The organism is Streptomyces sp. NPDC001156 (genome assembly GCF_053598275.1).
On sequence record NZ_JBSFJX010000070.1, the window covers coordinates 1 to 43,290 of the forward strand.

Genomic DNA, 43,290 nt, shown 5'->3' on the forward strand with positions numbered 1-43,290 from the left:
ATGAGACCCGACCCGCGCGCGAGCGGCACAAGGCCCACGTCGGAACAGCCGCCCCAGTAGGGAACGCCCCACCCACAGGCGTGGCACTCCCGAACGGGAACTGGTCGGACGGCATCCCATCACGGGATGACTCTTAGGAGGAGTGCCGGGCGGCGTTCGCGAGAATCGCCTCCTTGAGGTGCTCGGCGAGCCCCGGACGCATGGATTCGTAGTACGCCTTGAAACGCTCGTCGGCCACGTACATCTCGGCGAGACCCCGGTGCATCTCGTACGGGCACTCATAGAACCACGTGCAGATGTGCTGCCGGTGCTCCTCGGCCAGGTCCATGGCCGCCTCCCCGGTCGGCGGTTCACCGGCGGCCATCAGGGCGCCGTAGCGCTCGCCCCAGGCGGTGACCTCGGCCTGCATGCGCTTCCAGTCGTCCTTGGTGTAGCGGGCGGCGCGACGCTGCGACTCGGCGTACGCCTCGGTGCCACCCCAGCGCTGCTCCGCCTCCTCGGCGTACTGCTCGGGGTCCTTGTCCCCGAACACCTCGAACCTCTCCTCGGGCGTGAGGTTGATGCCCATCTTTCGTGCCTCCATGGCGTGCTCCACGGCCGCCGCCATCTTCTGCAGCTTCTCGATCCGGGCGGTCAGCAGTTCGTGCTGGCGGCGCAGATGCGCACGCGGGTCCGCGTCCGGGTCGTCGAGCAGGGCGGCGACCTCGTCGAGCGGAAAGCCGAGTTCCCGGTAGAACAGGATCTGCTGCAGCCGGTCGAGGTCCGCGTCGCCGTAGCGCCGGTGACCGGCATGCGTGCGCTCACTGGGCACGAGCAGCCCGATCTCGTCGTAGTGGTGCAGCGTGCGCACGGTCACGCCGGCGAAACCGGCCACCTGGCCCACCGAGTAGCTCACTTCCGCTCCCTTCTGGGTACGCACCTCAGGCTGCGGCCTCACGTCGCGTGAGGTGCAAGCGGCATTCCTCCGCGGGCCGCGGCGTGCCTCCGGATGTCCGCCCGCCACGGGCGTTATGCCAGTTTTGCCCGCTTATGGTGAGCCCGTGGCCCAGCACACCGCGCAGCAGGAGGCCGGCACGCCGGCGACCCCCGCGCGGGGACTGCTTGCCGCTGGTCCTCCCCGCGCCGGCCGTCGGCATCGGCGCCAGTCTGCCGGTGTTCATCGGCGCCGCGCTCTGGCTGTGCGCGCACGCCCTCGTACCCGCCGTGCAGTCGGCGCTCGGAGTCGCCGCGGGGGTGCTGGGCGTCCAGCCCGTGGTCACCCGGCACGGCCGGCTGAGCCTGTTCACGGCCGCGATGCCGGCGCCCGACCGGTCGATCCTGGCCCTGCTGTGCATCGCGTCCCTCCCCGCCTGGCTCCTGGTGACGGGCCGCCCCCAGATGCGTCTGCGGGCGGACGGGGCCGCGATCCGGTGAACCGCCGAACCGGTCCGATCCGATGAACGGGCGAGGTGATCCATGAAGCGGCCCGGGCCGGGGAACCCATGGATCGGCAAACTTCGCCGTTCCGAGGAACCAGCAGCACCTCCACACCCGATGAACCAGTAGACGCGCGTCAACTTCGCGATGGGAGACGAGACACCATGCCGCTCCACACCGGCCCGGGGAAGCCCGACGAACGCCCTATGCCGTTGAACCCCTTCTTCGGGGAGGCGAACCCGGTCGTCGAGATGACCCAGGCACCGCCTCGGCACCGGCTGCCCGACGGGCCGCTGCCGCCCTCGGTCGCCTATCAACTGGTCCACGACGAACTGATGCTGGACGGCAACTCCCGGCTCAACCTCGCCACGTTCGTCACCACGTGGATGGAGGACCAGGCCGACCGGCTGATGGCGGAGTGCCGCGACAAGAACATGATCGACAAGGACGAGTACCCGCGCACCGCGGAGCTGGAGCGCCGCTGCGTGGCCATGCTCGCCCAGCTGTGGCACGCGCCGAACCCGGAGTCCGCTGTGGGCTGTTCGACGACCGGTTCGAGCGAGGCGTGCATGCTCGCCGGAATGGCCCTGAAGCGGCGCTGGGCCCAGCGCAACGCGGACCGCTACCCCTCCAGGGACGCGCGGCCGAACCTGGTCATGGGCGTGAACGTGCAGGTCTGCTGGGAGAAGTTCTGCAACTTCTGGGAGGTCGAGGCACGCCAGGTGCCCATGGAGGGCGACCGGTACCACCTGGACCCGCAGGCGGCCGCCGAACTGTGCGACGAGAACACGATCGGGGTCGTGGGCATCCTCGGGTCCACCTTCGACGGGTCCTACGAGCCGATCGCCGAGCTGTGCGCGGCTCTGGACGACCTTCAGGAGCGCACCGGACTGGACATCCCGGTGCACGTGGACGGCGCGTCCGGGGGGATGATCGCGCCCTTCCTCGACGAGGATCTGGTGTGGGATTTCCGGCTGCCGCGGGTGGCGTCGATCAACACCTCCGGGCACAAGTACGGGCTGGTCTACCCGGGCGTGGGCTGGGCGCTGTGGCGCGACTCGGACGCGCTCCCCGAGGAACTCGTCTTCCGGGTCAACTACCTGGGCGGCGACATGCCGACCTTCGCGCTCAACTTCTCCCGGCCCGGGGCCCAGGTCGTCGCCCAGTACTACACGTTCCTGCGGCTCGGCCAGGACGGATACCGAGCGGTCCAGCAGGCCACCCGGACCGTGGCGGAGGGACTTGCCGAGCGGGTGGAGGCGCTCGGCGACTTCCGCCTCCTCACCCGGGGAAACCAGTTGCCGGTCTTCGCCTTCACCACCGCGCCGGATGTGCAGGAGTACGACGTCTTCGACGTCTCCCGGCGCCTGCGCGAGTCCGGCTGGCTGGTGCCCGCGTACACCTTCCCCGCCAATCGCGAGGACCTCTCCGTCCTGCGGATCGTGTGCCGCAACGGCTTCTCGACGGACCTCGCCGATCTGTTCCTGGAGGACCTCAGCCGCCTGCTGCCCGGGCTACGGCGGCAACCGCACCCGTTGACCCGGGACAAGCAGAAGGCCACCAGCTTCCACCACTGACGTCCGGCACCGGCCGTCCCCGCGCGGGGCGAGGACGGCCGGTGGTGTCATGGGACGGGGACCCGGCGCACGGCGCTCGGGGTCAGCCCCAGGACGTGCCCCGTTCGACGGCCACCAGCTCGAAGGCCGTCTTGCCGTCCAGGGACTCCCGGATGATGTCGGCGTGGCCGGCGTGCCGGGCGGTCTCACGGATCAGGTGGAGCAGTACCCAGCGCGTCGAGACCCGCTCGTCCGGCGGGAACCACGGTTCGTTCGGCAGCGGGAACGTGTCGTCGAGGCTCGGCGCCGAACGGATGAACGCCTCGGTCTCGTCCGCGACCTTCTGCCAGTACGCGAGCTGCGACTCGACCGTCTCGTCACCGATGAGGCGGAAGCACTCGTGCCAGTTGGCCTCCGTCCGCTTGACCGCCGGCTGCTCGCCCTTGGCCCGCGCGATCCAGCTCTGCTCGACCTCGGCGACATGCTTGAGCAGGCCTGAGAGCGACAGCTCACTGGCGCTCGGCCGGCTCGCCGCCTGTTCCTCGGTCAGGCCGAGCAGGGCCCGGCGGATGCCGCCGCGCTGCTCCTCGAGGAAGGAGAGCAGCGCTCCGCGCTCGTCGCCCTGCGCCTCGGCGCGCACGTGAGTGACCATGACCGTCCGCCTTTCGTGGGTTCCGGCAGTTCGTCCCTGCCTGACACCCACGAAGCTACGGACCCTTGCGGTCAGTTTCTGTCCGCAAGGGCCGGGAGGAGCGGACGAAAATCAGAACGGGAAACCGCTGCGGCCGTGCTGGACCGAGATCCACTTCAGCGTGGTGAACGACTCCAGGGTCGTCTCGCCGTTCAGGCGGCCGACGCCCGAGTGCTTCTCGCCGCCGAACGGGACGAGCGGCTCGTCGTGGACGGTGCCGTCGTTCACATGGAACATGCCCGTGTCGATCTGCTTGGCGAAGTTGACGCCGCGCTCGATGTCGCCGGTGTGGACCGCGCCGCTGAGGCCGTACGGAGTGTCGTTGACCATGCGCACGGCCTCCTCCTCACCGTCGAACGGGATCAGGAAGGCGACCGGGCCGAAGATCTCCTGCTGGAGGAGGGCCGAGTCGGCGGGGACATCCGTCAGGACGGAGGGTTCGACGAGGTTGCCGGTGGTCGCGCCGTGCACCAGCGCGGTCGCGCCCTCGGCGATGGCCTGCTCGACCGCGCCCGAGAGGGCCTCCGCCTGGGAGGAGTTGATCACCGGGCCGATGACGGTCTGCGGGTCGCGCGGGTCGCCGACCTTGAGGGACTTCACCTTGGCGACGAACTTCTCGGTGAACTCCGCCTGCAGCGAGCGGTCCACCAGGACGCGGTTGGCGGCCATGCAGACCTGGCCCTGGTGCACGTACCGGCTGAAGACGGCCGCGTCGACGGCGTAGTCGACGTCCGCGTCGTCCAGGACCACGAGCGCGCTGTTGCCGCCGAGTTCGAGGACGGAGCGCTTGAACAGCGAGGCACAGACGGTCGCGACGTGCCGGCCCACCTTGTCGGAACCCGTGAAGGAGATGACCTTCGGGATCGGGTGCTCGATGAAGGCGTCGCCTATCTCCGCTATGTCCGTGATCACGACGTTCAGCAGACCACCCGGGAGGCCCGCCTCCTCGAAGATCTTCGCGACCAGGGAACCACCGACGATCGGTGTGTTCTGGTGCGGCTTGAGAACGACACCGTTGCCGAGCGCGAGCGCCGGGGCGACGGACTTGATCGACAGCAGGAACGGGAAGTTGAAGGGGCTGATCACACCGACGACGCCGACCGGCACGCGGTAGAGCCGGTTCTCCTTGCCGTCGATCGGCGACGGCAGGATCTTGCCCTCGGGACGCAGCGCCAGCTGGATCGACTCGCGCAGGAACTCCTTGGCGAGGTGCAGCTCGAAGGCGGCCTTCAGGCGCGTGCCGCCCAGCTCCGCGATGATCGCGTCGCTGATCTCGGTCTCGCGGTCCTCTATGAGCCTGAGCGCCTTCTCGAACACCGCGCGGCGGGCGTAGGGGTTGGTGGCGGCCCAGGCCCGCTGGGCTGCCGCGGCGGCCCGGTAGGCCTCGTCCACCTCGTCGACCGTGGCGATCGTGATCGACGCCAGCTTCTCGCCGTCGTACGGGTCGAAGTCGATGATGTCCCAGGAGCCCGTACCCGGACGCCACTCCCCGCCGATGTACTGCTGGGACAGATCGGTGAAGTAGGACGACATGTGACCCCTCAATCCCTTGCAGCCGAAGCAGACACCCGTTCGCACGTGCGATCACGTCGTTCTTTGATCACGCGTCATCGTACTTGTGTTTAAAGGGAGTTGGGGGAAGCCTCGGGATACTCCACGAGGACTCTCAGGAAAGCTGGAGCAGCCCCCGCAGCAGATCGCGGCTCTCGCCGGGTCCCGGGCTGTCCTGCTGCAACTGCTTCATCGCGCCCTCGTACTGGGCGACGTCCTCGCGTTTGTCCAGGTACAGGGCGCTGGTGAGTTGCTCCAGATACACGACGTCCGACAGGTCGGACTCGGGGAAGCTCAGGATGGTGAACGAACCGCTCTCGCCGGAGTGCCCGCCGAGGCTGAACGGCATGACCTGAAGCCGTACGTTGGGGCGCTCCGAGATCTCGATCAGATGCTGGAGCTGGTCGCGCATCACCTGCCGGTTCCCGTACGGGCGCCGCAGGGCCGCCTCGTCGAGCACGACATGGAACTCTGGGGCGTTCTCCGCCACGAGGTACTTCTGCCGCTCCAGGCGCAGCGCCACCCGGCGGTCGATGTCCGCGGCGCTCGCGCCCTTCATGCCCCGGGCGACGACCGCGTGCGCGTACGCCTCGGTCTGCAGCAGCCCGTGCACGAACTGGACCTCGTACGAGCGGATCAGGTGCGCCGCCCCCTCCAGCCCGACGTAGGTGGGGAACCAGCTGGGCAGGACGTCGGAGTAGCTGTGCCACCACCCGGCGACATTGGCCTCCTTCGCCAGGGAGAGCAGGGATGTGCGCTCGGCCTCGTCGGTGATCCCGTACAACGTCAGCAGATCCTCGACATCCCGTGTCTTGAAGCTCACCCGTCCCAACTCCATGCGGCTGATCTTCGACTCCGAGGCCCGGATCGAGTAGCCGGCTTGCTCCCTGGTGATGCCGCGCGCCTCCCGCAGGCGCCTGAGATGGGATCCCAGCAGAATGCGCCGCACCACCGACCCACTCGAGTCCCCAGCGCTCACGTTCGTCAGCCTCCCCAACCGTCCTTCCGACCGCGCAGTCTGCCACTAAAACACTTCGAGCAGTACTCGTACGGTTACAGAAATGGAAAGCAGTCAAAGCTGAGACACCGAGAGAGATCAGGAAGAGGCAAGCAAGCGGGAAGAAAGTGACAGAAGAAATAAACAGAAAGCGGTACGGGGACGTCCAATTCCGGCGCGTGCACGTGCATCTGCCCTTGCATCTGCCTGGCTCATCCGAAACCATGGTCCCGCGCCACCGCTGCATTGCCACGACCGCGAACACCCGGGAGTGCCTCGCATGGGGACGAATGGATCGACCATGCTCGAGCCCTTACGGCAGGGACTTCCGCCGCTCGACCCCGCGGCCGTGTCCAGTGCCGCCTCCTGCGCCCTGCCGGCCCGTCTCGAAGCGGTCCGTGAGGCACGGCAGTTCACCCGCAGAACTCTCGGCCAGTGGGATGTCGCCGAACACCTCGACGACGTCTGCCTGGTGGTCTCCGAGCTCGTGACCAACGCCCTGCGGCATGCGCTGCCCTCGCCCGCCTCGCGCACGTGCGACCAGGAAGCGGCCGTGCGGCTGCATCTGATGCGCTGGACCTCCCGCCTGGTCTGCGCCGTGCGCGACCCCAGCCACGACAGCCCGGTCGCGGGTGACTCCGAGGACTTCTCGGCGGAGTCGGGCCGCGGGCTGTTCCTGGTCGACTCGTTCGCCGACAGCTGGGGCTGGCACCCGCTGGCGGGCACGCTGAGCGGGAAGGTGGTCTGGGCGCTGTTCCGGCTGCCGTCCATGTCCGCGCGCGCGGAATGACGCCGTACGGCTTTTTTGGGCCACCGATCTACGCGTGTCGCAACCCGCGGTGCGTCAACGCGCCGCGGGGCGCGGATAGTCGATGGCCGGCGGAGCCCGACCAGGGCCCCGACCGCGTGGGTCAGGCGATCAGATGGTCGAACTCGCCGTCCTTGATGCCCAGGAGCATCGCCTCGATCTCCGCGCGGGTGTAGACCAGCGCGGGCCCGTCGGGGAAGCGGGAGTTGCGCACCGCCACTTCCCCGCCCGGAAGCCGGGCGAACTCCACGCATGACCCCTGCGAGTTGCTGTGCTGGCTCTTCTGCCAGGCCACATGATGCAGCTCGGTCGCAGCCATGCCGTTGTACACGTCGTCCACGTCGTACACGTCGTGGTCCACAGGTCGCTCCCCGGTCGTGCATTGGCTGGTGTGGCCATTGATGCAGCGGTCAACTGCTCCGGATCATAACTCCGTTCACATGCAGATGCTTGGGCAGATGCACGTGCACGCGGGGTGTTCCTGCGATTACAGCTTTTACAGTCCCTTGACTACAGCCTGGCCGCCGACTGACTACAGCCGGTCAAGCGTCTGCCCCAGAGCTCGCACAACATGCGACCTCCAGCCCCCGTCCATGATCGTCCGCGCCCTCATCTGTGCCGGGTCGTCCGGGTCGAACCCTTCATGCACTAGGAAGAGACGCGTACCGCGGCCTTCCTGTTCCAACGTCCATGTGATGGTCCAGTCCGCGGGATTGGCGGGATCGGCGTCGGCCCACCGGACGCGCAGCATCCGCTCGGGTTCGAACGCGAGAACCCGCACGTCGAGGGTGCCGGAGAAGTTGGTGTTCGGCCGGGGCACCGAGGTCATCGTGTAGCGGTGGCCGACCTCGAGCCGGAAGTTCTCGGAGCCGGGCATCTGCCACTGGGCGAGCAACTCGGGCTCGGTCAGGGCGCGCCAGACCTTGCCCGGCGGATGCGGCAGGAACTGGTCGACGCGGATCGTGGTGAGGTCGTCGTCGGGTGCAGTGCTCATGGCCGGTCATCGTCGGGCATGCGGTCGAGCAGCTCGCCGAGCCCGCGCAGTCGCTCCCGCCAGAACCGCTCGTACGGATGGAGCCAGTCCTGCACCTCGGCCAGCGGCGCCGCCTCGAGGCGGTAGATGCGCTGCCGGCCGGAACGCTGCTCGGAGACGAGTCCGGCCTCCCGGAGCACCCTGAGGTGCTCCGAGAGGCTCGGCCGGCGCATGTCGAAACGGTCGGCCAGGGCCTGGACCGGCTGCGGCCCGTCCTCACGCAGCAGGCGCAGCACCTCGCGGCGCGTGGCGTTGGCGAGGGCGGCGAAGACGCGGTCCTCGGCGGCGGTGTCCGCCCCGGCCCCGGTCGTGGTCATACCGGTTCTTCCTATCCGTGAGCCTCCGTCAGCAGCATCAGACCGTTGCCGTCGGGGTCCTGGAAGGACGCCATCCGGCCCCAGGGGAGGTCGTCCGGGCCCTGCACGGACACCCCCGCCTCGGCCAGCCGCGCGCAGTCGGCATCGACATCGGTCGTGACCAACATGATCCCCCGGGTCGAGCCGGGTTCGAAATCGCCCATCCCGGGGCCGGAGAGCGTGAAGACGGTCTGTGCGCCCTTGGGCGCGACCTGGAGCCACCGCCCCTGCGGCAGGTCCAGGTCGGCGGTGACCTCGAAGCCGAGGGCGTCCGTGTAGAAGCGCAGCGCACGGTCCTGGTCGGTGACGGGAAGGGTGACGAATGAGGCGTGTGTGACGGTCATGCCGCCAAGATAGGTAGGGGATTCCCTACTCGTCAAGCGTAGGGAATCTCCTACGTGTATTGCGGAGCGTGCGCGCCCGTGACGTGAAGACCCGAGGGGGGCGAGGGGTCGATTCGGCGAAGAAAGGCAGAGATCGCGAAGAACGAGAGGTACCGAGAGGGCATCACTCGGTGTCCCGAGCGGCGAACCGAACCGGAGAAGATCATCCGCCGCCCGACGGGAACTGCGCAGGCAGCCGCACGACCCGAGTGCCACCCGAGTCCGCGACGGGGACAGCGTGGGCTGCCCGGTGCACGGTCACTTCCGTACCTTCGGCCTCTTGCGCGCCGGTCCGCGTGAGCAAGCGCACGCCGCTCCCCTCCCGGGCCTTCACAAGACCTCCTGGTAGCTTGCTGCGGCCGTCTCCATGACGACCTCATCGGCAACCTTGGGAGACCTCAGTGACAGCGACCCATGTCACGCGTCCGCAGGCGCGCATCGCGGTGGCCGCCGCGGGTCTTGTGGCCGCGCTCGCACTGACGGGCTGCAGCGGCGACTCCGGGGGCAGCGATTCGGCGAACGGTGCGACCTCCACACCGAACGCGTCCGCGTCCCCGGCGGACACCGGCAACGCCGGTACGCCGGGCGCCAAGGCCGGCAAGCTGGAGGGCAGTTGGCTCGCCACGACCGGCGGCAAGGCGGTGGCACTGGTGATCACCGGCAAGCAGGCCGGGCTTTTCGCCACGGGCGGCACCGTGTGCAGCGGGACCGCGGGCGAGAAGGCGGGAACGCAGATGATCCACCTCACGTGCACGGACGGCAGCAAGAACCGCCGGACCGGGATGGTCGACTCCGTGAACTCCGCGAGTATGAAGGTGACCTGGGAGGGCGGCGTCGGGACGGAGACCTACGCCAAGGCCGAGGGCGGCAGCCTCCCGAGCGGACTGCCGACGGCGGGCCTGGGCTCCTGACCTCGCCCGGCAATCCCTGGGCCCCCTCGCGCGACGCACGCCCCGCCCCCGTGGTCCGTACGCCCCTCCGTTTCCTCTGAACGCCGCACGGTGTCCGCACCCTGATAGGCCTCCTGCGGCGCCGGCAGCCGGCACATCCCTCCTTCACACATGGGATAAAGCCGGATCATCGTGACATCCGCAGCCATGGCGCCCGGGGCATTACGGGGGCGCGCGACGCACCGCCGCGCACTTGCGTGATGATCCATGGACACCGTCACGAGCCAGAGGACCCTGATGCGCACGTTCCACGTCCCCCTCGCCCTCACCGCCCTCACCGCGGCCCTCGCCCTGACCGCCTGCGACAGCGCGAGCGGCGACGGCGGCAAGGACACCGCGGGCTGCCGGATCGCCGTCAAGGTCGGCCCCGGCAACGCGGCCACCAGCGCCGGCGACACCGGCAACGTCCCGGTCACCATCACCAACAACGACACGGAGAAGTGCACCTTCGAGGGCTTCCCCGGTATCGAGCTCAAGGACGGCAAGTCCGCCTGGGACGTCGCGGAGGAGCAGGGCGCCAAGCCGGCCAAGGTGACGCTGCAGAAGGGTGAGGCGGCGACCTTCACCATCACGTACGTCCGCGGCGACGGCGGCTCACTCAGCGCTCCGATGAGGACGGTGAAGATCACCGTGCCGGGCGCCGCCGATGCCGGGAGCTACCCGTGGTCGTACGGCGATGTGGCGCTCAAGAGCCCGAACACCCCGGACGCCTCCGTGAGCCCCGTCCAGGTCGCGGGGGACTGATCCCTTCGCTCAGGGGAGCCGGGGCCGCCCTGTGACCTGGGCCCGGTCGGCGGCCGCGGTCCCCTGCTCCCATCCGGCCACGTCGCCGGCCCCGCGCAGCCGGGTGGTGACCGTGGCGGGGAACATCTGCTCCATGCGGTCCGCGACGGCCACGTCCCGGGCCGCGAGCACCGGCAGCAGATCGCCCTCGCTCTGCGCGACCTGCCCCTCGGCCACGGTCCGCAGCCGGTCGCCGATGCGGTGCGCGTACGCGGCCAGGAACGACTGCCGGAACGTCTTCGTTCGCTTCCGCCCGCCCTTGCGCTGCGCCGCCTCGGCCTTCGTCATCGCCGTGGTGGCCTGCACCAGCAGCGAGGTGTAGAGGAGCTCGACCGCCCCGAGGTCGGGTTCGAAGCCGATGACCGTGGAGAAGCCCAGGGCCTCGTGCCACACCGCGCGGCAGCGGTTCGCGGTCGCCACCGCGTCCAGGAGGACCGCCTTGGCCGTCTCGTACGGCGCGTCGACGCCGATCCGGCAGGCGCCGGGCGCGTCCCTGGTGTGCGTACGGGCGGCGAGCAGCGCCTCGTCGATGCTGTACCGCGCCATCAGCTCCTGCGCCTTGGCACTGAGCGCCTCCGCCTCCTCGGGATAGCCGGTCGCCTCGGCCTTGGCGAGCAGGGCGCGGATCCGGGTGAGCATGCGGGACTCCGGCTGCTGCGGTCCGGCCGGCTGCCGCGGCAGGTCGAGCGATTCGAGGGCCGGCAGGCGCAGGAGCAGGCGGTAGAGCTCGAGGACGGCGGTGGCGTACGAGAAGCGGTCGGCGGCCCGTGGACGTTCCGGGTCGAGGTCCTGGAGCTGGGCGGCCCAGCGGGGACCGGGGGTCGGCCGTTCGCCCGCCTCCTCGACGATCAGCGCCGACACCAGGCGCACGTGAAGGTCGTCCAGTTCGCGGCGCACGATGCGTACGACGTCGGTGGGCTGCCAGCCGCGGCGCCAGGCCGCGGCGACGAACTGCTCGCCTCGCCGGGCGAGTTCGGCGTCGGCCGCGGGGTCGGCGGCGAGCAGCGAGGCGCCGGTGTCGAGCGCCGCGTCGGTGTCTTCGTAGAGGGCGGCCCGGAAGGCGCGGTCCACGGTGGTCGTCGTACTCACGCGTCCGATCGTGGCACGGACACGCGCGCCAGGTGTCAACTTCGAGTTGACAGTGGGTGGGTGTCAACTTACGGTTGACACATGACGGAGAAGCCGTACACAGCGAACCTGCGTCTCGACGACCTGATCGAAGCCATCAAGAAGGTCCACACCGACGCACTCGACCAGCTCCAGGACGCGGTGATCGCGGCGGAGCACCTCGGCGACGTGGCCGACCATCTGATCGGCCACTTCGTGGACCAGGCCCGGCGTTCGGGCGCGTCCTGGACCGACATCGGCAAGAGCATGGGCGTGACCCGGCAGGCGGCCCAGAAGCGCTTCGTACCCAAGGAGTCCGCGGACCTCGACCCCAGCCAGGGGTTCAGCCGCTACACCCCGCGCGCCCGCAACGTGGTGATGGCCGCGCACAACGCGGCGAAGGCCGCGGGCAACGCGGAAACCGTCCCCGACCACATCGTCCTCGGGCTGCTCACCGAGCCGGAGGCGCTCGCGGCCAAGGCGATCACCGCTCAGGGCGTCTCCCTGGATTCTGTGCGCGAGGCGGCGGCCGCGGCGCTCCCGCCCCGTAATGAGAACGCGCCGGAGCTCCTGCCCTACTCCCCCGCCGCGAAGAAGGCCCTCGAGCTCACCTTCCGCGAGGCGCTCCGCCTCGGCCACAACTACATCGGCACCGAGCACATCCTCCTCGCGCTCCTCGAGCAGGAGAACGGCGTGGGCCCGCTGAGCCGCCTCGGCGTCGGCAAGGCGGCGACCGAAGCGCATGTGGTGAAGGAGCTCGACAAGATCCGCAAGAAGCTCGAAGAGAACAGCTGAGCCGCTCGGACGGCTCGTCCCGGCCCGTTGTCAGACCCTCCTGCCAGACTCGCAGCATGACCGGGCGCTGGGCTCTCGCTCCGGCCGAGGACGGTGGCGTGGAGGTCGCCGCACTCGGCCCGGACGGGCTGCTCGCCGGGCCCGTGGTCAGGGAGGAGGATCTCGGGGAGGCCGTCCGGGCACGGCCCGAGGTCACCCGGTGGGTGTGGCGGTCCACCGCCGACGTCCAGCCGCGTCTGCTCGCCACGGGGGTGCGGGTCGACCGGTGTTACGACGTCGAGGCCGCCGAGACCCTCCTCCTGGGCCACGAGGGACGCTTCGGCGAGCCCCGGTCCACCGCCGCCGCGCTGGCCCGGCTGCGCGGCGGCCCCGTACCGCCCGATCCCCCGTCGCGCTCCGCCGAGCCCGGCTCGCAGTCCTCCCTGTTCGAGCCGAGACCCGTCCACGTTCCGCTCCGCGACCTCGTCGAGGTGTACGCGGATCAGCAGCGCCGGCACGGGGCCACCGCGCACCCGGACCGGATGCGCCTGCTCACCGCCGCCGAGTCGGCCGGAATGCTGGTGGCCTCCGAGATGAACCGGTCGGGGCTGCCGTGGAGCGCGGACGTCCACCGCGACCTACTGCACGAACTGCTCGGCGAGCGGTACGCGGGCGGCGGCGAGCCCCGGCGGCTGGCCGAGCTGGCCGACGAGGTGTCGGCCGCCTTCGGCCGCCGTGTCAGACCCGACCTGCCCGCCGACGTCGTCAAGGCGTTCGCGCAGGCCGGGATCAAGGTGCGCTCCACCCGCCGCTGGGAGATCGAGTCCGTCGACCACCCCGCCGTGAAGCCCCTGCTGGAGTACAAGAGGCTGTACCGCATCTGGGTCGCCCACGGCTGGTCCTGGCTGCAGGACTGGGTACGCGACGGCCGCTTCCGGCCCGAGTACCTGCCGGCCGGCACGGTCACCGGCCGCTGGGTCACCAACGGCGGCGGGGCCCTGCAGATCCCCAAGGTCATCCGGCGTGCCGTCGTCGCCGACCCCGGCTGGCGGCTGGTCGTCGCCGACGCCGCCCAGATGGAACCGCGCATCCTGGCCGCGATCTCGCGCGACCCGGCGTTCATGGAGGTCGCCGGTCGTGAGGCCGACCTCTACCAGTCGGTGTCGGACCGGGCCTTCTCCGGCGACCGGGGCCAGGCCAAGCTGGCCGTGCTCGGCGCGATCTACGGCCAGACGTCCGGCGACGGCCTGAAGAACCTGGCCGCGCTGCGCCGCCGCTTCCCCAGCGCCGTGGCGTACGTGGACGACGCGGCCCGTGCGGGCGAGGAGGGCCGGCTGGTGCGGACCTGGCTCGGCCGTACGTCCCCGCCCGCCGCCGGGACGTCGGAGGACGCGACGGAGGAGGCGGGCATTCCGCAGGAGGACGGCCCGGCGGAGGCGTCCGGGGAAGGACACCCGTGGATGCCCGGGTACGCCTCCACCAACTCCCGCGCCCGGGGCCGTTTCGCGCGCAACTTCGTCGTGCAGGGCAGTGCGGCCGACTGGGCCCTGCTGATGCTCGCCGCGCTGCGCCGCTCCTGTGCGGATCTCGCCGCCGAGCTGGTCTTCTTCCAGCACGACGAAGTGATCGTGCACTGTCCGGCACAGGAGGCGGACACGGTGGTAGCGGCGATCCAGGAGGCCTCGGACCTGGCGATGCGGCTGACGTTCGGCGAGACACCGGTGCGCATTCCGTTCACGACGGCCGTGGTCGAGTGCTACGCGGACGCCAAGTGACGGTGTGTACGCGGCCGACGGAGGGCACGAGACCCGCGCCGCACTTCTGACGCAGTCCCGGCTCACCCCCCGCGCCAGCAGGTCCCTCAGCTCACCGGCCACTGGGCTGTCCGTTCCCTTCATGGCCGAGAAGGCGGACTCCCACTGCCGGCGGGCCTCCTCGATGTCGCCGTCCGCCCGGTGGAACAGACCCCGCTGGTGACGGGCGAGACCCTCGGTATACCGGTCACCGCGACAAATGATGAGGCACCACAGCAGTTTCGCAATCCTGCGCGGCCAGGCCGGCGTCGCCCCGGTCCGGGCAGCGCCCACACCAGCCCGAGCCGCGACTGCGACTCGCCCTGCCAGTGGCCGTGCCCGCCGAGGATGCGCAGGCTCTCCTCGAAGTGCGGCAGGGCGGCTTCTGGTTCGCCCAGCGTGAGATGGGCGAAGCCGATGTTGCAGTGCGCGGAGTGGCGGACGATGACGTAACCGATCCGCTCACCGATCTCCAGGCTCCGGCGGTGGGTCCTCCGTCGTCCGACCGCGCCGCGGGCTAGATGACCGGCGGTCGGCCGAGCCTGGTGAGTCGCCACACCGTGTGCCACCGCATGGGCCGCCGCTCACCGGGCGAGGTCCGCAGCCCCTCGACGAACCCGCCGAACCAGGCCTTCAGCCCGCCGACCGATCGCGTCCGCAGGAGGGTGACGGCGATCCACACGCCCAGGTGGACGGGGATGAGCGGGAGGGGCAGCCTGCGTCGTACGAGCCACACGCGGTTGCGCGCCGTCACCCGGTAGTAGATGGCGTGCCGGGCAGGTGAGGTCCTCGGGTGCCGGAGCAGCAACTGCGGTGCGTAGAGCACGGTCCAGCCGGAGTCGAGGGCCCGCCACGCGAGATCCGTCTCCTCGTGGGCGAAGAAGAACTCCGCGGGCCAGTCGCCGGTCTCGGCGAGCATCGCCATGGACAGCGCGTGCGCGCCGCCGAGGAAGGCGGTCACCGGTCCACCACGCAAGGGGTCGGCGGCACCGACCCGCGGCACGTGGCGCTGCTGGGTCTCGCCGTGCTCGTCGGCGATACGGAATCCGACGATGCCGAGCGCCGGATCGGCGGCGTACAGATCCCTCACCCGCCGCAGCACGTCGGCGTCGATCAGCAGCCCGTCGTCGTCGAGCTCCACCACGACGTCGACGTCCCCGAACTCCCGCAGCCGGGCGAGGGCCACATTGCGGCCGCCCGGGCAGCCGAGGTTCTCCTCCTCCTCGACGCACGTCACCTCTCCCGGCAGTCCGAGACGCTCGGCGAACTCGGGCAGGGGGCAGCCGTTCCCGACGACGACGATGCGGGAGGGGGCCAGGTCCTGCTTGGCGACCGAGGTGAGGAGGGCGTCGATCTCGGCGGGCCGGTTCCCCATGGTCACGACGGCGACAGCGATACGGAGGCCGGGCTCCTGCTCCGCCTGCGACACGACACCCACCCCATCCCGGCCGACGACAGTGACGTGATGCTAACCGTTCACTAAGAGGACGCCTGAAGGTCTCTGGTTCTCAGTGCTCTGGATGATTTACCGACTGGTTGCCCCGACGCGCCACCCACGCCCACCACCGGTCCCAACACCACCCGGCAGCACCCCCACACCACCCACCAGGCCCCGTCACGCGCACCCCTGAGCCCCCCGCTTCGTCCCCCCGGCCGGCCGTCCCGGACCGGGTAACCTGGCCACGACCGCGCGCAATGCACAGAAACACGAGAAAGGGGGCGGAGGATCGGGGCCGGAAAGGCGCCGTGATTCCCACCGCCGATGCCGTCCATCCCGCGGGTTGGTTCGCCCAAGGAAATCTCCAGCCCGAGCAACCCTCATGTGAAGGAACTCGCCGCCCTCCGTCGCCGACGGAACAGGCAGAGCTCCGGAGTGACCCTCGTCGAGGGCTATGAGGAACTGGATCTCGCCCTGCGGGCCGGCGTCCGTCCCCGTGAGCTGTACTACTGCCCGGCACTGACCGGCGAGTCCGACCCGCGGAACGTCCTTGCTCGCGCGGCCGAACGCGGGGCCGCCCTGTTCAGCCTGAGCCGGCAGGCCTTCGACAAGGCCGCCTACCGGGAGGGCCCGGACGGCTGGCTCGCCGTCGTCCCGGACATCGAGACCGACCTCTCCCGCATCGAGGTCGACGAACGGGCCCTGTTCCTCATCTGCGAGAGCGTCGAGAAGCCCGGCAACCTCGGCTCGATGCTGCGCACCGCGGACGCGGCGGGAGTGACCGCCGTCATCTCCGCCAACCCCGTGACCGACTGGGGCAATCCCAATGTGATCCGCGCCAGCAAGGGCACGGTGTTCGCCGTCCCGATCGCTTCGGCCGACTCGGAGGAGGTCGTGCACTGGCTGGCCGCGCACTCGGTGAACGTCGTCGCGACGACGCCGGACACCGACGTCCTGATGGCGGACGTCGACATGACCGGGCCCACGGCGATCCTGATGGGCAGCGAGAAGTACGGACTGTCGGACCAGTGGCTCGCGGGCCGTCACACCAAGGCCAAGATCCCGATGTTCGGTCAGGTGGACTCGCTCAACGTGGCGGTGTCGGCCGCCCTCTTCACCTACGAGGCCGTGCGGCAGCGCATGGCGACCGGGCAGCGCTGAGAACCGCTCGTCTTGAGTCCTGCTCCGTGCGGCGTCATCCCAGCCAGTCCGTGTAGCGGATCCTGCCGATGCGCGCATCGGCAGGAGCGATGATCGCTTCCGTCGGGACGGCTGCGAACAGACCCGCGGACTCGTCGGTGACGACGCTGCGACGGTCGTCCCGCACTCGCAAGGTCAGTCGACCGAGCTCGTCGAGGGGAAAGACATCGGGGCCGGCGACGCTGATCGTGCCGTTCAGCGGCGGCCCGGTGGCGACATCGGCGAGCGTGTCGACGGCCTCCGCCACCGCGACCGGTTGCAGCCGGGTGGTGGGCAGGCGGACGGTGCTGCCGTCGCTGGTCCACCGTTCCTAGTCAGTGAGCAGGAGTGAGTCTTGTACCCAGTCCTGGTCAACTGGCGCATCCCGAACGGTGGTGGATGCACTGGTCTCCCGCGTTCGCGCCGCGTCCGGCGACACGGATCGTGTCCGTGGTCCAAGGATGCGGGGGCGGGTTCCCTCACGCCCGCGGGTGCCGTGTCCGGCCTGGGCGGTCCGATGCCCCGCACGATCGCTCTGGTCGTGTGGGGGCGGTGCCGTCCGTCGCCGGATGCGGTGCCCCAGGGCGCGCCTGCCGATCGCGATGCTCGCGGCATCGTGACGGCTGGTTTTCCTGGTCGTGTGGGTGAGGGGCCCCAGCCAGTGCTGGGCGCCCCACCTGCTGGTGTAGGCCGGGTCCACGGCGATGACGGTGATGCCGAGTTCGGCCGCCATGCTGACGAGCCGGGCCCGCAGCTTGGACACGGGCATGCCGGAGATCAACCGCCGAAACCGCTTCTGGCGGCCGTGCTTCTCCCGGGCCTTGTCCGCGGCGAAGTCGAGGTCTTCGATCGCGATCGACACCCCGTGGCGTTTGGCCCAGTGCAGGAGCCGGATCAGTGCATGCCGTACCTGGGCATCCCGGTGGTCCGCGGTGCCGGACAGGTCGTAGAAGAACCGGCGCGGCCCGCCGCACGGGTTGCCGTGGGCGTCCAGCCGCCAGGCGGCCAGATGGTCGGCGTTGGTGTCGACACCGATCACACCGCCCGCGCGGGCCTGGGACAGGGGGACGGTGGTGACCGGCGGGATCGTCCACGAGGCGGTGAGGTACCAGCGGCAGCGGTCTGTGTCGTAGTGGATGCGGTAGGCCACGGACCGGTTCGTGGTGATGCGGTCGGCCCACTCCTCGCTGCGGTGGTGGAAGACCACGGTCGAGGCGAGGACGTACCGGCCGTGCGGGGCGTTGGCCAGGTGCGCCAGCGGGACGGGGAGCTTGAGGGAGACTTCGCCCTCCGGGGTGACGCGGATCGTCTCGTTCCCGAACCGCTTGCCCGATTCGCCGTCCGCCTGCAGGAACCAGCGCGATGCTTCCCAGCGCTGTCGCCATGCGTGCTCGGTGAGCTGCGCCGCGTCGAGGTGGTGTCGGGTGTGGAGCAGGCGTTTACCGCCCCGCACCACCCGCACCCGCCCCACCTCGTGATCGGCCCGCTCCCGCTCCAGCCGATCCTCCAGCAGACGCAACCGCCGGGTCTTGTGGAACCACTCCTGGCGGGTGCGGTATCCGCCCGGGGCCCGCTTCGTGCCCCTCTCGCCCACCGGCAGCGACAACCGGTGGGTGATCGTCTTGATGCCGGCCTCAAGGCTGCGGATGTGCGCGAGTTGGGCACGCCTGGCCAGCGCCCACTGATCGTGGGTGGCCTTCGTGATCGAACCAGCCCACCGCGACGAAGACTCCTGCGTCAGGGCCCGCTTGCGCCTGGCCCACGTATCCGCGGAGTGCTCCAGGCCCTCGGCGCACCGGCGTTTGAGATCCCTCGAGGCCAGCGACCCCAGATGCGCGCCGACCACACGTAACACCTGCTCGTCGTCCGGCGTGAGGCCCTTGATGCGGGTGCGGATCGCCACGCCCGACGGGCCGACGGCCACGAAGGGGACAGCGATCGTACGCAGCGACCCACCACGCATCGATGCACCCCCCTCCCCCACACGTGATCAGCAACAGGAAGAACGCTACCGGCCGGCACTGACAGTGCCCGCCATGCGCCGTGCGCGCTGCACCACCACGAACAAGTACAGGCTCGTGCACACGCACGCACACTCCTGCACATCCGAAACCGAACAGCTCCCAACCCCAGGATCTTGTCGATGAACTCCATGAACTGGGTGGCGCGCACGATCGAGTACGGAATGGGGCCTTCCACTACAAGGGCCTCCTGAAGGGCCTTGGCCCTGTAGTACTCGACGTCGGGGACACGGTCGATGCCGACGATCGACAGCAGGACGATGTGCCCGATGCCTGCCCGCTCGGCGGCTTGCAGGAGTTTTTCCGTGGTGACGCGGAAGAACGCGGACGCCGTCCCGTCGAAGCCGGGCGCGTCAATGGTGTCCACGACGATGTCGGCCGACCCGAGCGCCTCCTGCAGTCCTTCTCCCGACTGGAGGTCGAGTCCGCTGGACCTGCCGTGCGCGGCGACCTCGTGGTCGACGGCCCTCAGCCTGTCCACGAGCCGGGACCCCACGAAACCAGTGCCGCCGATGACCGCGATTTTCATGAAGTGGCTCCTTCGCCACGCGAGGGACACCAGCGCGTGAGGGGAGTCGGCATCAGCCGGAACGGGGCGCGCGCAGATGCCGTCGGTCGGCCAGCTCCTCCTCGTCCACGAGCGTGAGCATGGGCTGCCCCGGCACCATCATCATCACGACCACGAAGCGGCTCCAGATGTCCCGGCGGTTGTTGCCGTCCTGGTAGTGGATCACGTCGCCGCCAGGCTCCCAGAACGCCTCTCCCGCGCGAATGACGCGCTCGGGCTCACCCTCCAGTTCGAAAAGCATCTCCCCCTCCACCATGTAGCCGAACACCGGCCCCGAATGCCGGTGTGGAGGGGTTCCGGGATCACCCGGCGGGAACTGCACGAGCGCGGTCATCACCTGGGGCCGCTCCGGGACGGACGGCGGCTGGATGTCCAACAGGGACGTGAGCGCCGTCTTCCAGGCGGGCGCCCCGGGCGTGATCTCCGCACCGGTGGATCGGGATTCTGGGGCGGGCATGAGCTACTACCCCCGTTCTTCGCCGGATTGCCCCGCAGGATTCAGAGGTCGGTGGCATGGCACCGGACCCGCCAACCCGCCTCTCTCAGGCATACCAACGGCCCTGCCAGGCTGTAACCCTCTCAGCCTGACTCAGGCGCGCATCCACCGCCACCGCGACCACCGGAGCCCCACCCCGGCCGAAAAGAGCTCAGAAATACCGAGCCGGGTTTCAGGTGGAGGCGCTTTCGAGGTTCGCCCCTCCGCGAGAATTCCGTGTCAAGCCCCCGACTGGACGCAGCGACCATCCGCTTTTCAGGCGATCTCCGGCCCCGTCCGGTTCGAGCGCCGGCACGGAGGGGAAAACAGCGCACGTCCGTTGTCTGCGGACGTTGATGTCACGTCATTACTCCGTCCGAGACCGGTTCTGGTGTTGAAGCACAGACTGTCGCCTCACCAGCCAGTCCGTCCCTCTTGCGGACAGCGCACGACCCCGGCGTGATACCGCGGCGCATGATGTGCCGTCGGCCCACTACGACACGAAGAGCTCCCCCTCACGCATTGCGTTTATGAATTGACCCACCGTATACCTTGATGCTCGCTCGTCACGCAGTAAGCAATCGCCGCCAGAAAAGGAAATAGTCATGCGCATTTCAAGATGGTGTCTCATGGCCGCTTCGGTCCTCGCACTGACGGATATCGGATGCCACGCCTCCACGTCCTCGATCTCCCAGCCCAAGAGCGATAAGGAATCGGGCAGCTACGATGTAATCCATCTGCACGGCGAGATGCAGAAGAACAAGAGGCTCAGCAATGGGGATCACACAATCGGAGTAGGCAATCAGGTCCTGATCACCGAAAACCTCATGCGCGACGGACGCAAGTCCGGCTTCTCCGCAGTTATGTGCACCCAGGTCGGCGGCCCCTTGAATCCCACCCAGGCGAATCCGGCCACTCAGCTGTGTTCGGGCGTTTACAGCCTCGATAAGGGGCAGATTACCTGGCAAAATACGCTCTCCGTTTCGCGCCAGGGCACTCCGCCGCCATGGAAAACGGCCATCACGGGCGGCACGGGGGAGTACACAAATGCCCGCGGCTATATTCTTGTCAACGGCGAGAAGAGCGACTACACGGTTTATCTCGTTCGAGCGTCCTCCTCGTGAAAGCGCGGGGCCCAAGCCATGCCCGGAGCGGAAGGGGGGCGGCCTGGTGTTCACCCTTCCCAAGGCCAAGAGGGGCCGCAGCCCTGCCCGTCGACGACCGTCGCCTGTACGACGGCAGTCGCCACACGGCCGGCACGATCCTGAACAATCCAACCCGCCCAAGGACGCGGCACGACGCCTGGGGGACGCCTTCATGCCTCGTCCGGAACCCCCCGGCCGAGACCAGTAACCGAGACCAGGGACAGCCTCATGACACGGGCCAGTCCCGTCGTCGGGCCCGTTGAACGAAAAACCCCAGCTCAGAGCCACTCTGAGCTGGGGTTTTGGTGGAGCCGCTTTCGGGATTCGAACCCGAGACCTACGCATTACGAGCTCGCCAGAGCATTGCCCCGGACTTCTCTGAGCGTCCCCGTTTTCCTCGTCTGTGCAGGTCAGAAGGCATGAGGGTATCCGGGCCGCGATGATCGTTCACGGGGTTTCACTGTCCTTCCGGACCCATCTTGGACCCATGAAGGCCCCGTCGGCGAGCTGTCCCGGCCCCAGCGAGGCGGGCCTCCAGCTCAGCGCCGGGCGCGAAAGCGCCTCCAGCGCAGACCCCTTGCGACGTAAAGAGGCCCTACCCCGCCTGGGGGTAGAGCCTCTGGCCGTCTGCGCGCGCCCTGTCCGGGCCGCTGAGGACAGGCTAGCGGCTCTCGCGCGCGATCACCTGGCAACGGGGGCATACGACCTGGGCGTTGGGCCCGTAGCGCACCGTGGGGCCCTGGCAGCGTGCGCAGTAGCCGACCTGGTTCGGGGTGCAGTGCAGGACGAGCGCGGCCGTGGCGCGGTCCGTGTCGGGGTCGATGCGTGCTGGCTGCTCGTCCATGTGCCCGACTGTACGTCCGTCGTCTCCCGGCGGGATGAAGGGCATGGGTGCCTCCTTCCTGGCGGGGTCGGCGGGCGCCGTCGGCCGGCGTGGCGGTGGGGCTCATCTGCGGGACCAGTCCGTACAGGACGCTCGGGCGGATCTCTAGCGCGCCGACGTAGCCGCAGGCGTGCGGTTAGGGCACCCACTTCCAGGGCTGGGCATACGCGGCGCACAGGGGCTGGCGGGAGCGGTCGGGGTCGTCGGCCGCGCAGCGGCGCTCGACGCGGCCGCGGAGGCCGCAGCTGGTCCACAGGCCGAAGGCGTTGCGGTAGGGGCCGCAGCGTTCGGCTTCGAGGGCGGCGATCTCGCGCGGGAGGACGAGGTGCACTTCAGGTGGCCATTCTGAGCACGATGTTCGTGCGGCTCATTGCGCTGGGCACCGCAGTTTGCCACTGAGTGCTCGACGCCGCCCCGAACGCTTCGCCCGCCGACCGAAGCCACTCGAGATATCCGGCCAGGTCTGGATCGACGACCCGACCAAACGCAGGGAACCCGAACCGCAAGGTTCATAGCAACGCGAACGTCTCATTTGACTTGATGCCATGAAGGGGCGGGGCCCTGGAAACATCGACGCCCGTGGCACGAGGAGTAGCGTGGGAAGGCGAGGCGAGTCCCGTGATCGCACCGATTCCCGAAGACGGTGATCCTCATGACCGGCTCCGATACGTCCCCGGCTTCCCGGCATCTGCCGAGTGGCGTTCACGAGGCCGTACGGCCCGGGTGTGCGCTGCTCCGGCTGGAGACCACGGAGTCGCGCGAAGGCGTTCTCGATGGTGCGTGGTGGCCGCGGTCGCGCGACATCGGTGCCGAGCTGCCCGCGCTGCTGAGCGCCCTCACCGGCCACCTCGGCCCCGTCACGCGCGTCGGGCTGGACACCGCGGCCTGGGAAGGGCTCCCGACGCGGATCGTCGTCGAGGACCGGGTGGTGCACATCGACTCCTTCCCGGTGGGCGACGACACCGTCCTGATCACCCGCGGCGACCAGGACGTGTTCTCGCTGCTGGTGATCCCGCCGCACGCGGCACCCGAGGCCGCGCACGCCGCGATGGCACAGGCCATCCGGGCCGACAACATCACCCAGGCGGAACAGATTCTCATCGACACCGGAAGCACGCAGGTGCCGCCGGACTGACGAGCGAGCCGTGGCCGGCGGAGCCGTACCGCACGACAGCAGTGAGGTCAGCCGCGCCACTCCACCAGGAGCAGAGTCGCGTCATCCGTGGTGTGTCCGCCCCGCGCCCGCTTGAGCGTGTGGGACAGGGAGCGCGCCACCGCCCGGATCCCGAGGCCGGTTCTGTCCAACTGGTTCACCCAGTCGATCAGCTGGTCCTCCCCGAACTCCTCCTCCCCGGTCTCGTGCTCCTCGATCAGTCCGTCGGTGAAGCAGAGGAGGCGGTCCCCCTGCTCCAGCTTCATCTCGCTCAGCTGCGGCTCCAGACCGCCGAAGCCGACAGGGAGGGTCGTCGGACCGTTGAGCCGGAGCGCGACGTGATGATCACGGACGAGCATCGGTGACGGGTGCCCGGCGTTGACCCACTGAAGATGTCCCGTCGTGGTGTCCAGCTGCAGCATCTGCGCGGTGACGAAGTGCTCGGGGCAGAACTGGTCCGCCACAGCACGGTCCATGAAGGCGTAGATCTCCGGCAGCCCGGTCCCGGCGCGGCGGGCGTGGCGGTAGGCACCGATGGCCACGGTGGCCATCGTGGCCGCGTCCAGACCGTGCCCCATCGCATCGATCATGGCCACGTGGAGGACGTCTCCGTTGAGGGCGTAGTCGAAGCTGTCACCCGCCACGTCATAGGCGGGTTCCAGGATCCCGGCCACGGCGACCCGAGGCATGATCATCGCCAGCGGCGGCATCAGGGACCATTGGATCTCCGCGGCGACGCTCATCGGTTCACCGCGTCGGACACCGAAGAACAGGTCGGAGTAGCCGTGCTTGGTCACCAGCAGGTCGGCCACCAGGCCAGCGAACCTGCGCAGTATGCGGCGGTCGTGGTCATCGACGCTGTCCAACGTCACTGCCATGACCCCGACCTGGTCGCCGCCGTCCAGTAGCGGCAGGTGGACCCGCACGCCGTCGTCCTCGGGCAGCTCGACGGGGTGAGCGTCGAGAAAGCAGCGGCCCGCCTCGGAGTCGTCGATCACCTGCGGTTCCCCCTCCGTGAGGCCGTCGCCCGGCAGGGGTACGAGCAGCAGTTGGCCGTAGTCCTGCAGCAGCACCTCCGGTCGGCGGCCCCCGAGCCGCTCCACCACGTCGGCGACCAACGGCCCGATGAGATGGGGCGGCAATTCGTGCGCGCGATCGAGGACATCTCCCAGCAGAGCTTCCCCGAAACTCTCGGAGCGGTCCCCGCGCTGTCCGGCTGTCATCCCCTTACCCGCCATGATCCGCACCGATCGGGGCGGCGGGCTGGGACGAAGAAGGGGCTGCCACTGTCATCGCTCCATCAAGGGTCTTCGACGCCCGGGCCGGCCGGGCACGTGGGCCTGACCGCATCGGGCCTGTCACCTGAGCCCTGGTCCTCCTTCTGACTCCCATGTGTCTTGTCCGTCGGGGCCGTTCTCGACGAGTGCCAGCAGGCGCGGAGCCGACAGCGGGTTCCCGGGGTCGGCGGCAGCGGTCAGCAGCCGGGTAGCCGCTCCGGCCGGCTCGTCCGGTGGGATCACCAGCAGTTCCCAGCGTCCCACGGTGCCGCAGTCCAAGGTGATGGCATGCGCCCCGGCGGCGAGGTCGGTCAGGACCACCTCGATCACGTGTCCGGGCGCCATCACCTTCTGCGGGGCATCGGGCCAAGCGGCGGTCCCCACCGTGACGCGAGTGACCGTGCCGACGTTCGGATCCAAGGAGCCGACCAGCGAGGGCAGTTCCAGTTCCAGTGCATCGCAGCGCGGCCACCACGCTCCGTCCAGCGGGCCGTGGCTGACGTCCGGCGTGAGGTTCAGCCGGGGCAAGGGCATCCGGTAGGTGTGCGCGTCACCTGGGGTCGCACCTTCGGCGGGCTTGGTGATGGCGTTCATCGTGCGATCCCGTCCCGGGCGGCTTCCGGCTGCCCGTGTGTGCCACTCGCCGGGAACGGCGCCGCCGTGGTCGTGCGCCCGAAAAGCTCTCGGTACGTGCCAGGCTACTCCCGGCCGTGGGGGGACGGCGCGGCGCGCAGCCATCGCCCGCAGATATGTCCGTACGGCAGACGACGGGTGGAGTGACCGCACCGGCCGGTACGGCCGTCGGCTCATCGCCCCTCTGCTTGATCATCGGCCTTCCGGGGACAGCCCTTCCACGAGCAGGATCAACACGCAGGGGGCGACAGGACCGGGCAGCCCGACGACCTCTCCCATGTTCTGCCAGCCCCAGTTCGAGAATGCGTCTTGTCCCGCCCGGTCGGCAGGATGGAGCAGGGCGACTCCAAGGGAGGAGTGCAGGACTGTGAGCAGACGCTGCTGCAGACGACGGGCGATGTCGCGGTGCTGAGCGTGCGGATGGGCCACGATCTGGGTGAGGACCACGAACCGCGCGTGGGAGGTGAGCCTTTGGATGCCCTCTTGGAGCGTTCCGTCGAACCCCCGGCGCCCGGAACTGTCAGGGCCCACCGGAAAACCGAAGGCGCAACCGACCAGTACCGTCGTCTCGGCGAGCAGCAGCGCGAAGCCGGGGTGGTGGGCACTGACCGCCAGGCGGCGCAGTACGTTTCCACGGTTGTGGTACGCCTCGCTGGGGGTACCCGCGACAGACTCCGCGGCCAGGTCAGCGATGTCCTCGCGCACACCCTCGGCCTGCCAACGGGTCAGCCGGCGAAGGCGGATCCCGTCCTTGAGGGCCGGCTGATCCGACCGACGAGCGGGCTCCTCGGGCGCCCGCGTCCCGGTACTCGTGAGGTCGCCGAGCACGGCGGCCGGCACGGGACCCCCGGGGGCCGCAAGAAGCAGCGAAGCAGATCCGGTGACTGCGAGGAGCTGGGTGATCTGCGCGCACGGGTGGTGCAGCAGCAGGGAGGCGTGTACCCGGCTGGCGCGCCGTGATGCCGACAGGAAGATGTCCAAGCCTCTGGCGTCGCAGGAGCCGACCGTGGTGAGGTCGATGTCGATCACGGTGACGCCGTCCAGCAGACACTGCTCCAATGCGGCCCGCAGCAGTGGTGTCGTGGCCGGTCCGATGTCACCGGCAAGCGTGACGAGCGTCCGCTCCCCTCGGTTCCGCCGATGGATGTCCAGCCGGGAAAGGGACATCACGCCTCCCCTCGGAAGGGGACCGGGCCGGTACGGGTATGCGGTGCCGGCGCAGCGATGCAGAGCTTGCGCGGAGTTGCTTCGACCGCGGCGGACATGATGCCGACCCGTCTCCGCGCCGACCACTGGGGCGGCCCGGATTCGTCTCTCGCCGAGGACGACCCGGCGTGGCGGCCGGAGTACGTGAAGCCCTCGGTACTTCAACCGTACGTCGTCCGCAACCGGAAGCGGCTGCGCCGAGGTTGCCAGGAGGACGGTGGGGAGGGTCGAGGGTACTTCGTACACCGGTGAAGGGCTGGTCTCGTCCTCGGCGCGCGGCGCCGTAGAGGCCGCGTGACACCTCACGGGCCGTTCCCACGACCCGGGACAGGTTCGGCACGATGACCACCGAATCCCTGCACCCACCGTACGCATCCCTGACCGTGGACGTTCCGGATGACCCTCCCGCCGAGGACAGGGTCGAGGTCCGCATCGTCTCCCTGGATGCCGAAGCGGCCCGGCACGTCGCGGACGCTCTCCGGCTGCTGTTCGCCGGGGGCGAGCAGCGCAGCTATCCGGCGCTCCCGTCGGGCAGGGGGACGCGTCTGCACCTCAGCTCGACCCCGCGCAGGGCGCCGGCCCGCTCCGCCCCTGGCTGGAGGCCAGCAGGCCGCCGATCGACCGGACGCATCCGGGCGAGACCGCGTGATGCGTGTGGCCGCAGGGCCGACCGGCGCCCGCCGAACCCCCGACCGCGGCGAGTCTCCCGCCCACGACGGACCGGCGCCCTGAGCGGGTCTCCACCGTGGAATGGCCCTCTTGACCGCTGCGCATGGGTCAGCCCTGCCACCATCACCTACGGCCAGTCCTGACAGGCAGTCAGATTTCGTTCCCGCGGCGTTCCCATTTGGGTGGCCGTCCGGGCTGGCGACGGTGCTTGGGGGCATCGTGCCGCGGGAACAGCCTCGCGTCGTGTTTCTGATCGGGCAGCCCGGGGCGAGCAAGACCGTGACCGCCGGCATGCTGCGGCGGGCGATGCGGCCCGGCACGATCCGGCTGAGCAGCGACGACTTCAAGGCAGCGCACCCCGACTACCTCCAGCTGCTGAAGGTCGACCCGCGGGGCGCCAGCGCGGCCATCCGCCCCGACTACAAGGCCTGGTTCTCCCGGGCCGAGCAGTACGTCCGGGACCGGCGTGCCGACGTGGTGATCGAGTCCGCCCCGGGCAGTGCCGGCACGTCGCGCGCATCCTGGAGAAAGACAGGTTCCGGGACAGGGTGCAGGCCGTGATCTCTGAATACGACAGCGGGCTGGTGGTGTCGCGCGGCACCCGGTGGAGGAGATGAGGGGCACGGACGGCGAAGTGATCAGTACTCCAGCTCGGGGCGCAGCGGGCCGCCGACCGTGTGGAGGTACCGCAGTACCTGGGCGTAGGAGTTGAAGAGCCCGGTCTCGTGGTAGGCGATGCCGTGCCGGGCGCAGTACGTGCGCACGAGTTTCTGGGCATGTCGCAGGCTGGGTCGCGGCATGGAGGGGAAGAGGTGGTGTTCGATCTGGTAGTTGAGCCCGCCGAGCACGAAGTCGGTGAACCGGTGGCCGCGGATGTTGCGTGAGGTCAGTACCTGCCGACGCAGGAAATCGATCTTGTCGTCCTTGGCGAACAGGGCCATGCCCTTGTGGTTGGGCGCGAACGAGCATCCCATGTACAGCCCGAACAGCCCTTGGTGCACGAGAAGGAAGCACACGGCCTGGACGGGGGACAGGACCAGGAACAGAGCGGCGAGGTAGCCGCCCAGATGCGCTGCCAGCAGGCCCGCGTCGGCCAGCTTGGTCGTCCGCGAGGTTGTGGTGCCGGTGCGGTCGAGCAGCGCCCGTACGCCGGCGACGTGCAGGGCGAGCCCTTCCAGAAGCAGCATCGGGAAGAACAGCCAGGCCTGGTGACGGGCCAGCCAGGCGTACGCCCCGCTGCGGACGCGCGCATGGTCCCGGGTGAAGGCGATCGCGCCGTCGGCGATGTCGGGATCGCGGTCGACGTGGTTGGGGTGGGAGTGGTGCCGGTTGTGCTTGGCGATCCACCAGCCGTAGCTGAGGCCGATCAGCAGGTCGGCGTGCAGGCGGCCGAGCAGGTCGTTGACGCGCTTGGAGGCGGCGATCTGGTGGTGTCCAGCATCGTGCCCGATGAACCCGGTCTGGGTGAACATCACCGCCAGGAAGGCGGCGGTCAGCAGCTGCCACCACGACTGCCCGATCAGCGCGAACGCGGTCCATCCGCCGGCCAGCAGAAGCAGGTTCGCGCCGACCTTGACGCAGTAGTAGCCCGGGCGCCGCGTCAGCAGCCCGCTCTGCCTCACCTCGCGGGACAGCGCGGCGTAGTCGCTGCCCCGGCTGCCGGGCGGGGGCGTGGTCATCTCGGCGGGGCCCGCCGGATCGGGGCTCCGGTCGCTGACGTCAGTGGTCACAGTGTTCCCTTCGGGAGGTACGGCGCTGCCCACGGCGCGAGGGACGGGGCGCAAGATGCCGCACGCGTCGGGAATCCTGCGGAAGCCGCCCGAGGCAGGCCCGCGGTGCGGGCCTGCCTCGGGAAGGGTGCCCTCAGAGCACGTGGACCTGGTCGGCCTGCATGCCCTTGGGGCCCTGGCTGGCGGTGAACTCCACCCGCTGGTTCTCCTTCAGGGAGCGGAAGCCGTCGGTATCGATCGCCGAGTGGTGGACGAAGATGTCGGCACCGGCCTCATCAGGGGCGATGAAACCGAAACCCTTCTCCGCGTTGAACCACTTCACTGTTCCTTGAGCCATGTGCTGTCTCCTTCGAGATGGCGGCTGGGTCGGAATGCGCGCGATCACGCCATCCCCGGGCTGTTGGTCGCCGGCCGTCGAAGAAAACCCCGAAACGACGAAACGCCCGCTGTCAGAACTCCGTGGGCGTTTCCACGTTCGCAAACTTCAACTACAACCGCTGCCCACAACGTCCGCAGCGCCGGGAAGGTTCCCGCACAAGCGGGAAGAGCTCGGTGACGCCCCGGCGGGACGGCTCCGGGGTCCGGCATCCGGCATCCGGCACGTACGGACTCCGGAAGGGAGTACGGTTGCGGCACCGAGGGCACCTGGCACGCCGTCATCAGTTTCGGCGTCGCCCTCGGACAACGGCACAGGCCGGCGTACGTCGGATCCGGCCGGAAATGAGCCGCGAAATGCCTCTTGGCCCGCACCGTCACGCCGCCTTCCATATCCGGTCCCGCGCAGCGCGGTAGCGGATTTCCCGGCTTCCGGGCTGCCCCGGGGGCACTAGGACATCTCGCGCACGACCCTGGGCCGCTCAGCACGGCTGGACCGATCAGCACGGCTGGACCGATCAGCACGACTTTGAACCGATCAAGAGGATGCGGGACGCATGTATTCACAGGACTCGATCTTTGGCCGCCGCCGGGACCGTCCCGAACCGACCGCGGAGATGCTCTCCGGACTGGCCTGCCTCATCTGCGGCACCGACTACCGCAACGCACCCGACCCGGAGGCGGTGGTGGTTTCCCACCGCGACGACAGGCAGCTCCTCGCCTGCCACGGGACGTGTGCACGCATGGCGAGCGGGTCGATCGACGGTCTGGACGAAACGCCCCTCCCGCTGGCCGAGCGCGTCCGCAGGCACCGGGCCGACGGCTCCTGACCCAGATATCGGGCAGCCACACCAAGCACGCCGAGCGCGAAGCGAACGAAATGATGAGGAAGCGTATGAGCCTGATGAGTCTCGGAGTACTCGCCTCCTCCCACAAGGAGAACGAGTTCCGCCTGCCGTTGCACCCTGCTCACCTCGACCGGATCGCGCCGGACGTACGCGGGAGGATCTTCCTGGAACAGGGCTACGGCGAACGGTTCGGCGTCGCTGACGACACGCTCGGACCGCTCGTGGCGGGCTTGCGCTCCCGCGAGCAACTCCTCGCCGAGTGCGACGTGTTGCTGCTGCCCAAACCGATGCACGACGACATCACCGCGCTGCGTGAGGGCCAGGTGCTGTGGGGATGGCCGCACTGTGTGCAGGACGAGGAGCTGACCCAGCTCGCCATCGACCGACGGCTGACCCTCATCGCCTGGGAGGCCATGAACCACTGGACGTCCACGGGCGCCTTCAGTGTCCATGTGTTCCACAAGAACAACGAGCTCGCGGGCTACTGCTCGGTGCTGCACGCCCTGCAGCTCGGCGGGCTGACCGGCAGCTACGGGCGACGTCTGCGCGCTGTGGTCATCAGCTTCGGCGCCACGGCGCGCGGCGCGGTCACCGGCCTGGGCTCCATGGGGGTCTCCGACGTCACGGTGCTCACCCAGCGCGCCGCGGCAGCGGTGGCCTCGCCCATGCCCTCGGTCGTGATGGGCCACTTCGCGCAGCAGGAGAGCGATTCGTCGCGCCTGCATGCATTCACCGCGGCCGGTTCCGTGCCGCTGGCGGAGTACCTGGCCGGGTTCGACATCATCGTCAACTGCGTCTTGCAGGACACCGACGCGCCGCTCATGTTCGTCACCGAAGAGGAACTCGCCCTGTTCCGGCCGGGGGCCTTCTTCATCGACGTCGCCTGCGACGAGGGCATGGGCTTCGCGTGGGCCCGTCCGACCACCTTCGGCGAGCCGATGCTCACGGTGGGGGCGGGCTGCCACTACTACGCAGTAGATCACAGCCCGTCCCACCTGTGGAACTCGGCCACATGGGAAATCAGCGAGGCACTCCTGCCCTACCTGCGCAAGGTCATGAGCGGCCCCGCGGCCTGGGAGGCCGACCCCACGGTCAGAAAGGCCATCGAGATCCGCGACGGCGTCGTCCTGAACCCAAAGATTCTCTCCTTCCAGCACCGGACAGCCGCTTACCCCCACACCCCCCGAGACCCCGGCCCCCGCAGTCACCCCGGCGCTGCACTCCGCCGCGCAGCCGGCTTGACACACCCCGAACCGAGCGTGGAGCCCTGTTCGAAAGGGTGACGACGGCCTGCACGCCAGGAACGTCTGCCAGGCACTCGACCTCGGGACCGAGTTCCACCACACCGAAAACACCCGTGCAAAGCTGAACGCCTGGTCAGCCGAGGCGTCCTCACCGAACCCGGACTGTTCACCTGGCGACGGCGAGCACCACCGCTGTGAAAACCGACCTTCGAGCGGGCATACGCAACCGCGACGGCCCCGCTCGTCGTCTGCGGGATCGACACCCACTTCGACTCCGCCGTGTGCGAGCCGGCGGAGCCGGAGCGACGGCCGACGACCGCAATGCGGTGACCGACGTTCAGCACCGTGCCCGGGTAGATGAGATCCGGGTTGGCGCCCACGATCTCGCTGTTGTCGGCGTAGAAGATGCACCCGGTGCGGTTGCTACGCGACGAGTCCCTCGGTCGCTAGCTGCTTCGCGGCGTGCAGCATGCACTCGCGTGGCAGGATGACCGCCAGCTCGTCGGCGCCGATGGAGGCGCCCATTCGGCGCAGTTCCTCGACGCTCGGTGCCTGGCTCTCCAGGACGGCCTTGCCGATGACGAGGAAGCCGCCGTCGGGCAGCTCGAAGACGTCGGGGCAGCTGTTGTTCGCTCCGCACCCGCGCTGGGCGGGCGTCGATCCGATACGGCGCATGAGGCTCCTTGCGGTGACAGGATCGGTGCATGGGCACCGGGAAGGACTGGGCGTACAGGGTGGAGCAGCCGCACGGCTCCGAGGGCTGGCGCCCCTACAACGGCCTTGAGCGGTGGCAGGGCACGATCGCCACCGAGAAGCCGTGCGAGGACGCCCAGCACGTCGCCGCCCTCGTCGTCGCAGACCTGGTCCGCGAGTGGAGGAGGAACCACGCCGACGTGATGCACGTGCGGATCCTCGTCTGGGCGGACGAGGAGCTCGCCAGAGCATTGCCCCGGACTTCTCTGAGCGTCCCCGTTTTCCTCGTCTGTGCAGGTCAGAAGGCATGAGGGTATCCGGGCCGCGATGATCGTTCACGGGGTTTCACTGTCCTTCCGGACCCATCTTGGACCCATGAAGGCCCCGTCGGCGGGCTGTCCCGGCCCCAGCGAGGCGGGCCTCCAGCTCAGCGCCGGGCGCGAAAGCGCCTCCAGCGCAGACCCCTTGCGACGTAAAGAGGCCCTACCCCGCTCCTTCCGGGGTAGAGCCTCTGGCCGTCTGCGCGCGCCCTGTCCGGGCCGGCGAGGACAGGCTAGCGGCTCTGAGGCACGATCGCCTGGCAATGCGGGCACACGACCTGGGTGTTGGGCCCGTAGCGCGCCATGAGGCCCTGGCAACGTGTGCAGTAGCCGACCTGGTTCGGGGAGCAGCCAAGGAGGAGCGCCGCTGCGGCGCGGTCCGTGGTCGGGTCGATGCGTGCTGGCTGCTCATCCATGTACGTCCGGCGTCCGCTCTCGGCGGGATGAAGGGCAGGGGTGTCTTCCTCCTGGTGGGGTCAGCGGGCGTTGTGGATGTCGACCGGCGTGGCGGAGGGGCTGAGCTGCGGGACCAGCCCGTACGGGATGCTCGGGCGGATTTCTGGCTGGCCCACGTAGCCGAAGGAGGGCCGCTTCTCCGGCGGGGCGTGTCGGTGGGCGTCCATGGTTACAGCCCGCAGGAGCCGCGGTCGAGGTGGAAGTATCGGGCGTTGGCCCAGCGGCACAGCCGGATACCGACGATGACGCCGACGATGGTGACCAGGGCGGGCAGGTATCCGCTGGCTACCTGGATGATCGGGATTGCGGGGCACCCGCCTGAGATCGCCCAGCCCGTACCGAACAACACCGCGCCGGGGATCACGCCGGCGTGGATGCGCCCGGGGGTGCGGCGGACCCGGAGCAGGGCGAACGCGCACACGATGATCACCACAGCGCCGGCGAAGGAGAGGAGCATGCGCAGGTCCTGGAAGGTGAACATGCGGTTCAGCTCGGTGTAGTCGCCGAAGCCGATGTTGGTGACGGTATAACCGAGGGCCAGTCCGGTGATGATGTTGGCCAGCAGAATCGCGCCTCGGGTGCGCATCAGATCACCTTCCACAGGAGGAACGACACCGCGACGGCGGTGCCGAAGAACACGGCGGTCGCGACGATGCTGACCGGGCGCAGACGGCCGCAGCCGTTGAGTCCGTGGCCGGAGCTGCACCCACCGGCCAGCCGGGTGCCGAAGCCGACCAGCACGCCTCCCACGAACAGCAGGACGATCATGGTGGTCGGATCGGCGGTGACCACGTTCCGAAAGCCCGGGCCCATGTCGTAGCGGAGGTGGAACCGCCCGGAGGTGACCGCGGCGATGAGCCCGCCGAGGAAGATCGATATCAGCAGGCCAGCCTGGGTGACCAGCGGGGCTGGGCCCGGGCCCGTGGCCGAGGTGTCCTTACTCACCGTCGGTTCGGCGTCCGTTTCGAGCAGTTGTGATGTCTCGTACGGAACCGGCGGCGCGGTGGGCGCGGCGGGGCTGGTAGCGAAGTGCTCCGCCGTAGCTGCGGCGAGCGCCTCGGCGAGAGCGCGCTCGTCGGTGAACTCCTCGTCCATCCGCTCGAGACGGCGCTCCCTGCGCCAGTGCAACACGCGATCCCACGCGGACGACACCCCGAAAGACCGATCCGTGGTGAGGGTGTAGTTGATGGTGATCAGTGCGAGCCCGGCAGCGCCGGCCCACCAGGGCCAGTAGCCATTCATGCGGGGCCTCCCATCCATTCGGTGAATCGAGCCCACCAGCCGCGCTTCGATGTGGACCTTCGCCCCGCGTGTCGTGATGGGGCGTCTGGAGGCTGGGGAAGCTGCGGGGACGGTGACGGTCGGTAATGCGAGACCGGTATCGTCGGAGATGCTGGCCCAAACTGAGCCATCGTCTGCGATGCCGCGGTCACAGGTTCCGACGGCTGCGGTGGCCTAGCCGCTGTCGGCTGTGACCAGGAGGCGCTCTCGGGCGACCAGGGGTTGTGCTGTGGGGGCGGGGCCTGCTGGGGTTCCTGCTCTGGGCTGGCGGCACCGTACCGGTCCGCGTCGGTGGCGTCTTCGAGGTGTCGCGCGCGGGCTCCGTTGGGCAGCAGGCTGATCGGAACACGCTCGCCGGTGAGTGACACCTGGTAGCGCGCACAGCCGAGCCATTGATCCTCGCTGTCGCAGTAGTAGTTACGCCAACCTTGCAAACTCGCCCTGAGCAGAGGGAAAAGGGGGCATCCTGCGGCGTGCGAGCAACTCACGTTGCTCCCTTCTGACCGGCGCACACCACCCATTCCGTGAGGGCGGTTGCCGTTCTCGGTCTCTCGCGCTCGCCGCGCCCAAGTCGACGTCTTAAAAGGCGCGGTGACGGCCTGTCACGATGCGGAGCAGTTCCTTTCTTCCTCGACCCGGCGAGATGGAACCATTGTTTCGGTGTCGCGAGCAACCTCAGGGGGTTTTCGGCCGTGACCGCTTGACATCGCTGGGTGAGGTATGCCGCGCGATATTGGGCGTGACGCAAACCTCATGGCCGTCCCTTCTGTCGACGATAGTCAATTGTTCGTGGAGATAGTGCACGTGTGAGCGTTAGTTGCGGAGAAATTGTGAATTCCGCTGTGACGAGACTGTTGATATTACTGGTCGTTAATGAGGGTGCTAATGAAGGGGAATCATGTGCCGACGTGCTGTCTGCCAGTCATGCCGGAAGGTGACCTATGAGGGCTGCGGGAGACACGTGGAGCAAGTGCTCGCCGGCGTGCCAACACCTCAGCGGTGCATGTGTGAGCCGGCGGAGCTCAAGCCTGTACGCACGGGGGAGACGAAGACTCGAACGGGGCCGGAGCCGGTCCGACCGGCCGGGACGGTGCGACGCGCACACGTTCCTCGACGCATGGACGGTTCACCGGGTCGATCGAAGGATGGCTGGTGGGCCCGGCTCATCGCGTGGATGAAAAGCCCAGCATGAAGTATGTAGAGGCAGCGTGCTGCGTTCGCTGGACGGGTGACGAGAACCGAACTCGTGCTCCCAGCGTGGGAAGCGATGGCGCTTACGTGGCGGCACTGGCTCTGACCTGGTTATTCGCTGTGGGGCGTGGAAGTCCGGCACTGGCTGTGGAGGTCGAGGCGGGGGATGTCGACGGCCCACCATCGGCCGGTACGGTGCAGCAGGACTTGGAATTCGTAGCGGGGACTCACACGGCAGCTGTAGTTCCGGCGTTGGCGCTGGTCAGGTGCGTGCCGGGGGTGGGTGCGGGCATGGGTACGGCCACCGTGATCATGAACGTTTGTGACGACGTATCAAGACGCGGTGGCCGTGGAGGCCACGATAGCGGAGCAGGCGTGGGCGACGGCGTTCGGGGCAGCGATGGGTGTGATCGCGCACTGCTTCGCACGGCGTGAAGCCCCTGAGACGGCCCGGCAGTTGACCGCCGGGCTACTGTTGGAGCTGGACACCCGCAACTGCTGGACGCTGGCGGAGGCACTGGGTCATCGCGGCCCGCACCGGCTGCAGCACCTGCTCTCCCGAGCCCGTATCGACCACGACCTGGTCCGCGTGGAGATCGCCCGGATGGTGACCAGCCATCTCGCCGGCCAGGACACGGTGCTGGTGGTCGACGAGACCGGCGACGCGAAATCCTCCACTGGCTGCCTGGGGGCAGGACGGCAATACGCCGGCGCCCTGGGCGGCGTGGGTCTGTGCCAGGTCGCGGTGCATCTGACGGCGGTCACACCGACAACAAGGGTGATCATCGATCGGGCCCTTTATCTCCCAGCCGACTGGGCCGCCGCCGACGAGCGGCGCGAGGCGGCCGGTGTCCCCGACGAGATCGCCTTCGCCACCAAGCCGCAGCAGGCGGTACGGATGGTGGCCGCCGCCCTGGGCGCGGGAGTGGACGCCCGCTGGTTCGCCGCCGACGAGGTGTACTGCGGACACGAACTGCGTTTGGAGATCCGCCGGTTGGGGCTCGGTTATGCGGTCGGCGTTCCGGCGACCCACGCGTTGACCGACGGAGCGGGCCAGCGCTGGCAGGCCCGGCAGTTGCTCAACAAGGTCCGCCCCGCACAGTGGATGCGCCGACCGACCGGTGACGGCGCCAAGGGGCGCCGCGAGTACGACTGGGCGTGGCCGGACATCCGCTGCGACGACACCCCCGACGGCCAGCGGCCGGCCGGGACGAGCGTCCTGGTCGCCCGCCGCCACCGCTATACCGGCGAGACCTCCTACTTCCGCTGCTGGGCACCGGGCGACGTCGCCCTCGGCACCCTCGTGGAGATCATCTGCCGCCCTTGGAAGATCGAGGAGACTTTCCAACTCGCGAAGGGCTTCACAGGCCTGGATCAGGGCCAAGTCACCTGCTGGAACTCCTGGATGCGCTGGTCGCTGTTCTCCCTGATCGCCGCCGCCGTCCTCGCCCTGACCCTGCATGCCACGACACCGACCACCACCGTCAGCGCGAGGCCCGTACGACTCGTTCCGCTGACCTGCCCGCAGCTCGTACGCCTCCTGCGCGTCCTCGTCCTACCGCCACCCGCCCGCGACCGCGAGCACGTCCTGTACTGGACCGCCTGGCGTCGACACCACCAAGCCGTCGCACAGGCCTGCCACCAGCAACGACACCACCTTCATGACCAACCATGATCGGAACTACAGCTGCCGTGTCAGACGCGTCTATGCGGACTCGTCTCCCGGGGCTGTGGGCGGAACAACCCTTCGACGGCGACGAGTCATTCGGTAGATGTCGTAGAGAGGGGCCATCGAACTTGATGGGGTGTCAGTCCAGCGGAGGCGACTTCGTCGTGACGTTGAGTGACGACTGCGGTGGGACGGCGCCCCGGATGTAAGGAGCCCGCAGGTCTTCGTGATCACGGTTGTTGTCTAGGCAACCGATCATGAAACACCTACGGGCTTGAACACTGAAGATACCTGCATCGATACGGGCGCGACACTGTTGCTGGGGCTGGAAGGGATCGGGGTGATCAAGGTGGAGGAGCTCGACGCCGGCCTGGTGGTGCACGTTGCAACGCTCGGCGAAGCAGCGCGCGCCTGACCCTCGTGCGGCGTGATGTCCACCGTCCGCAAGGACCGCCGCATCACCCGGCCACCGCAACTTCCCTACGGCGGAACGACGGTCGATGTTCGCTGGCACAAGTCGCGCTGGCACTGTGCGGAGCGGCTGTGCCCGCGCGGTTCGTTCACCGAGCAGACCCGCCAGGTCCCGGCCGGTGCCCGGCTCACCGCCGCCTTGCGCCGCGAGGTGGGGCGGATGGTGTCCGACGGCGGCCGCACTGTCATCCAGGCCTGCCGGGACCTGGGTGTCTCCTGGCCCACCGCACAAGCGGCGCTGGAACTGTACGCCGAGCGGGCCCTGCCCACCGAGTCCGAACAGACCTCGGCGATCGGCATCGACGAGACCCGGCGCGGCAAGCCGGTCTGGCGCCAGGACCCCGATACCGGTAAGTGGGAACTGGTCGCGGACGCCTGGCATATCGGCTTCGTCGACGCGGTCGGCGGACGCGGCTTGTTCGGGCAGGTCGAGGGCCGCAACGCCGACTCTGTCGCCGCGTGGCTCTCCCTGCAGTCCGAGCACTGGAAAGAGCAGGTCAAGTACGTGGCCATTGACCTGTGTGCCACGTTCCGTGCCGCCGTGCGTAAGGCCCTGCCCGACGCCACCGTGGTCGTTGACTGTTTCCACATCGTCCAGCTCGCCCAGCGCCACCTGGCCGACCTGCGCCGCCGCCTCACCTGGAAGCAGTACGGCCGCCGCGCCCGCAAGGGCGACCCGGTCTACACCGTCCGCAAGCTCCTGCGCCGCAATAAAGAAGACCTCGACCCCGCCCACCTCGACCTCCTCAAAATCGAGTTGACCCAGATGGGCACCTTCGGCAAGCAGATCTACCAGGCGTGGCAGGCCAAGGAACTGCTGCGCGACCTGCTTCGACTGACCTTCAAACACGCCCACACCACCCCTGACCGCTCCGAGATCTCCGCAGCCCGCTACCGCTTCCAGTCCTTCTGCGCCGACCGACCCCACCTGCCCGAGCTCGCCACCCTCGCCGAGACTGTCGACCAGTGGTGGGACGGTATCGAGGCCTATGTGACCACCGGAGTCAACAACGCCGCGTCCGAGGGCAACAACCGCGTGATCAAACTCGAAGCCCGCAAGGCCTACGGCTTCCGCAACCGAGCCAACCAACGCCTCCGGTCACTCTGCGCAACCACCAGAAGGAGCCGCAGCGTACTGACACCCCATCAAGTTCGATGACCCTGCATACCGACCCACAGATGGAGATGGAGCAGAAGAGCCGGATTTGCCAGGCCAAGGCCCCAGTGGCGTGCGGCGATACCTAGCTATTGACGGATGGTCACCTTAGTATCACACTTTTTTCTTGAAATCCCCATACGTGCTCTGGGTTGGAGCGTAGGGGTTGCCCTGACAGGCCCGTCTTGAGGGGGATCTTCACCGCCTGTCGCGGGTGGCTGCGTTTCAGGCATCCGCGGCTGTGCCCTGCTCAGTGAAGCAAGCTTCCGCTTCCATGGTGGGCTCGCAAACTTCCCGGCCCCGCTCGCTGGGGCTCGATCTCGTCGGAGGAGATCTGAGGATGAAGGCCAACATCCTGCAGTTTGAGAGTGAACTATCGCTCAGCCGTGCTGCGGAGATCTTCCAGACCGCAGTGAAGAAGAGGCCGCTGAAGCTAAAGGTGGTGCCCTTCAAGTTCTTCACGCCAACCCCGGCTGATGATCCCTTTGCAGCGGTCAACGGCTCGCAGGCACCGGAGTTCGAGGTCGGAACCATTTTCTCTCTACCTGGTCCGGACCCGGCCATGGGTTCCGTCATCTTCGGGGCCATCGCGATGGAGGGTGGAACAAAGCTAATGCTCACGAGCACCGGCAACATGCGTGGAAGGCTCTTGACGAACAGCCTGATGAAGCATGTCCTGGCGAAGTTTCAGGAAGTCGACCCCAGCATAGATCCCGACCAGTATAGTGCCCACCGCTGACCCCATCCTGCACCCGGTAGAGGGGCTATCGAGTGCAGGATATCCTTTGGGGTGTTGGTTGCGTCCTGCCCAGCGTCGCTGCGGATCGCCTCGGCGGCGAACGAGGCAGCCCCCCGCGTGGAGTTGGTTGTTCCCTTGCGCAGGCGGGTAGCGGCGATGACCGGGGCGGCCAACGGGGCGGAGACGATGGCCCCGTCACGGTTCGCATGAACCTCCATCAGGCATCTGTGGGGAGGTTGCTGGAACGCCTGGAGGTACCGCGCCTGGCTTCCCTGGACGGCTCCCTATTCGACGTGCCGGACAGCGAGGCGAATGCCGCCGCGTACATCCGCGCCTCCAACGGCGACCGGACCGGTCCGTATCCGCAGGTGCGGCTGCTGGCACTGGTGGAGTGCGGCACCAAGGCGATGATCGGCGCGGTCTTCGACACTTTCGCGGTGGGCGAGCGGACCCTGGCATGGCGCCGGCTGGTGCACCTGCACACCGGGATGCTCGTGATGGCCGACCGGGGCAGGCTTCCCCGCCTTCGAGCTGTGGCAGGCCGCCGCGGCTACCGGAACCCAACTCCTGTGGCGCGCCTCGGATGCCTTCACCTTGCCAGTGGACCACGTCCTATCGGACGGCACCTACCTCTCCCACCTCAACGGTGTACGTGGGAAGCGGACCACGGTGCGGGTGGTCGAGTACACGGTGGTGACTGTGACCCTGGATGCTGACGGCGTCAGCGAGGAGACCTCCGAGCTGTTCTGCCTGATCACCACGTTGCTCGACCCGGCCTCGGTGCGCGCCCGCGAGCTGGCGGAGCTGTACACGGCACGCTGGACCAGCGAAACGATCTTCAAACACATCAAGATCGAGCAGCGCGGCGGGCAGACTGCCACCCTGCGCTCCAACAACCCCGCCATGGTCGAACAGGAACTGTGGGCCATGCTCTGCGTCTACCAGGCCATCCACCAGCTGGCCGCCGAGACCGCAGACCGCGCCCACCTCCCCGTCTCGCACATCAGCTTCAAGCAGACCCTCGCCGCCGCCCGACGCTCCGTCGGCGCGGACTTCCCCCCTCGCCAGCTGACTGCCAAGATCCGTCACGTTCAAGACGACCTGCGCGAGGCCGTCAAGCCCCGCCCCGGACGCGCAGCACCCCGCGGCACCAAGCGAAGCGGCACCCCGCTACCGCAGCCTACGGCCAGACGATCCGGCCACCACGCATGTCGCCCATACCGTCGAGCTCCAACTCTTCCCCCAAGACCAACGCCCCGCACCGCCAAACCGCCCAGCGATCCAGCAGATCAATACAGGGGAGCGGACGTCACCCAAACGCCCCCAGCCGACACCAGCCGCCTAATCAAGCGACGTTGGCCTCCTACCTGTCGCCGTTTCAAGTCGCAAGCACTTCACTCCTGACGGTCGTATGAAGTGCGGATCACAGTTCGACTCCTTGATTCCTCGGGTGGCCGTCTCGCGTGAAAGGACGTAGTCGTTTAAATTCCTGCAATTCGGCGAGTGTATCTCCCGGATCGATGATGTGGAGACCGACACGAACTGACGCATGTAGGAAAACCTGATCGTGTTCGCCCAACACGACGACTCGGCTCGCATAACCGCTCCGGCGCAGAATCGAGTCGATGGTAAGTGAAACGACCGTGCACTGCCTGGATGTACCCGGCCAGGAGAAACTTAGGCGAGCGGCGGTCTCCAGTTCGTCGAAGAACAGTGGGCGGGGCAATGGAATCCGGCCATCGGCCGACGCGCCCCGCTCCATCATCGCCTGAACGCCTCGCCAGCCTTGCGCGGCGATCCGCACGCGGAACAACAGGTTCTGTCGCCACAGGCGCGCAGTGAGTGACCAGGGCGCTCGGATTCCTCTTGCCGGAACGATATCAATGAGGCCGAACTTGGCAAGTGCGCCGAAGCGCACTTCGGGATAGCGTCCCCCGGCCTCCGCCGGCGTCATTCCTTGCGGACAACCAGAGAGTTCACGCAGAAAATCCCATGCATTGTGCGGTAGCCGCAGATATGAACCTCTTCCTCCGGCCAGTACTACAGTGGTAGGGCCAGGCGGTTGATCGAGTATCCAGACGTCCTCTCTTGCTCGGAACACCACCAGGTCGTCGTTGACGTATTCTTCCAGCACGGTTTAACCCCCGCTGATGGCGTTGCTCGCCCATGTACACAGTGCGAGCAGCCGGGTCCAGTCCAGTCCCAATTCCGCAGGCAGCGAAGTCGGCCGCCAGAACGCGTCGTTCAATGTCACCCCGAGCCACTCCGCCGCTGTGCCGATCCTGTCCGACTCCGGAAATCTCGCGATGTGCCGGAGCAAGACGGAGATCTGGTTGACCACGCCTACTTTGCGTTGTTCAGTGATTTCCGCTGGTAAGCGACGTCGGCCCACCAACCTGAGCAGAAATTTTTCCTGACAACCTGTACGCATCGGGTTCCGGAATCCAGCGGGCATGGCGTTCACGCATTCCAGCAGGGCTCGGGACTCCGCCAGTGGGGAGCGACACGTGATGCGCCCCATGCTGTCTTGTGCGGCATGCAGATCCACCCGTTCCAGCCAGATGGTGGTCGCGGCACTTGTGCGTGAGTGCCCGCATTTGCGAAGACGGGAGATCTGGGCGCGGCGTCGCGCCGATGCGCCGCGACTGTCATCGGCGTAAGCCCCTCGCCACTGCCTTGCGATGTCCTGGCCGACCGGCTGAATCAGTGTCGGCAAAAAACCCTGTGTCGCCTGGCGTAGCATTCCCTTGAGGTAGCCCGACCCGTCGCTGCGGCGATACCTTCCCAGGGTGGCCGCCGCCTGCAGCGGATGGCCGGCTGCCATGAGGTCAGCGAACAGGGCTGGGCCCGGAGAAAATAGTTCGTCACCGCCTTCTCCGGTCAGCAGCACGTCGGCCCCGGCAGCGAGGGCTCGTTCGCAGGCCTGGTCCCAGACGTGAGTGAAAACGCCACCCTTGGGGAAATCCGATCCCTCGTTCAAACGGAGCAGAGCGTCCAGAGAGAATGTTGGGATGCCGTCGCAGGTTAACAACGTGCAACCCAGTGCTCGCGCCAAGGTATTCTGAAGTGCCACCTCGCGGTTACTGGAAAGACCGCCTCGGACGGAGACGAGTAGCGGAGGGATTCCAGTCACCTCACCGACCACTGCCGCCACGACGGATGAGTCGACTCCGCCGGTCGCCAGCACCCCTACCCGATCTGCGCCGGCGATCGCAGAAATGACCGCCGCACGTAGATGACCCTCAAGACAGTCGACGGCATCCGTGAGCCTGAACCCGCGCCTGTGGTCGAACAGATGGGATTCGATCGAATCAGCATCACGCGGCGCATTCATTTCTGATACAGGGATTCGTGTCACTCCGGAGAGCATGCTCCGGCTATGATCGGATGGAAGCAGTGGAAAGTGGAGGTAATCGCTCACTGCTTCGGGATCAGGATGCGGGTCTCCGATTTCCCGAGCCAACTCCCAGGGATTCTCCGAAATGCGTTCGGCGTTTCCCTGGGAGCTTCTGTAAAGATCTCCAGGCATGTCATTCTCCGTACTCCGGTAGATGACGTGCCTGCGAATATGGGATCAACCGTGGCCTCGGTTGTTCTCAGTCACCGAGGCTCGACCGTTGCGAGTTAGTGTCTCGGCGTCACCGATCTCTACGTAGAGATCAGTGTCCTCGGTCTGCTGATGATCCGAATCTTCGATCATGTCACGCCCCTTTCTCCTGTCGCAGAGAATGACCGCAAATCTAGGATCTTCCGGGTCCGCGCGCAAGGGGTTTGACGCAAATCCTTGCACAGTTTAGATTTCTCGACGATGATCAGGTGATCACCTGTAGATTCCATTGAGGACCACGGCCCCGGCGTAGTTCCGCTGCGCCTGCGTCCGGTTTAGTGATGGTTGCTCAGACCCTTCAGTCCCTTCAGTCGTAGATCTGGGTGCCCGCTGTAGTTCGGAGTGGGGTCGGCGGTGGCCGGGCCGTCGTCCTCTCCCTCGCCCGGTCCTGGTTCCGGCGCCGGTGGCAGGTCCGGGCGAGGGCCTGGTGGCAGCGCCGCCACCGCGACCAGTGCAGACCGTGCCGGATCCGCTCCTGCTCCGGAGCCTGAGGGGTCATCAATGTCACCGGGCGGGCGACCTCGAAGGCTGTCAGCGCGATCGGGGCGATGCCCGCGAAGCCGATGGGGTCGGTGGGGTCAGTCTGTGCCCCCTGTGTGGGCCCCCTTGGCGTCCTTGCTTTCCTCGCCGCCGTCGCCGCGCCGCTGGTCGGCAGCCTGCACCGC

General features: G+C 68.3%; 47 protein-coding genes and 4 pseudogenes. 22 read left to right on the forward strand and 29 right to left on the reverse strand.

The window, feature by feature from the left end:
- Window positions 1-133: 133 nt before the first annotated feature.
- On the reverse strand, window positions 134-895 hold the full coding sequence (locus ACWDA7_RS27805) for a MerR family transcriptional regulator (protein ID WP_450607323.1): 762 nt from the start codon (window positions 893-895) through the stop codon (window positions 134-136).
- A 257-nt stretch (window positions 896-1,152) separates the two neighbouring features.
- On the opposite strand from ACWDA7_RS27805, the pseudogene ACWDA7_RS27810 reads away from it, so the two are divergent.
- Together ACWDA7_RS27810 and ACWDA7_RS27815 are read left to right on the forward strand one after the other, a co-directional pair.
- Window positions 1,153-1,413 (forward strand): annotated as a pseudogene (locus ACWDA7_RS27810) (ion channel protein); the annotation flags it as partial.
- Window positions 1,414-1,580: 167 nt separating this feature from the next.
- Window positions 1,581-2,993, forward strand: coding sequence for a glutamate decarboxylase (locus ACWDA7_RS27815; RefSeq protein WP_450607325.1), 1,413 nt, complete (start codon window positions 1,581-1,583; stop codon window positions 2,991-2,993).
- Between the two features lie 82 nt (window positions 2,994-3,075).
- On the opposite strand, the gene ACWDA7_RS27820 is transcribed toward ACWDA7_RS27815, so the two are convergent.
- From ACWDA7_RS27820 to ACWDA7_RS27830, 3 genes are all read right to left on the reverse strand, one after another.
- Window positions 3,076-3,624: a DinB family protein gene (locus ACWDA7_RS27820; RefSeq protein ID WP_450607327.1), complete on the reverse strand. Its 549-nt coding sequence runs from the start codon at window positions 3,622-3,624 to the stop codon at window positions 3,076-3,078.
- A 111-nt stretch (window positions 3,625-3,735) separates the two neighbouring features.
- Window positions 3,736-5,196: an aldehyde dehydrogenase family protein gene (locus ACWDA7_RS27825; RefSeq protein WP_450607329.1), complete on the reverse strand. Its 1,461-nt coding sequence runs from the start codon at window positions 5,194-5,196 to the stop codon at window positions 3,736-3,738.
- Between the two features lie 133 nt (window positions 5,197-5,329).
- Window positions 5,330-6,166: a helix-turn-helix domain-containing protein gene (locus tag ACWDA7_RS27830; RefSeq protein WP_450607408.1), complete on the reverse strand. Its 837-nt coding sequence runs from the start codon at window positions 6,164-6,166 to the stop codon at window positions 5,330-5,332.
- 346 nt (window positions 6,167-6,512) lie between these two features.
- Here ACWDA7_RS27830 and ACWDA7_RS27835 point away from each other — a divergent pair, with 346 nt between their 5' ends.
- Window positions 6,513-7,001, forward strand: a complete 489-nt coding sequence (locus ACWDA7_RS27835; RefSeq protein WP_450607331.1) for an ATP-binding protein — start codon at window positions 6,513-6,515, stop codon at window positions 6,999-7,001.
- A 121-nt stretch (window positions 7,002-7,122) separates the two neighbouring features.
- Here ACWDA7_RS27835 and ACWDA7_RS27840 read toward each other — a convergent pair whose 3' ends face one another.
- From ACWDA7_RS27840 to ACWDA7_RS27855, 4 genes are all read right to left on the reverse strand, one after another.
- Window positions 7,123-7,380 carry a DUF397 domain-containing protein gene (locus ACWDA7_RS27840; RefSeq protein WP_450607333.1) on the reverse strand — a complete coding sequence of 86 codons (258 nt, stop codon included), beginning with the start codon at window positions 7,378-7,380 and terminating at the stop codon, window positions 7,123-7,125.
- A 171-nt stretch (window positions 7,381-7,551) separates the two neighbouring features.
- Complete coding sequence (locus ACWDA7_RS27845; RefSeq protein WP_450607335.1) at window positions 7,552-8,013, reverse strand: SRPBCC family protein; 462 nt, start codon at window positions 8,011-8,013, stop codon at window positions 7,552-7,554.
- Window positions 8,010-8,369, reverse strand: coding sequence for an ArsR/SmtB family transcription factor (locus ACWDA7_RS27850; RefSeq protein WP_450607337.1), 360 nt, complete (start codon window positions 8,367-8,369; stop codon window positions 8,010-8,012). The genes ACWDA7_RS27845 and ACWDA7_RS27850 overlap by 4 nt, the downstream gene beginning before the upstream one ends.
- 11 nt (window positions 8,370-8,380) lie before the next feature.
- Window positions 8,381-8,752, reverse strand: a complete 372-nt coding sequence (locus ACWDA7_RS27855; RefSeq protein ID WP_450607339.1) for a VOC family protein — start codon at window positions 8,750-8,752, stop codon at window positions 8,381-8,383.
- A 223-nt stretch (window positions 8,753-8,975) separates the two neighbouring features.
- Here ACWDA7_RS27855 and ACWDA7_RS27860 point away from each other — a divergent pair, with 223 nt between their 5' ends.
- The 3 genes from ACWDA7_RS27860 (at window position 8,976) to ACWDA7_RS27870 (ending at window position 10,485) form a co-directional block, all read left to right on the forward strand.
- Window positions 8,976-9,140, forward strand: a complete 165-nt coding sequence (locus tag ACWDA7_RS27860) for a hypothetical protein (protein WP_450607410.1) — start codon at window positions 8,976-8,978, stop codon at window positions 9,138-9,140.
- 52 nt (window positions 9,141-9,192) lie between these two features.
- On the forward strand, window positions 9,193-9,702 hold the full coding sequence (locus ACWDA7_RS27865) for a hypothetical protein (RefSeq protein WP_450607341.1): 510 nt from the start codon (window positions 9,193-9,195) through the stop codon (window positions 9,700-9,702).
- Window positions 9,703-9,948: 246 nt separating this feature from the next.
- The gene (locus tag ACWDA7_RS27870) at window positions 9,949-10,485 is read left to right on the forward strand and encodes a DUF4232 domain-containing protein (RefSeq protein WP_450607343.1); all 537 of its coding nucleotides are present in this window, start codon (window positions 9,949-9,951) and stop codon (window positions 10,483-10,485) included.
- 9 nt (window positions 10,486-10,494) lie between these two features.
- Here the strand turns inward: ACWDA7_RS27870 and ACWDA7_RS27875 are convergent, their stop codons facing one another.
- Window positions 10,495-11,613: a DUF2786 domain-containing protein gene (locus ACWDA7_RS27875; RefSeq protein WP_450607345.1), complete on the reverse strand. Its 1,119-nt coding sequence runs from the start codon at window positions 11,611-11,613 to the stop codon at window positions 10,495-10,497.
- A gap of 81 nt (window positions 11,614-11,694) precedes the next feature.
- Here ACWDA7_RS27875 and ACWDA7_RS27880 point away from each other — a divergent pair, with 81 nt between their 5' ends.
- From ACWDA7_RS27880 to ACWDA7_RS27890, 3 genes are all read left to right on the forward strand, one after another.
- Window positions 11,695-12,426, forward strand: coding sequence for a Clp protease N-terminal domain-containing protein (locus ACWDA7_RS27880; protein WP_450607346.1), 732 nt, complete (start codon window positions 11,695-11,697; stop codon window positions 12,424-12,426).
- A gap of 56 nt (window positions 12,427-12,482) precedes the next feature.
- A complete protein-coding gene (locus ACWDA7_RS27885) occupies window positions 12,483-14,180 on the forward strand; it encodes a bifunctional 3'-5' exonuclease/DNA polymerase (protein WP_450607348.1) in 1,698 nt (565 codons plus the stop codon).
- Between the two features lie 353 nt (window positions 14,181-14,533).
- The gene (locus tag ACWDA7_RS27890) at window positions 14,534-14,719 is read left to right on the forward strand and encodes a hypothetical protein (RefSeq protein WP_450607350.1); all 186 of its coding nucleotides are present in this window, start codon (window positions 14,534-14,536) and stop codon (window positions 14,717-14,719) included.
- Here ACWDA7_RS27890 and ACWDA7_RS27895 read toward each other — a convergent pair.
- Window positions 14,716-15,627, reverse strand: a complete 912-nt coding sequence (locus tag ACWDA7_RS27895) for a glycosyltransferase family 2 protein (protein ID WP_450607352.1) — start codon at window positions 15,625-15,627, stop codon at window positions 14,716-14,718. The two genes, ACWDA7_RS27890 and ACWDA7_RS27895, sit on opposite strands and share 4 nt — an antisense overlap.
- A 333-nt stretch (window positions 15,628-15,960) precedes the next feature.
- Here ACWDA7_RS27895 and ACWDA7_RS27900 point away from each other — a divergent pair, with 333 nt between their 5' ends.
- Window positions 15,961-16,797 carry a TrmH family RNA methyltransferase gene (locus ACWDA7_RS27900; protein ID WP_450607354.1) on the forward strand — a complete coding sequence of 279 codons (837 nt, stop codon included), beginning with the start codon at window positions 15,961-15,963 and terminating at the stop codon, window positions 16,795-16,797.
- A 34-nt stretch (window positions 16,798-16,831) separates the two neighbouring features.
- Here the strand turns inward: ACWDA7_RS27900 and ACWDA7_RS27905 are convergent, their stop codons facing one another.
- The 4 genes and pseudogenes from ACWDA7_RS27905 to ACWDA7_RS27920 form a co-directional block, all read right to left on the reverse strand.
- Window positions 16,832-17,083, reverse strand: coding sequence for a hypothetical protein (locus tag ACWDA7_RS27905; RefSeq protein WP_450607356.1), 252 nt, complete (start codon window positions 17,081-17,083; stop codon window positions 16,832-16,834).
- Between the two features lie 63 nt (window positions 17,084-17,146).
- Window positions 17,147-18,778 carry an IS200/IS605 family accessory protein TnpB-related protein gene (locus tag ACWDA7_RS27910; protein WP_450607358.1) on the reverse strand — a complete coding sequence of 544 codons (1,632 nt, stop codon included), beginning with the start codon at window positions 18,776-18,778 and terminating at the stop codon, window positions 17,147-17,149.
- Between the two features lie 203 nt (window positions 18,779-18,981).
- Window positions 18,982-19,365, reverse strand: a pseudogene (locus ACWDA7_RS27915) (SDR family oxidoreductase); the annotation flags it as partial.
- Between the two features lie 52 nt (window positions 19,366-19,417).
- Window positions 19,418-19,861 (reverse strand): cupin domain-containing protein, encoded by a 444-nt coding sequence (locus tag ACWDA7_RS27920; protein ID WP_450607359.1) that lies wholly within the window; start codon window positions 19,859-19,861, stop codon window positions 19,418-19,420.
- A 647-nt stretch (window positions 19,862-20,508) separates the two neighbouring features.
- Here ACWDA7_RS27920 and ACWDA7_RS27925 point away from each other — a divergent pair.
- Both ACWDA7_RS27925 and ACWDA7_RS27930 read left to right on the forward strand, forming a co-directional pair.
- On the forward strand, window positions 20,509-21,003 hold the full coding sequence (locus ACWDA7_RS27925; protein ID WP_450607361.1) for a hypothetical protein: 495 nt from the start codon (window positions 20,509-20,511) through the stop codon (window positions 21,001-21,003).
- 19 nt (window positions 21,004-21,022) lie between these two features.
- Window positions 21,023-21,287, forward strand: a pseudogene (locus ACWDA7_RS27930) (hypothetical protein); the annotation flags it as partial.
- A 398-nt stretch (window positions 21,288-21,685) separates the two neighbouring features.
- Here ACWDA7_RS27930 and ACWDA7_RS27935 read toward each other — a convergent pair.
- Complete coding sequence (locus ACWDA7_RS27935) at window positions 21,686-21,868, reverse strand: hypothetical protein (protein WP_450607363.1); 183 nt, start codon at window positions 21,866-21,868, stop codon at window positions 21,686-21,688.
- Window positions 21,869-22,043: 175 nt separating this feature from the next.
- Entirely contained in the window at window positions 22,044-22,238 is a 195-nt protein-coding gene (locus ACWDA7_RS27940; RefSeq protein WP_450607365.1) for a hypothetical protein, read from the reverse strand.
- A 321-nt stretch (window positions 22,239-22,559) separates the two neighbouring features.
- Here ACWDA7_RS27940 and ACWDA7_RS27945 point away from each other — a divergent pair, with 321 nt between their 5' ends.
- Window positions 22,560-23,042, forward strand: coding sequence for a DUF5994 family protein (locus ACWDA7_RS27945; protein WP_450607367.1), 483 nt, complete (start codon window positions 22,560-22,562; stop codon window positions 23,040-23,042).
- A 47-nt stretch (window positions 23,043-23,089) separates the two neighbouring features.
- On the opposite strand, the gene ACWDA7_RS27950 is transcribed toward ACWDA7_RS27945, so the two are convergent.
- The 3 genes from ACWDA7_RS27950 to ACWDA7_RS27960 form a co-directional block, all read right to left on the reverse strand.
- On the reverse strand, window positions 23,090-24,283 hold the full coding sequence (locus ACWDA7_RS27950) for a PP2C family protein-serine/threonine phosphatase (RefSeq protein ID WP_450607369.1): 1,194 nt from the start codon (window positions 24,281-24,283) through the stop codon (window positions 23,090-23,092).
- 135 nt (window positions 24,284-24,418) lie between these two features.
- A complete protein-coding gene (locus ACWDA7_RS27955) occupies window positions 24,419-24,931 on the reverse strand; it encodes a DUF5994 family protein (protein WP_450607371.1) in 513 nt (170 codons plus the stop codon).
- A 231-nt stretch (window positions 24,932-25,162) separates the two neighbouring features.
- The gene (locus tag ACWDA7_RS27960; RefSeq protein WP_450607373.1) at window positions 25,163-26,137 is read right to left on the reverse strand and encodes an STAS domain-containing protein; all 975 of its coding nucleotides are present in this window, start codon (window positions 26,135-26,137) and stop codon (window positions 25,163-25,165) included.
- Window positions 26,138-26,926: 789 nt separating this feature from the next.
- Here ACWDA7_RS27960 and ACWDA7_RS27965 point away from each other — a divergent pair.
- Window positions 26,927-27,406: a zeta toxin family protein gene (locus ACWDA7_RS27965; RefSeq protein ID WP_450607375.1), complete on the forward strand. Its 480-nt coding sequence runs from the start codon at window positions 26,927-26,929 to the stop codon at window positions 27,404-27,406.
- Window positions 27,407-27,483: 77 nt separating this feature from the next.
- On the opposite strand, the gene ACWDA7_RS27970 is transcribed toward ACWDA7_RS27965, so the two are convergent.
- Complete coding sequence (locus ACWDA7_RS27970) at window positions 27,484-28,575, reverse strand: fatty acid desaturase family protein (RefSeq protein WP_263209814.1); 1,092 nt, start codon at window positions 28,573-28,575, stop codon at window positions 27,484-27,486.
- Between the two features lie 133 nt (window positions 28,576-28,708).
- Window positions 28,709-28,912: a cold-shock protein gene (locus tag ACWDA7_RS27975; protein ID WP_263209812.1), complete on the reverse strand. Its 204-nt coding sequence runs from the start codon at window positions 28,910-28,912 to the stop codon at window positions 28,709-28,711.
- 595 nt (window positions 28,913-29,507) lie between these two features.
- Here ACWDA7_RS27975 and ACWDA7_RS27980 point away from each other — a divergent pair.
- Both ACWDA7_RS27980 and ACWDA7_RS27985 read left to right on the forward strand, forming a co-directional pair.
- Window positions 29,508-29,780, forward strand: coding sequence for a hypothetical protein (locus ACWDA7_RS27980; RefSeq protein ID WP_450607378.1), 273 nt, complete (start codon window positions 29,508-29,510; stop codon window positions 29,778-29,780).
- A 65-nt stretch (window positions 29,781-29,845) separates the two neighbouring features.
- Window positions 29,846-31,081: a N(5)-(carboxyethyl)ornithine synthase gene (locus ACWDA7_RS27985; protein ID WP_450607380.1), complete on the forward strand. Its 1,236-nt coding sequence runs from the start codon at window positions 29,846-29,848 to the stop codon at window positions 31,079-31,081.
- 384 nt (window positions 31,082-31,465) lie between these two features.
- On the opposite strand, the gene ACWDA7_RS27990 is transcribed toward ACWDA7_RS27985, so the two are convergent.
- Window positions 31,466-31,717 (reverse strand): hypothetical protein, encoded by a 252-nt coding sequence (locus ACWDA7_RS27990; RefSeq protein ID WP_450607382.1) that lies wholly within the window; start codon window positions 31,715-31,717, stop codon window positions 31,466-31,468.
- A gap of 29 nt (window positions 31,718-31,746) precedes the next feature.
- On the opposite strand from ACWDA7_RS27990, the gene ACWDA7_RS27995 reads away from it, so the two are divergent.
- The gene (locus tag ACWDA7_RS27995; RefSeq protein WP_450607384.1) at window positions 31,747-32,046 is read left to right on the forward strand and encodes a hypothetical protein; all 300 of its coding nucleotides are present in this window, start codon (window positions 31,747-31,749) and stop codon (window positions 32,044-32,046) included.
- 242 nt (window positions 32,047-32,288) lie between these two features.
- On the opposite strand, the gene ACWDA7_RS28000 is transcribed toward ACWDA7_RS27995, so the two are convergent.
- The 4 genes from ACWDA7_RS28000 to ACWDA7_RS28015 are packed head-to-tail and all read right to left on the reverse strand — an operon-like array spanning window position 32,289 to window position 33,753.
- Entirely contained in the window at window positions 32,289-32,471 is a 183-nt protein-coding gene (locus ACWDA7_RS28000; protein ID WP_450607386.1) for a hypothetical protein, read from the reverse strand.
- A gap of 60 nt (window positions 32,472-32,531) precedes the next feature.
- Complete coding sequence (locus tag ACWDA7_RS28005) at window positions 32,532-32,678, reverse strand: hypothetical protein (RefSeq protein ID WP_450607388.1); 147 nt, start codon at window positions 32,676-32,678, stop codon at window positions 32,532-32,534.
- Between the two features lie 2 nt (window positions 32,679-32,680).
- Window positions 32,681-33,097, reverse strand: coding sequence for a YeeE/YedE thiosulfate transporter family protein (locus ACWDA7_RS28010; protein WP_450607390.1), 417 nt, complete (start codon window positions 33,095-33,097; stop codon window positions 32,681-32,683).
- The gene (locus tag ACWDA7_RS28015) at window positions 33,097-33,753 is read right to left on the reverse strand and encodes a YeeE/YedE family protein (RefSeq protein WP_450607392.1); all 657 of its coding nucleotides are present in this window, start codon (window positions 33,751-33,753) and stop codon (window positions 33,097-33,099) included. The genes ACWDA7_RS28010 and ACWDA7_RS28015 overlap by 1 nt, the downstream gene beginning before the upstream one ends.
- Window positions 33,754-35,305: 1,552 nt before the next feature.
- On the opposite strand from ACWDA7_RS28015, the gene ACWDA7_RS28020 reads away from it, so the two are divergent.
- The 5 genes from ACWDA7_RS28020 to ACWDA7_RS28040 all read left to right on the forward strand — a co-directional run bounded on the left by ACWDA7_RS28020 (window position 35,306) and on the right by ACWDA7_RS28040 (window position 40,422).
- A complete protein-coding gene (locus tag ACWDA7_RS28020; RefSeq protein ID WP_450607394.1) occupies window positions 35,306-36,658 on the forward strand; it encodes an IS701 family transposase in 1,353 nt (450 codons plus the stop codon).
- A gap of 268 nt (window positions 36,659-36,926) precedes the next feature.
- Window positions 36,927-37,067, forward strand: coding sequence for a hypothetical protein (locus ACWDA7_RS28025; RefSeq protein WP_450607396.1), 141 nt, complete (start codon window positions 36,927-36,929; stop codon window positions 37,065-37,067).
- A gap of 12 nt (window positions 37,068-37,079) precedes the next feature.
- Window positions 37,080-38,282, forward strand: a complete 1,203-nt coding sequence (locus tag ACWDA7_RS28030) for an ISL3 family transposase (RefSeq protein WP_450607398.1) — start codon at window positions 37,080-37,082, stop codon at window positions 38,280-38,282.
- A 337-nt stretch (window positions 38,283-38,619) separates the two neighbouring features.
- The gene (locus ACWDA7_RS28035) at window positions 38,620-39,018 is read left to right on the forward strand and encodes a hypothetical protein (protein WP_450607400.1); all 399 of its coding nucleotides are present in this window, start codon (window positions 38,620-38,622) and stop codon (window positions 39,016-39,018) included.
- 675 nt (window positions 39,019-39,693) lie between these two features.
- The gene (locus ACWDA7_RS28040) at window positions 39,694-40,422 is read left to right on the forward strand and encodes a transposase (RefSeq protein ID WP_450607402.1); all 729 of its coding nucleotides are present in this window, start codon (window positions 39,694-39,696) and stop codon (window positions 40,420-40,422) included.
- 19 nt (window positions 40,423-40,441) lie between these two features.
- Here the strand turns inward: ACWDA7_RS28040 and ACWDA7_RS28045 are convergent, their stop codons facing one another.
- The 3 genes and pseudogenes from ACWDA7_RS28045 to ACWDA7_RS28055 form a co-directional block, all read right to left on the reverse strand.
- A complete protein-coding gene (locus ACWDA7_RS28045; RefSeq protein ID WP_450607404.1) occupies window positions 40,442-41,152 on the reverse strand; it encodes a hypothetical protein in 711 nt (236 codons plus the stop codon).
- 3 nt (window positions 41,153-41,155) lie between these two features.
- The gene (locus tag ACWDA7_RS28050) at window positions 41,156-42,388 is read right to left on the reverse strand and encodes an asparagine synthase-related protein (protein ID WP_450607406.1); all 1,233 of its coding nucleotides are present in this window, start codon (window positions 42,386-42,388) and stop codon (window positions 41,156-41,158) included.
- 544 nt (window positions 42,389-42,932) lie between these two features.
- Window positions 42,933-43,290, reverse strand: a pseudogene (locus ACWDA7_RS28055) (hypothetical protein); the annotation flags it as partial.

Coding starts and splice junctions, on each gene's coding strand:
- ACWDA7_RS27815 (WP_450607325.1), top strand. CDS start 1,581: ATGCCGCTCCACACCGGCCCGGGGAAGCCCGACGAACGCCCTATGCCG.
- ACWDA7_RS27820 (WP_450607327.1), bottom strand. CDS start 3,624: ATGGTCACTCACGTGCGCGCCGAGGCGCAGGGCGACGAGCGCGGAGCG.
- ACWDA7_RS27825 (WP_450607329.1), bottom strand. CDS start 5,196: ATGTCGTCCTACTTCACCGATCTGTCCCAGCAGTACATCGGCGGGGAG.
- ACWDA7_RS27835 (WP_450607331.1), top strand. CDS start 6,513: ATGCTCGAGCCCTTACGGCAGGGACTTCCGCCGCTCGACCCCGCGGCC.
- ACWDA7_RS27845 (WP_450607335.1), bottom strand. CDS start 8,013: ATGAGCACTGCACCCGACGACGACCTCACCACGATCCGCGTCGACCAG.
- ACWDA7_RS27850 (WP_450607337.1), bottom strand. CDS start 8,369: ATGACCACGACCGGGGCCGGGGCGGACACCGCCGCCGAGGACCGCGTC.
- ACWDA7_RS27855 (WP_450607339.1), bottom strand. CDS start 8,752: ATGACCGTCACACACGCCTCATTCGTCACCCTTCCCGTCACCGACCAG.
- ACWDA7_RS27870 (WP_450607343.1), top strand. CDS start 9,949: ATGGACACCGTCACGAGCCAGAGGACCCTGATGCGCACGTTCCACGTC.
- ACWDA7_RS27880 (WP_450607346.1), top strand. CDS start 11,695: ATGACGGAGAAGCCGTACACAGCGAACCTGCGTCTCGACGACCTGATC.
- ACWDA7_RS27885 (WP_450607348.1), top strand. CDS start 12,483: ATGACCGGGCGCTGGGCTCTCGCTCCGGCCGAGGACGGTGGCGTGGAG.
- ACWDA7_RS27900 (WP_450607354.1), top strand. CDS start 15,961: ATGCCGTCCATCCCGCGGGTTGGTTCGCCCAAGGAAATCTCCAGCCCG.
- ACWDA7_RS27910 (WP_450607358.1), bottom strand. CDS start 18,778: ATGCGTGGTGGGTCGCTGCGTACGATCGCTGTCCCCTTCGTGGCCGTC.
- ACWDA7_RS27920 (WP_450607359.1), bottom strand. CDS start 19,861: ATGCCCGCCCCAGAATCCCGATCCACCGGTGCGGAGATCACGCCCGGG.
- ACWDA7_RS27925 (WP_450607361.1), top strand. CDS start 20,509: ATGGCCGCTTCGGTCCTCGCACTGACGGATATCGGATGCCACGCCTCC.
- ACWDA7_RS27935 (WP_450607363.1), bottom strand. CDS start 21,868: ATGGACGAGCAGCCAGCACGCATCGACCCCGACACGGACCGCGCCACG.
- ACWDA7_RS27945 (WP_450607367.1), top strand. CDS start 22,560: ATGACCGGCTCCGATACGTCCCCGGCTTCCCGGCATCTGCCGAGTGGC.
- ACWDA7_RS27950 (WP_450607369.1), bottom strand. CDS start 24,283: ATGACAGCCGGACAGCGCGGGGACCGCTCCGAGAGTTTCGGGGAAGCT.
- ACWDA7_RS27955 (WP_450607371.1), bottom strand. CDS start 24,931: ATGAACGCCATCACCAAGCCCGCCGAAGGTGCGACCCCAGGTGACGCG.
- ACWDA7_RS27960 (WP_450607373.1), bottom strand. CDS start 26,137: ATGTCCCTTTCCCGGCTGGACATCCATCGGCGGAACCGAGGGGAGCGG.
- ACWDA7_RS27965 (WP_450607375.1), top strand. CDS start 26,927: ATGGCCCTCTTGACCGCTGCGCATGGGTCAGCCCTGCCACCATCACCT.
- ACWDA7_RS27975 (WP_263209812.1), bottom strand. CDS start 28,912: ATGGCTCAAGGAACAGTGAAGTGGTTCAACGCGGAGAAGGGTTTCGGT.
- ACWDA7_RS27980 (WP_450607378.1), top strand. CDS start 29,508: ATGTATTCACAGGACTCGATCTTTGGCCGCCGCCGGGACCGTCCCGAA.
- ACWDA7_RS27985 (WP_450607380.1), top strand. CDS start 29,846: ATGAGCCTGATGAGTCTCGGAGTACTCGCCTCCTCCCACAAGGAGAAC.
- ACWDA7_RS27990 (WP_450607382.1), bottom strand. CDS start 31,717: ATGCGCCGTATCGGATCGACGCCCGCCCAGCGCGGGTGCGGAGCGAAC.
- ACWDA7_RS27995 (WP_450607384.1), top strand. CDS start 31,747: ATGGGCACCGGGAAGGACTGGGCGTACAGGGTGGAGCAGCCGCACGGC.
- ACWDA7_RS28000 (WP_450607386.1), bottom strand. CDS start 32,471: ATGGATGAGCAGCCAGCACGCATCGACCCGACCACGGACCGCGCCGCA.
- ACWDA7_RS28005 (WP_450607388.1), bottom strand. CDS start 32,678: ATGGACGCCCACCGACACGCCCCGCCGGAGAAGCGGCCCTCCTTCGGC.
- ACWDA7_RS28010 (WP_450607390.1), bottom strand. CDS start 33,097: ATGCGCACCCGAGGCGCGATTCTGCTGGCCAACATCATCACCGGACTG.
- ACWDA7_RS28015 (WP_450607392.1), bottom strand. CDS start 33,753: ATGAATGGCTACTGGCCCTGGTGGGCCGGCGCTGCCGGGCTCGCACTG.
- ACWDA7_RS28035 (WP_450607400.1), top strand. CDS start 38,620: ATGAAGGCCAACATCCTGCAGTTTGAGAGTGAACTATCGCTCAGCCGT.
- ACWDA7_RS28050 (WP_450607406.1), bottom strand. CDS start 42,388: ATGCTCTCCGGAGTGACACGAATCCCTGTATCAGAAATGAATGCGCCG.